We start from the raw sequence: 57671 nt of genomic DNA, 5'->3' as shown, positions 1-57671 counted from the left end.
GAAGCTACCCAAGCAAAAGCATTGCCTTTATTGTCAAACTGCACGGCTTGCTGGGGTACAAGAATCGCGTTTTCGTCTACCGCCACGGTGACTTTGGTGCGGATAAACATGCCAGGCATGAGAATGCCGTCCGGATTAGGAAACGTTGCCCGCAAGGTAATAGAGCCGGTGGCTTCATCAACAGCCACTTCATGCATGGTAAAAGATCCGGTTTCGTCATATTCGGTATCGTTTTCCAGCATGGCGACCACGTCCCGGGAGCCAGATGTTACGCCATCCCGCTGCATCATGGCGCGGCGGGCAAGTACACCTTCGCTGGTTTCGGTCATATCAATATAAATCGGGTCGAGCTTGCGAATGGTGGTTAACGCCGTGTCCTGCCCCTGAGTCAGTAATGCGCCTTCGGTCACATTAGAAATGCCCGTACGGCCACTGATGGGGGCAGTGATACGGGTGAAAGCAAGATTAACGTTGGCAGAATCCAGCGCTGCCTGGGCTTTCGCCAGTGAGGCCTGCGCGACCAGATAGTCCGCATGGGCGTTATCGGCATCCTGTTGGGAAATGCCTTCTATTTTTAATAAGTTCTGGTAGCGCTCATCAATAAGCCGGGTTGACTCCACAGACGCTTTGGCGCTTACCAAGTCTGCTTTTGCTTCGTTCACGCTGGCGCGATAGGTCGAATCGTCAATCTGATAGAGTAGTTGTCCTTTTTCTACAAAACTGCCTTCTTCAAACAAACGCTGTTCGAGTACTCCGCCCACCTGTGGCCTAATCTGAGCGGTTTGTTGTGCAACAACCCGACCTTGCAGCGTGCGGGTAATTGGGAATGTTTGTGCGGCTATCGTAATTGCGCTAACGGCGGTGGCGCGGGGCGCAGAACGTTGACTTTGTGTGGTGTCACTACAAGCTGAAAGGGTAAGCAAGCTGGTTATAACACAGAGTGTTGCGGCGATTTTCATGGCAGGTTCCTTGTCTAAATCCGGGACCGACGACATCTTGGGGTTTCGTCAGTCTGATGGAGCCGAGTGTATCGACAAGGTGGGTTAAGGCTGGGTTAACGTCGGTTTTGCAGCAGATAAAATGTCAAAAAAATAGGATGAATCTAATAAATGCCTAGCGTCTTCACGAATAAGAAGTAGTGGGCAACAAAAAAGCACCGGAGATGGTGCTTTTTGTCATTACGCTAACGTAGTGAAGCTCATCAAACGTTATCGAACAGGTTTTCTACTCGCTGTCTGAGATCTTCAATTTGGGTAACATCGGCTGGCGCGATGAAAATGGTGTCGTCACCAGCAATGGTGCCCAGCACGCCGTCTTTCTGGCTGAGTGAGTCCAGCAGTCTTGCGATAAGCTGAGCCGCTCCCGGGCTGGTTCGAATGATGACCATCACGTTATTGTGTACAATATCGAGCACGAGCTGTTTTAGCGGGCTTTTCGCTGTAGGCATGCCAAGTTCGGGTGGTAAACAATACACCATATCACCACGGGCATTTCGCGTTCTTACCGCGCCAAACTTACTCAGCATACGTGACACTTTCGATTGGCTGATGTTATCAAAACCCTGTGATTTCAGGGCTTCAACGATTTCTCCTTGAGAGCCGAAACTTTCGTCTTTGAGAATTTCTTTGAAGGCTTTGATCATCTTTTCTTGTTTTATATTAGCCATATTTACCTGTCATATTTGGTGTTTAAGGGTACAAACCGCTATTATTGTGCCGTAGTCTTTCCATTTAAGCAATATTTGTGCATATTAATTCAAAATCATGCATAATCTTGCCGCTTATACCCAATATGCATGCATAAGACCATTGGGTGATTGAGTTTTTACGCGCGTTGATTTACTGTGACGCTCCGTTTTTTTGACGAGTAACTATTCCATAGGAGAAATGGTATGAAAGTAGCCGTGTTAGGTGCTGCCGGTGGTATTGGTCAAGCGCTGTCATTGTTGTTGAAAACACAATTGCCAGCAGGTTCTGAATTAGCGTTATATGACGTTGCGCCAGTTGTTCCTGGTGTTGCTGTTGACCTGAGCCACATCCCCACCGCGGTGAAAGTTACCGGTCATGGTAAAGATGATCTGGGCGATGCGCTTAGCGGTTGTGACGTTGTTCTTATTCCAGCTGGTGTTCCTCGTAAGCCTGGTATGGACCGTTCTGACCTGTTCAACATTAATGCTGGTATCGTTAAGAACCTGATCGAAGGCGTTGCTGATCACTGTCCTTCTGCTTGTGTTGGTATTATTACTAACCCAGTAAACACCACTGTTGCTATCGCTGCTGAAACGCTGAAAGCAAAAGGCGTTTACGACAAGAACAAACTGTTCGGTGTTACTACTCTGGACGTGATCCGTGCAGAAACTTTTGTTGCTGAACTGAAAGGCCTGGACGTATCAAGCGTACACGTTCCTGTAATCGGTGGTCACTCTGGTACTACTATCCTGCCTCTGCTGAGCCAGGTTGAAGGTGTTTCTTTCACTGATGAAGAAGTTGCTAGCCTGACTACACGTATCCAGAATGCGGGTACTGAGGTTGTTGAAGCCAAAGCTGGCGGCGGTTCTGCGACTCTGTCTATGGGTCAGGCTGCAGCACGCTTCTGTCTGTCTCTGGTTGCTGCTATGCAAGGCGAAAACGTGGTTGAATACACCTACGTTCAAACTGACGACAGCGACGACGCAGCATTCTTCTCACACCCTGTACGTTTAGGTGCAAACGGTGTTGAAGAAATCCTGCCTTACGGCGAGCTGAGCGCTTTCGAACAAAAAGCGAAAGACGACATGCTGGAAGGTCTGCGTGGCGACATCAAAATTGGTGTTGAATTCGTAAACGGCTAATACCGAAACGAATTGCAAATCTATTGAAGGCCGACTGTTTAAGTCGGCCTTTTTGTTTTTTGGCTTTTGTGTGATTCAGGTTAGGTATCGATAAAACGGGCCCTACGAATCGTTTTGTTAATACACATCGCGATGATAGCGGCGGGCATCGATAAGCTGGGTGACGGTATCTTCACCCAACATAGTGCTAAGCGTGTGATGTATGCCTTCGCCCATTCCGGCATAGCTTCCGCAAACATAAATCTGGCCACCATTATCAACCACGTCTTGCAGATTTGCCATTTGCAGGCTCAGGCTTTGCTGTACGTAAGAAGGATGTTCCTGACAGCGTGAAAAAACGCGATTTAGCGTTGTTGCGTGGGCTTGTTGAATGGATGGCTCTATTACTTTCGGAAGTACATCGTCGTTGTCGGGCTCGCGCTCTCCATAAATGACGTAAAGGCGGCGGGACGGCTGTTTAGCCGCGTGAAGCCACTGAGAGCGAATGCCGGCGAGCCCACTGCCTGCGCCAATCAGCAGAATAGGCTTTGCATCTTCAGTAAGGTAGCAAGACGGATTCCGATGAAGTTTACCGCGAACCGAGCATCCAATGTCGAGTTGACGGGAAACCCAGCCAGATGCTTTACCCAATTCACCATCCGGTTTAATCACCAGCCTGATAATGAGCTTCACAATGCCCTCTTCAGGAAGCGAGGCGATGGTGTAGCTACGGGCTGCGGCTTGCTCTTGATCGCCTGAATTAATGCCGGGCAAGATATCCAGAATGTCGCCAGGGTGCCACGAAAACGCGTCACTAGCCGGTCGTAAATCAATTTCAAATAATGGTCGGGTGCTATCGTTATTAAGCTGTCTGCGATTCACCAGGGTAAATTGCTCAAATTCAGATTCGGTCTGCACGCTCGTATCTTGCGTAAGTGTACTGTCACTTCTGTCCCTTTTTTCCAGTGCCGTTGATGCTACTGCCCCCAGCGCTTTTAACCCTTTTTCGATTTGTTCTCCAAACGCGCAAAAGTGAGGATATTTGCTGTCGCCCAATGCAATGACATTAAAATCAAGGTGCGACAAATCGGTTGAGCTGGTGTTAGCCTGGTTTAATCGTCTTAGAAATGAACGGCCGTTATCCGGTGGTTCTCCATGACCGTAAGTACTTACTACAAATATAGCCCTTTGATATTCAACTAGCTTCTCTAAGGTGATAGCGGAAAGCGGGCGGGCTTGTGTGTGGTGATTGTTCGCCAGTTCCTCTGCAACACCTTGTGCAGTCCCGGTTTGGCTTGCGTAGGCAACTAACAGTTCACTGTCGCTGATATGAGTAAATAAATACCGGCCTTTATGACGCCAGAATAAATATCCCACCCACACCAGATAAAGTGCAACCAGCACGAGAGCCAGTATTAAACGTTGTGATTCAGTCACAATGGAAACTCCCTGTTGGTGTATCTACTAGTGAATGAAAACGAGCATGATGAATACCGGAATAAGTAACCCTAGCGCGGTGACTGGCCAAGTTGAGGCTTTATGTGGAGCTTGCTTAAGCAAAAGTTGTAAACCGGTAATGGTAAAGATAATCACCACCGCGGAGAATATATCAATGAACCACGACCACACACCGCCGGTATTGCGGCCTTTATGTAAGTCGTTGAAATAGGCAATCCATCCTCTGTCAGTGCCTTCATAAACCAGTTCGCCCATTTCTACATCGATAGACAGCCAGTGATCTTGCCCAGGGCCGGGCCAGGAAACGTAAAGCTCCACGCCATCCCATTCGCCTTCTTTATCTGAGGGGGGCGCGATGCCGTTGTCTGATAACCAGTTGCGCAGCGAGCGGGGCAGCATCACCGGGCCTTCCTCCAACGAATCGAGTGAGGCGAGTTGATCGTCGGGTACCGTTTTTTCTATGTTGGTTAGTTGCGGAACAGCATCTATATCGGCTGCATGATTTAAGGTGATACCGGTGATGGCAAACATAAGCATACCGACCATACAGATTGCGGCAGAAATCCAGTGCCACTGGCGGGCGCTGCCTAGAGAAAATCGCATAATGTTACTCAACTTGGACAAACGGAGTCTGGGGCGACCAGAATAATCTGGTTATGATAATACGAATTATTATTTTTTGAAGCAAAGCTGGCCCACAAAGTGGGCCAGTAGTCTCTGTCGTTGGGCGTTTAACCCTTTTTATCAGAATACGTAGGTAAGATATACGCTGCCATTTCTGCCAGGCTCTGAGAAACGCTGGAAACCATTACCCGAAACGCCTGAGAAGAATCCGCCGTTACCTGAACGCAGGTTTCTCACTACGCCCCAACGGTAATATTCTTTATCTGTCAGGTTGTATAGCGCCGCCGTCAGTCTCAGATTATCTGTGATTTGATAAAATGCGGTGAGGTCGAATGTTGTCAGGCTACCAGGATAAAAGAACGGGCCACTGCCATTGTTAAGCGATGCAAAACTGTTTTGGTCGGCATTGTTGTCCATTTTGGCGGAATACATACCGTGCAGTTTTACACCCCAGTTGTGATCTGTCGCCAGATAACCTAACGACAAGGTTGCCGCATCCGGTGCCAGTGTCTCCAGGTCGTTGCCTCTGTCGTAGAAGTCAAAGCTGTCTTCACTGAGCGGTACATATTCAGATTTATACTCACCGGATATGGTGGAGTACGCGAACTGTGCGGTAATGTTGTCGGTCAACATATAGAAAGTGCTGAACTCAAGACCTTTAATGGCAATTTCGCCACTGTTACGCGGTTGAGTGTAAGTATCTTCACTCACGACCGACACCGTACATTCGCCTGTCCAAGGGCTGCAAGATTGCGTTGTAACGTCAGTGCCATAAGCGTTGGAGAAAGTTTCACTCTGAATACGGTTGGTGTAATTGGTTTTAAAAGCCGTGATATTGACATATCCACGTTCGAAGTTTGCCTGATAGCTCACTTCATAGTTTGTCGAGCGTTCAGCGTCTAGTTCGGGATTCGCTACCTCATCGAGATCCTGATAAACGTCGCCGGTGACAATGTCAGTAATCTCATCACCAGAATTGGTGCCGAAATAAAGTTCCTGTAGCGTCGGGGCTTTGTAGCCCTGGCTCACTTTAGCCAGAATTTCATGTCCCTCGGCAACGGTATAGCTCAGTGCCAATTCACCAACCAGCGCATTGAAGCTGGCATCTTGAACGCTTAGCCCGGTAGGATCCGAGAAGTTTTCAGACACCTCCGGCTCATACTCTGTTCTGTCGTAGCGCGCGCCAATGTGCAGGTTAACTGCATCGTTCAAAGCCATGGTATCGGTGGCATAAAAAGAGATTAGCGTTTTATCTGATTTAGGGACAAATGCCTGATCGAGAATAGGGTAACCATCGAGTAGAGCTGCGCTGGTGGTTTCACCATCGTAGCGGCGATCGTACATAATATTGTTTGACTCGGTTTTCTGATAAGTCAGGCCGTATGCAATATTGTGGCTGATATCACCTTCGATGAGTTTGGTGAGATCGACATTGAAATTTGTCGACTGCTGCTCAAATTCGCGGTCTTCCTGACGCAGTATTACGGAACCCTGACTGTTGAATAGGAAGGATGTCAGACCCGACGTATACAATTCCTGATAATTTGCCTGAAGCTTTATTGTGTCGAAGAACGGGTTATTGGCATTTTCCTGTTCGTAAAATACACCGTAGCGTTCACGATTGTTTTCATCGTAACTGGAAAAATCGAAGTAACTTGCCGTTGTACCTTCCGCCGGTTCTCTCGACAGCGGCAGACCATCGGTTGAACGGTCGGTTTTTTCAACAACAACACCGAAGCGGCTATTTTCATCCAGGTTGTAAGCAAGCTTCAACATCACAGCATCGCTGGTATTATCCATCGGATCAGCCTGGCCTCGCGCAGCACCAAAAATATCTTCGCCATTGCTGTGAGCTTCAGTTTCATCGCTCTGACGGCGAGTATATTGCAGCAGGCTTTCAAAATTACCAGTACGATTGGCCACGGTACCGTGCATCAGCCACTCGTTTGAACGAGAGTCGAAACCTGTTTTTACTTTTCCGCCCGTGGCATCACCCGTTAATGGCAGAAAATCGGCGGCGTCGTTAGTGACATAAGACACTGCACCCGCTAACGCGCCAGAACCGATAGCCACAGAGCCCGGCCCCTTTGAAATGGTCACCGTTTTAACGTGCTCTAGTTCAACCTGGCCGCGACTTGAGCCAAACATACCGTAAGCGGCAAATGTTGACGGGTTAAGGGTTTCACCCTGAGCGACACCATCAACCAGTACTGCAACCGCATCACCGCCTAATCCCCGGATATTAAATCCATCATCACCAAATCGGTTGCCGGTATCGTTTATCTGAACGCCAGGAATGTAGCGCGCTGTATCTTCGATGTTTGTGATGGAATCCAGTGCTATAGCTTGCGCATCGAGTGTAGTTTCATTTTTGTTGTACTCAATGGCGTCTTCGCTTTTTACTTTGGTAACAGCAAGTTGTTCTTTTTCTTGGGCAAAAACGTTGCCTGACAGGATCGCCGTAACTGCAAAACATAATGCAGTGCGTTGGAAAGTCATGATTGGCTCCATGCGGTAGTGTTGTTTTCGTAGATTTTTATGTTTGCTTTGACTGCTTCAAATAAAGGGTGAGTAGTCGACGTCACGTTACGGACAACCGAACGGGTCAGCCAAAGTCGATGAGGATAATATTGATAATAATTCGTATTTGCAATAAGATCCCTCCACTTTTTACAACCAGGAAACACAAAAATGAATAAAACCTCCCTGGCGCTGGTCTGTGCGGGCCTGCTTTTTATCCCAGCCTCTCAAGCGCATACGCCGTATCTAAAACCTTTGAGTTTTGAACCGGTTAGCCGCGACACTGTGACCTTGGATGCGTCGTTCGCCGAGCAATTCTTCGTACCAGAAGTGGCGATCAGCAATGCAAAGTTCGATGTTGAAACGCCAGACGGCAAACTGTCACCTGTTGAGACGGTAGTGGATTTAAAAACGCGAAATGTGCTTGAGCAGGCAATGGAACAGGAAGGCACTTATCGCTTCTCCACCGGGAAGCGCATGGGAGCAATTTTCAGAGTTTACGACCTCAATGGTGAGCGTGGTTCCATGAGAGGCAATGAGAAGCCGTTGCCAGAAGGCGCTACATTAACTGAGCACTTTCAGTCGGTAACCAGTGCGGTGACTTATGTAACGAAAAAAGGCCCTACTGATACGGTATTGGCAGCCAGCGGACAAGGTCTTGAGTTGGTACCTAGTACTCACCCAAATGGCTTGTTTAGAGGCGACACGTTTGCATTCACGTTAACTTACGAAGGCGAGCCGGTAGCTAATGAAAAAGTCACGCTGTATCTGGCTAACGACCAGTTTAGTGAAGAGTCTGATTTCCAAACGCTTACCACAAATGCCAAAGGGGAAGCGTCGGTATCATTGAATTCGCAAGGGTTGTACCTGCTTCAGGCCCGAGTAAAAGCGCCTGCACCAAAGGGTGCTGACGTGCCGGTATACAGTTACACCACCACACTTACGTTAGAAGCATTCTGAGGACGAACAATGAAAATTAACTCTGTAATTATCGCTACTGCGCTGCTCTCTCAGCTGGCTATGGCCGCTCCGCACAGTGCCAGCGGCATTATTCTCACTTACGATTTAGACGGAAATGAAAAGCTGTCGCTGGAAGAGTTTGTTGATGCCCGCCGACAACGTTTTGCCGCTACCGACACCAACCACAATGGTACGCTGGAAGAAGATGAGTATGTGTACGAGTGGGAAGGGAAAATGACCGCGCGCATGCAGGCCGATCGAAAAGCTTCCGTAAAACAAACGTATATTCGCTTTAACGCTATCGATAAGGATGACAACAAGCAGATCACCAAAGCGGAAATGGATGCAGTGGGTGAGCGAGGCTTTGATTTTATGGATCAGGATAAAGATGGCGTTGTTCTGGCGTCTGATCAGGATCCGGTACGTGAAGGCCGAGCTGATAACAGCGATGATAAGCCGAAATTGGAACAACGCCCCATGTTACGCATGCCGACTACCCATAACATCGAGGGCTTCATGGGGTTGTACGATACAAACGGTGACGAAAAAGTCGATAAAGCAGAATTTCAGGCTGTCAGAGATGAGCAATTCGCCCGAACCGATGAGAACGGCGATGGTGTACTGACAGAACAGGAATACGTGCTCGAGTTTGAAGATCGTCTGGATGCACAGTACGAAAAGACTTACGACGGCCAAGTAAAGCAAACCTACGTGCGTTTTGGCGTGCTGGATAAAGATGAAAACGGTCACATGACTTTTAACGAGTACATGCAGTCTGGTTTCCGCTCTTTCAGTCGCTACGACACCACCGGTGATGGTTTCATCACATTAGATGATCCCGCGCCTGTTTTTAAACGTGAAAGCACAGAAAGTGACGATAAGGCAACGCAAACTGCGAGCGTGAATAATTAATGAAACGCAGCTTCATTGTATTCATTTGGAGTGCCTGTGCAGCTTTTGCTGCACAGGCGGCAAGCCCGGCCGCTCACTCCACTTCAGAAAATAACTCCTCAGCAACACTCGCAAACTCAGCACACACATTTCATATTCAGCAAGCCGATTATGACGTTGTCATAAAATTGGTTGGCGGCTATGAAAAGGTTAAGCAACAGCCGTTGGCTGAGCTGGTGCAAAACACCGCGGAAGTGTTGGCAGCACAAAGTAAACTGGTAGCCGACTTGTCACGACCTGGCGCTCACGATGTGCCTACATGGATATTTGAGGGCCTGGCGAAGTGCGAGGATTGGTTTCATCTCTCCGAAGGCAAAGTGAGTTGCCGTAACGGTGCGCTTTATCAGTATTGGCATCAGTACGTGGCTGGAGAAGGCACGCTGGAACGTCGAGAAGCGCGGAAGCTGGCAAGAGCATCTAGAGTGACCAAAGTAACGTTAAATACGCCATCGCAACTGCTAATGCCGGAGATCATGCCAGATGCGCCGTTCTGGGATTTCGGTTTAATCGGAGATGCATTACTTGCAAACCGAATCGCCAAGTATCTTCAGCAAATCGTAGGCGAAGACGGCGCATTTTCTATTACGGTAAACAACACGTCCATAACCCATGAAGGCAAGTCACCTTCTGGCTGGACGCTGTTTGATAAACCAGTTATGGAACATCACGAGGTGTTTTCCGGTGCCATCATAAATACTGCTACCCGCAAGGTGGTGACTGGGGCGGCAGAAAGTGGGGTATTGGATAGCAGTGATGGTTGGCCTGCGTCGGGCTTAATCTCCCACGTGGTTGCACCCAATGTGTTTGATGCCGCGATAGTGTCGCAACTCGCCGTGGTCACTTCTACCACGCAACTTAACGATTTTCTGGTTGATAAGCCTGAGGTACTGGTTAAGACCACCGATCAAAAGGGAAGGGTGAACACTACTGAGGGTTACTTTGCATTTTGGCAAAATCAGCACGACACGGCCGTTAAACCATTAACCATTGATGTGACGTTGCCGCGCTTTAACGTGCCGGAATATCACGGCCCTTATGTTTCTGTGTGGTTAACCGATGAAAATGCGCAGTTGATTAAAAGCCTGTCAATTCGAGGTGATAGTCAACGCTGGCTCACCGAATTGAGAGTGTGGTGGCGAAAAATAGGTAGAACCCATGAAGACTTCATTGATGGATTCGCCGGTGCAACTCGTAAGAATAAGCCGCTGCATGTGCAATGGGACGGGTATGACGAACAAGGACAGCCGGTAAAGCAGACTAAACTTGTACTGAACGTGGAAGTCGCGCGGGAAGACGGTGGTCGGAATTATCAGAAAATCCCGCTCGATTTAGATGTGTTGATGAAACAGCCTTTACATACTGTGGGGAAGGGGGAAATTGGTGAAGTGTCCGTCTCTTTGTAGCAATAGTGGGAGAAGCTAGCGCACTTGCTGACAATGCTTTAAATGTAAACATACAAAAAAGCCGTCGTTTTCACGACGGCTTTGTTCATTATGGCGAAGACCGGATTAACCGGTGTTGCGCATACCGATTGCAATACCGGCGATGGTCACCATCATGGCACGTTCTAGTACCGCATTCTGCGCGTCGTCACCGGCTGCACGAATACGCTCTAGCAGTTCGATTTGCAGATAATGCAGAGGCTGCAAGTAACCGGCACGGATATTCATCGACTCTTTACCCATCGGGTCTTTGTCCATGATGCTTTCCTGACCGGTGAGTGCCAGCAGAGATTCCACACTTTCTTTCAGCTCGTCACGCAGCGCCTGACCAAAGTGCTTCAGCTCATCCGGTACCAAGCGCTCGTCATAAGCTTCACTGATTCGTGGATCTGCTTTGTTAAACACCATGTCCAGCATAGACAGACGTGAACGGTAGAATGGCCATTCAGCAAACATTTCTTCCACGACCTTAGCGTCGCTTTCTGCCTTTACAGAATCGATAGCGCGCATTACGCCAAGCCAGGAGGGCAGAACCAGACGGGTTTGTGCCCAAGCGAAAATCCACGGGATAGCACGCAAACTTTCAATGCCGCCCTGAGGTTTACGCTTAGAAGGACGGCTACCTAACGGCAGTTTGCCCAGCTCTTGCTCTGGCGTGGCTACACGGAAGTAAGGTACGAAGTCTTTATCTTCGCGCACGGTTCCGCGATAGTTGTCACGACCATTAGCGGCCATCTTGATGATAAGTTCACGCCACTCTGGCTTCGGCTCCGGTGGCGGGAACAGCATGGCTTCAATAATCGCAGACGCGTAAATACCCAAGCTTTGCTTCGCCAGTTTTGGCATACCGAATTTATAGCGGATGGTTTCACCCTGCTCGGTAACACGGAAGCCACCTTCCAGTGAACCAGGAGGCTGTGAATGAATAGCTGCATGTGCAGGCAGACCACCACGACCAATCGTACCACCGCGACCGTGGAACAGTGTCAGTGTGGTTTCAAATTCATCGGCAACTTGTACCAGTGCTTCCTGAGATTCGTACTGAGCCCAACCTGCAGCCAGCGCACCGGCATCTTTAGCAGAGTCAGAGTAACCAATCATCACATACTGACGGCCTTTGATGTAACCACGATACCAGTCGATAGACAGCAGCTTACGCATAACTGAAGGCGAGTTATTCAGGTCGTCGAGGGTTTCGAATAAAGGGGCTACCGGCATTGGCCAGTCTACACCTGATTCTTTCAACAGTAATTGAACCGCCATGACATCAGATGGCTCACTGGCCATTGAAATGATGTAAATACCGAAACCTTCTTTACTGTGCTGAGAGATAACTTTACAGGTATCGAGCACTTCTTTTACATCGTCAGACGCTTCCCATTGCGCAGGGAACAGCGGACGCTTAGAGCTAAGTTCACGCAGCAGGAAAGCCTGTTTGTCTGCTTCACTCCATTGCGCATAGTCACCTAAGCCAAGGTAGCGGGTAATCTCACTGAATACATCGGCATGGCGCTCTGAGTCCTGACGTACGTCCAAACGCAGCAGGTGAACACCAAAACACTGTACCCGGCGGATAGTGTCGAGCAGCAAGCCATTGGCTGTCACTGGCATTCCGCACTCGATTAATGAGTCGTAGCACAGCATCAGAGGCTCAAGTAGCTCATCGTTGTGCTGAACCCAGGTACTTTGGTCAACTTTCTTGCCTGCCAGATAATCAGCAATACCGTCGCGGGTTTCGCCACAGCGGCGAACCAGTGGGCGCAACAGCGAGCGATAAGGTTCGTTGGCATCAGCGCCAACGGCTTCACGCAGGGCATCGCTGCAATCGAACATCGACAGTTCTACCTGCAAACGGTCGAGATCAGAGGCAAACAGTTTTGCAGCACGCTTACGGGCCAGCAGTAATACCTGTTCAGTTACTTTTGACGTTACAAACGGGTTACCATCACGGTCGCCACCCATCCAGGAGCTAAACTGAACCGGTGCGGCATCTAGAGGCAGATTGACTTTGTAGTCTGACTGCAAACGCTCGTCGAGGTCACGGAGGAAGTCAGGTACGGCTTCCCACAGCGAGTTTTCGATAACGGAGAAGCCCCAACGCGCTTCATCAACCGGGGTAGGGCGAACAGAACGAATTTCTTCGGTATGCCACGCCTGACTGATTAAATCAGCAATACGGGTTTCAACGCGGTCGCGCTCTCGATCTTCAAGGGTGTCCTGGTGAATATGCTTCAGGCACTGTGCTAACTCTTTCTGTTTATGAATGAGTGTACGGCGAGTCACCTCGGTAGGGTGCGCCGTGAGTACCAGATCAATTTTCAGTTTTGAAACCGCTTTCTGTACGTTTTCAACATTGAGATCAGCTTTATCCAGGTGTTCAAACAGCGCATCTAACGACGCATCTACGCTCATCGCACTGTTGTATTCCTGCTCAGCAATATTGCCCAGAGTCAGGAATTGTGCAAATGCCCGGCCAACCGTCAAAAGATCAGAATCTGAAAGTTTTTTGAAAATTTCTTTCAGGTTTTCGCTACAGGTTGCGTCGCCCTGATATGAAGAACGACCATCTTTTCTGATGGTCTCAATGCGGTCTAACCATTCTTGACCCAATTCAGCTTGAATGGTTTCGCCAAGGACTTTCCCCAGGTACCGAACTGTGTCTTTAAGTTCAGCATCATAGTGTGATTGCATAGCATCCTCCTACTGTATATGCCCATAACCATACTTCAAAATTGTTAAACTTGTCTAACGTCATTCCGTTATAAATTAAACCTTAATGAAAAGTTCATTTAACAAATCCCAAGCCCCAAGCATGTTGCAGGCTGATATGATACACTCCGTGCCAGGTTATTTAGCATGCACTTTGAGTAACGAAATGCGGCTAAATAATGTACAAATCTTGTAATTTACTTTCAGGAGTCAATGTGACCGATAAATATACCAGCGTAGAAACGCAAGCAAGCTATGGTGTTGGTTTCCAAATGGGAGAGCAGCTTAAATCCAATCCGTTCGAAGGCCTGTCTCTAGATGCAGTACTCGATGGTCTGAGCGATGCGTTCAATGGTCAAGCCTCACAGGTTGATACCGACACGCTGCGCAACGCATTTGGTGAAATTCACCAACGCATGCAGGCTGCTAAAGCTGAGCAAAGCAAAGCGGTAATTGAAGAAGGTAACGCTTACCTTGCAAAAAATGCAGAACGTGATGAAGTTACGGTAACCGAAAGCGGTTTGCAATATGAAATTATTGAAGCCGGTGAAGGTGACAAGCCTGCTGCAGACAGCACGGTTCGCGTTCATTATCACGGTACACTGATTGATGGTAGCGTATTTGACAGCTCTTACAAGCGCGGTCAGCCTGCAGAATTCCCAGTAAACGGTGTGATCCGCGGCTGGACTGAAGCACTGCAGTTAATGCCAGTAGGTGCAAAATGGAAACTGTACATTCCTTACGATCTGGCATACGGCGAACAGGGTGCAGGCGGCGCGATCGCCCCTTACTCTACGCTGGTATTCGATGTTGAGTTACTCGACATCCTGGGTTAATCCCCATGGCGGCAGTGCGTACACACTGTCGCTACCTTCCTGCCTGTATGGCATCTTCACACGACATCTGCTCAGAGTTGTAAATGCCACAGACGCGATTACAATACGCGCACAATTATCAAAGGAAAAACTACTATGGTTATCAAGCCTAAAGTCAGAGGCTTCATCTGTACTAACGCACACCCAGCGGGTTGTGCTGCTTCAGTAGCAGAGCAAATTGATTATGTTCGTCAGCAGGGCGACCTTGGTGACGGCCCTAAAAATGTGTTGGTTATCGGTTGTTCTACCGGTTACGGCTTGGCATCACGTATCACTTCCGCTTTTGGCTATGGTGCGAAAACCTTAGGTGTTTGTTTCGAAAAAGAGCCGACTGAGCGCAAAACAGCGACAGCGGGCTGGTATAACACTGCAGCATTTCATCAACAGGCTGAGCAAAATGGCCTGTACGCAAAAACCTTAAACGGCGATGCTTTTTCAGATGAAATGAAGGCGCAGGTGATTGAACAAATTAAAGCAGACCTGGGTTCTGTTGATTTGGTGATTTATTCACTGGCTTCTCCACGCCGTACCGACCCGGTAAGTGGTGAAACCTTCAAGTCGACATTGAAGCCAGTAGGTCAGGCCTATACCACTAAAACTTACGACACCGACAAAGATAAAGTGCACGATGTCACCCTGGAACCTGCCAACGATGAAGAAATTCACAACACTATCAAGGTAATGGGCGGTGAAGACTGGGAACGCTGGATGGATTTCCTCGGCGATGCTGGCGTGCTGGCTGAAGGTTGTAAGACCACGGCCTATACTTACATCGGTAAAGAGCTGACTTGGCCTATCTACGGTCAGGCGACTATCGGTAAGGCGAAAGAAGATCTCGACCGCGCGGCCGCTGCCATTATCGGTAAGCACACTGATAAACTGGTTGAGGCAAACGTGTCTTCATTAAAAGCCCTGGTTACCCAGGCGAGTTCAGCTATTCCGGTTATGCCGCTTTACATTTCACTGATTTACAAAGTGATGAAAGAAGAAGGCACCCATGAAGGTTGTATTGAACAAATCTTTGGTCTGTACACAGAGTGCCTTTACGGTGAAACCGGCGCGGTAGACGAAGCAAATCGCTATCGTATGGACGGGAAAGAAACCAACGATGCCACCCAGGCGAAAATCAAGGCACTGTGGGATCAGGTAACGCAAGACAACTTCCATGAATTAAGTGATTACGCTGGCTATCATCATGAGTTCCTCAAGTTGTTTGGATTTGATATTCCAGGTGTAGATTACGAAGCCGACGTTGATACTGTGGTTAAATGGTAATCTGACAAAATAATAATAAAGCCGTCGACAGACGGCTTTTTTGCGTTTTACGTCAGAATATAGGCGTTAAGTCTTAGATTTAAATCACATTCAGTGTGGTAGTATTTTCAGCCATTCCGAAGTATTGGCATCTGCCAGTGAATAGCGCGCTCACTTTCTGAGCAGTCAGGCCGAGATGGTCTACACTAGAAAAGCGCCTGACATCGCAGGTTGTTACCTGTGTATTGCAAAATTAACCAGCGGTTATATTAAAAATTAACAAATATTGTGGATTATCCATTATTTGCATAGCGTAACGCGTTGCGATGATGCTAAAATCCCGTAGTTAAGTAGAGGGCGTTTTATTCTCTGCTTCCGGTTTTTACTTCAACACCGCTTCAGTAGTAGCTATGGGGCTGGTTTCAGTAAAAACAACGGCCCTAATAATAAGATATTCTCGGCACGTATCGAGATTTACCGCCAGAAACTGGTTGGTGAGAACGCTGCAACGGAAATTCAATAAAACTTTGGGTGACGGATACCTGATTAAGAAGTGCGCTTCTGCATGCAGGCAGCTCAGGCTGCAGTTATGCATAAGGGTTCTTCTATTAGAGTAGTGCGATTACGTATGATAAAAATCAAGAAAGGTCTCGACCTCCCTATCAAGGGAGCGCCGCAACAGCAAATCTCCGATGGAGCTGCTGTCACGCGCGTTGCCGTTCTGGGAGAAGAATATGTTGGCATGCGTCCTACCATGCATGTCCAGGTTGGTGACAAAGTGGCTAAAGGCCAGATTCTTTTTGAAGACAAAAAGAATCCAGGCGTGAAGTTCACTGCACCGGCTGCGGGCGAAGTGGTAGAAGTAAACCGCGGCGCCAAACGTGTTCTTCAATCTGTTGTAATTAAAATCGAAGGCAGCGAAGCTGTTACTTTCGACAAAATTGCTGCAGACCAGATCGCTAGCGCATCCAAGGAACAACTGCAAACTTCACTGGTAGACTCCGGTCTATGGACTGCTTTACGCACCCGTCCATTCAGTAAAGTACCTGCGGTAGGTTCTACTCCTTCATCCATCTTTGTTAACGCAATGGATACCAACCCACTGGCTGCAGATCCTGCAGTAATCATCGCTGAGCGTAGCGACGATTTTGTTGCTGGCTTAAAAGTGCTTAAGCAACTTTCAGGCGGTAAGGTATACGTGTGTAAAGCAGCAGGTGCTTCAGTATCTACCGGCGATGCAGCCGTTGATGTTGAAGAGTTCGGTGGTCCACACCCGGCAGGCCTGGCTGGTACGCACATTCATTACTTAGATTCGGCAGGTGCGAAGAAAATCGTTTGGTCAATTAATTACCAAGACGTATTAGCTTTCGGTGCCTTCGTGACTACGGGTGAAGTTGATAACCGTCGCGTTGTTTCTTTGGCTGGTCCTGCAGCGAAAAATCCTCGTCTGGTACGTACGTTACTGGGTGCAGATATCGCTGAACTGACTGCCGGTGAGCTTAACGAAGGTGAAGTGCGCACGGTTTCTGGTTCTGTATTGAACGGTACCACTGCACGCGGTGTTCATGGTTTCCTTGGTCGCTATCACCTACAGGTGTCTGCGCTGATGGAAGGTCGTGAGAAGAAATTCCTTGGCTGGATCACCCCTGGTTCAGACAAGCACTCAGTAACCCGTGCTTACTTGGGTCACCTGGGTAGCAAAGATTTCGACATGACTACCACTACCAACGGTTCAGAACGTTCTATGGTTCCAATCGGTAACTACGAGCGTGTTATGCCTCTGGATATTCTTCCAACACTGTTACTGCGTGACCTGATTGCAGGCGACACCGACAGTGCTCAGGCTATGGGTTGTTTGGAGTTGGACGAAGAAGATTTAGCGCTGTGTACCTACGTGTGCCCAGGCAAATACAGCTACGGTCCAATTCTGCGTAACTGTCTGACCACCATTGAGAAAGAGGGTTAAGTCATGGGTTTAAAAGCCTATCTGGAAAAAATCGAACCAAATTTCGAGCCAGGTGGAAAGTACGAAAAGTGGTATGCCCTGTACGAAGCAGCTGCAACCATCTTCTACACTCCTGGTATGGTTAACAAAGCCGGTACCCACGTACGTGACAGTATCGATCTGAAACGCATCATGATTATGGTGTGGATCGCGACTTTCCCGGCAATGTTCTTCGGTATGTATAACATCGGCCTGCAAGCGCAAGACGCTATTGCTGGCGGTGCATCTCTACCTGATTCATGGCAGGCTGGCCTGTTCACTGCGCTGGGCGGCGATATCGCTAACGCCAGTGGCCTGGGTCTGTTCTTCTACGGTGCCTGCTTCTGGTTGCCAATCTACGCGGTAACATTTGCGGTAGGTGGTTTCTGGGAAGTGCTGTTTGCTTCTGTACGTAAGCACGAAGTAAATGAAGGCTTCTTCGTAACGTCTGTACTGTTCGCACTGACAATGCCTGCTACTGTGCCTCTGTGGCAGGTTGCACTGGGTATTACCTTCGGTGTGGTTATCGCTAAAGAAGTCTTTGGTGGTACCGGTCGTAACTTCCTTAACCCTGCTCTGGCAGGTCGTGCATTCCTTTACTTCGCGTATCCAGCAGCAATGTCTGGCGACAAAGTATGGGTAGCGGCTGACGGTTACTCGGGTGCAACTACCCTGGGTCAAGCGGCAACAACTGGCTACGACTTCTCTGATACCGCTGCATGGTGGGACCATTTCTTCGGTTTCATTCAGGGTTCTTCAGGCGAAACCTCAACCTTAGCAATTATGCTGGGTGGTCTGTTCATCATCTACATGCGTATTGCCAGCTGGCGAATCGTTGCGGGTGTAGCGGTAGGTGTGGCGTTCTTCGCAACCTTACTGAACATGATCGGCAGCGACACTAACCCGATGTTTGCAATGCCTGCGCAATGGCACTTTGTTGTCGGCGGTCTGGCTTTCGCAATGTTCTTCATGGCAACTGATCCGGTATCTGCGTCATTTACCAACCAGGGTAAGTGGGCTTACGGTATCTTCATCGGTTTCATGACCGTACTTGTACGTGTGCTCAACCCGGCCTTCCCTGAAGGTGTAATGCTGGCAATTCTGTTTGCCAACCTGTGGGCGCCACTGTTCGACTATTTCGTCGCGCAAAGCAATATTAAGCGGAGGGTAGCTCGTGTCGGCTAAGAAAGAAACTTTAGGAAAAACAGTTGGCGTTGTTGTTGCCGTCTGTCTTGTTTGCTCCATTATCGTATCAGGTGCTGCGGTAGGTCTGCGCTCTCAGCAGCAGGCTAATGCTAAGCTCGATAAGCAAACTAACATTCTTACTGCTGCAGGCCTTTACAAAATGGGCATGAGCAGTGACGAAATCGATGCAACGTTTAAAGAGTTCGTCCAAACGCGTTATGTTGATTTAAGTACTGGTGAATTCACTGAAAAGCCGTCTGAAGACTACGACATGTACAAAGCGGCTAAAGAAGACGAAACCAGCATCAAGGTTGAAAACAGTAATGTTGGCTTCCAGCGACGCGCAAAGGTAGCAAGTGTTTACCTGGTTGAAGACGAAGCTGGTGATGTTTCCCGCGTGATTCTGCCAGTTCATGGTAGTGGTCTGTGGGATCTGATGTACGGTTTCCTGGCTGTTAAAGCTGATGGCCAGACTGTGAAAGAGCTTATCTATTATCAGCAAAAAGAAACGCCAGGACTTGGCGGTGAAGTGCAGAACCCATCCTGGCAGGCTAAGTGGGATGGTAAGAAGCTGTATAAAGACGGCGACGTGGCTATCGAGGTTAAGAAAAACGCTAACCCTGAAAGCCCATACTCTGTTGACGCACTTTCCGGCGCGACCCTGACCAGTAACGGTGTTGAAAACACCATTCAGTACTGGGTAGGCGAGCAGGGCTTCGGTCCTTTCCTTAAGAAACAAGCATGGCGTTCATAAAGGATACTTATCGTGGCTGACACTAAAGAAATGAAAAAGGTCCTCTTTGGACCGATTCTCGACAACAACCCAATCGCCCTGCAGGTACTTGGTATCTGTTCAGCTCTGGCGATTACTACTAAGCTGGAAACGGCTCTGGTTATGGCTCTGGCCCTGACCAGCGTAACGGCGTTCTCCAACTTGTTTATTTCCGCAATCCGGAACCAAATCCCATCAAGCGTGCGGATCATCATCCAGATGACGATTATCGCGTCGCTGGTAATCGTGGTAGACCAGATTCTGAAAGCTTACTCTTATGAGATATCCAAGCAGCTTTCGGTGTTCGTTGGTCTGATTATTACCAACTGTATCGTAATGGGTCGTGCAGAAGCGTATGCGATGAAGAGTCCTCCGCTGATGAGCTTCTTAGACGGTATTGGTAATGGCCTGGGTTACTCCTTCATACTGATTTGTATCGGTACAGTGAAAGAACTGTTCGGCTTCGGCACCATCTTAGGTTTCGAAATTCTGCCTCTGGTACAAAACGGTGGCTGGTATCAGGCGAACGGCCTGCTTATCCTGCCTTTCAGCTCATTCTTCCTGATCGGTGGTATGGTGTGGATTCTGCGCACCCTGCGTCCTGAACAGGTTGAGCCTAAGGAGTAATGGTCATGGAACATTATCTGTCTTTATTTGTTCGTTCGATTTTTATCGAAAATATGGCGCTGTCATTGTTTCTGGGTATGTGTACGTTTTTGGCCGTATCCAAGAAAGTTAAAACAGCGATGGGTCTGGGTGTAGCGGTTATCGTGGTACTGGGTATTTCTGTTCCAGTTAACCAGATCATCTACGTAAACATTCTGGCTCCGGGCGCACTTGCTTGGGCTGGCTTCCCTGATGCGGACCTGAGCTTCCTGAACTTCCTGACCTTCATCGGCGTTATCGCTGCGTTGGTTCAGATCCTGGAAATGGCGCTGGATAAGTTCTTCCCTGCACTTTACAACGCACTGGGTATCTTCCTGCCACTGATCACAGTTAACTGTGCAATCTTCGGTGGTGTTGCATTCGCGGTTCAACGTGAATACAGCCTGGGTGAGAGCTTCGTGTACGGTGTTGGTAGCGGCATCGGCTGGGCGTTAGCAATTGTACTGCTGGCGGCTGTTCGCGAAAAACTGAAGTATGCTGATATGCCTGATGGTATTCGTGGTCTGGGCTCTGTGTTCATGATTGCGGGTCTGATGGCGTTAGGCTTCCAGTCTTTCACTGGTATCGCGCTGTAATAACGCAAAGGAGCATATAAATGAGTATTGAAATGTTACTTGGCGTTGGCATGTTTATTGTCATCGTTCTGGCACTGGTATTTATTATCATGTTTGCCAAATCTAAGTTGGTACCAAGCGGTGACGTAACTATCATGATCAACGACGATCCTGAGAAAGCGATTACTACTCAGCCTGGCGGCAAGCTGTTAGGCGCGCTGGCAGAAGCGGGTATCTTCGTATCATCTGCTTGTGGTGGCGGTGGTTCTTGTGGCCAGTGTCGTGTAGACATCAAAGAAGGTGGTGGTGAGATTCTGCCTACCGAACTTGATCACATCACTAAGCGTGAAGCGCGTGAAGGTTGCCGTCTGTCATGTCAGGTCGCGATTAAGCAAGACATGAAGATTGAGCTGGAAGAAGAAATCTTTGGTGTTAAGAAGTGGGATTGCGAAGTTATCTCCAACGACAACAAAGCGACCTTCATCAAAGAGCTTAAGCTTAAAATTCCTAACGGTGAAAGCGTTCCTTTCCGTGCTGGTGGTTATATTCAGATCGAAGCACCTGCTCACCACGTGAAATATAAGGATTACGATATTCCTGAAGAGTATCGTCCAGACTGGGAACGTTTTGGTTTCTTCGACATCGAATCTAAAGTTGATGACGAGACCATCCGTGCCTACTCAATGGCTAACTACCCTGAAGAAGAAGGTATTATTATGCTGAACGTGCGTATCGCTACGCCGCCGCCTAATAATCTGTCTCTGCCTGCGGGCAAGATGTCTTCTTACATCTGGAGCCTGAAAGAAGGTGATAAAGCGACTATCTCTGGTCCGTTCGGTGAATTCTTCGCTAAAGAGACTGACGCAGAAATGGTATTCATCGGTGGTGGTGCAGGTATGGCGCCAATGCGTTCACATATCTTCGACCAGCTTCGTCGACTGAAATCAACCCGTAAGATTTCATTCTGGTACGGTGCCCGTTCACTGCGCGAAATGTTCTACGTAGAAGATTTCGACGAACTGGCCAAAGAGAATGATAACTTCGAATGGCACGTCGCACTGTCTGATGCGCAGCCTGAAGATAACTGGACTGGTGCAACAGGTTTCATCCACAACGTATTGTTGGAAAACTACCTGAAAGACCACCCAGCACCGGAAGACTGTGAATTCTACATGTGTGGTCCTCCTGTGATGAACGCAGCTGTTATTAACATGCTGAAAGATCTTGGGGTAGAAGACGAAAATATCATGCTTGATGACTTTGGTGGTTAATCAGCAAACGGTATAATTGAAAAGGGGGCTTAGCCCCCTTTTTTAGTCGATAAAGGATAACAAGTGATTAGTCAGTATTTGCGGATTGGTATCGTTTTTCTTGCTGGTCTGCTTCTGAGTGCCTGTGCTCAGGAAGCAAAACAGGTTGTTCATCTTCATGGCAACACCATGGGGACAACCTACAATGTAAAGTATGTGATTGATGAACGCGGACAAATTGAAGGTCTGCAGGATGAGATCGATGCGCGTTTGGTAGAAATCAATAAGCTGATGTCTACCTACGACCCAACGTCAGAATTATCTCGCTTCAATCAGAATCGTTACACAACGCCTGTGGCTCTGAGTGCTGAAACAACGAAAGTAGTGAATGAAGCGCTTAGACTCGGTGAACTTAGTCACGGTGTATTGGATGTAACGGTAGGCCCGTTGGTAAACCTTTGGGGGTTTGGTCCGAATAAGCGCCCTGAAAAAGTACCTAGCGAAGAGCAAGTTGCAGAAGTGCGCGCCTATGTTGGTCTTGATAAAATCAATATGACGCCGGATGGATTGCGTAAGTTGCACCCAATGGTTTACGTTGACCTATCGACCATCGCCAAGGGCTATGGTGTCGATCAGGTTGCGGAAATCATGGAGAAGAATAACGTACATGATTATCTGGTAGAAATCGGCGGCGAAATGCGCGTGAAGGGCGAACGGGGCAATGGTGAGGAATGGTTGATAGCCATTGAGAAACCCGTGTCAACGGAACGCTCTGTACAGAAAATTGTCTCAGTGGGTACCAATGCAATTGCAACGTCGGGTGACTACCGCAATTACTATGAGATGGATGGCAAACGTTATTCGCATTTGATTGACCCGCGCACGGGATCACCAATCACCCATAATCTGGTGTCGGTTACTGTGGTGCATCCGTCATCAATGACAGCTGATGGTTTAGCTACGGCATTTAACGTGATGGGCTGGGATGAAGCAAAAGCGCTTGCGGAGAAAGAGGATTTAGCCGTATTTCTGATCAAACGAACGAAAGACGGATTTGAAGAATATGCTTCGCCACAGTTCGATGAAATCGTTGAAGTGAAAAATTAGGAGTCGTTAACTATGTCCACCTTTATTCTCGCATTCGTATTCTTTCTCGCCATGGTGATGGCCATGGGTGTTGGATACATGGTGCAAAAGAAGTCTATCGCCGGTAGCTGCGGCGGGTTAGGTGCGCTGGGTATTGAAAAGGCCTGTGATTGCCCGGAGCCTTGCGACCGGAAAAAAGCGCGCATGGAAAGAGAAGAAGCCCGTCAGAAGAAAATTGCGGAATGGAAAGACAACCAGATCCTGTAATGGGTACGCTGAATTAACAGTGTAAAGAAAGGCCGATACATCTTGTACCGGCCTTTTTTATTCTACGAGAGGTTGGGATTACTCGTAAGAATAGCTCATGGTTACATTGCTATAGGTGCTATATGCGCGCAGTCCGATATGCCATGTTCCCGCTTCAGGTGCAGTGAAGGTACATACTTCGTTGTTGCCACTCTTATATGGGCGACAATTGTACGCACTGGTCGTGGGCTGAGAGCCGTATCGCACGTAGAGATCTGCATCGCCACTGCCACCGGCAATCTGAATGGTCATAGTGGAAACGCCAGCGGGGATGGTCCAGGTGTATCGATCCCAAGCTGAACGTGAACCAGAAAGACCAGTAAGTTGACCTGATACCGGTTCTACACCGGGTTCCGTTGGCGTACCGCCGCCATCCCCACTGCCATCACAACCATTGTTGTTCAGGTAGCTGTTGGCTTCTCCCACGCGAACCAGACCATAGCCGTAATAGTTATCACGACCTGCGCTGCCACGGTCTTCCGCAGTTGCTGCTAATGCACTGCGTATCTGACTTGCGCTACACTGAGGGTGAAAGCTCCATACCAGTGCCGCTGCACCTGCAACATGAGGGGTCGCCATGGATGTACCGTTAAGAGTCGCATAGCTGTTTGTAGGATAGGTTGAATAGACCGAGCTACCAGGGGCTGAGATTTCAACCTGTGAGTTATACTGAGAATAGCTCGCACGGTTCTTACCAGAGTCTACGGCAGCAACTGAAACAACTGCATCGTAAGATGCCGGATAAGAAAGGGAACTGTTGCCATCGTTACCAGCAGCGGCAACCAATAGCATGTTGTCATCAACAAAGCCTTGCATCGCATTGGCTTCTGCTGACGATGAACCCGCTCCGCCCAAACTCATGTTTACCACGTCGGCGCCAGCATCCTGACATTGGTCGATGGCGGTGATGATATCTGAAGCGTAAGTCCAACTGCCGCTATCATCAAAAATCTTCACTATGTGTAAGTTTACGCCGGGATAAACGCCAATCACGCCCTCTGTGTTGTCGTAGGCAGCAATGGTGCCTGCCACGTGTGTGCCATGACCGTTCCCATCGTTATACCAGTTACCAACCGCACTGTTATTCCCCTGGCCGGTAACACCGTCATTTTGACCGGGAAGATCGGGATGCCCAAGATTGTAGCCTGTGTCGATAATACACACTTTACGGGCACTGGTATCAGACTGGAAAAGTTGGTTTGCCTGAACCATGTTGTAACCGTAAGGTGTGGTCTGCGCCATCAGGTGGCGTTTTGGATCGGGAGCAACCTCAATGTCTTTGTTTTTCATAAGCGCATTGAGTGCTTTCTTGTTAAGCGTTACCGACGCCATACCATGGCGTGACATTACTTTATGTGTTTTACCACCTACACGCTGAATGGCCGATTTCACTGATGCTACTGACATCGCCCGCGGATTGGCTTTGCTGGTAGTCTCCAGGCCAGATTCTGTTTCTTCAGCAATACCTGTCTTGAAGGTCACAATATAGCGCTCTTCCGCGCCACCCCTTGCATTGCGCTGGAGCGCCCGAAGTTCTTTCAAATCTAATGGTGTTAGGGGCGATGACGCTACCTTGATCGGACCTGCGCCGCTGGTTTCAGTAATCGCATTCGCCGACAGAGCAATTAAGCTTAATGACGTTGCAATAAGGGTTTTGGTTGGAAATGTGTATGATTTGGACATTTATTTTCCTGTCTTGTCGTTATTTTTTCCCACTCGCTCTCTGCGGAGCGCTACTTCGGGGTGTTTAACCGGCCTGTGCACGCCATTTCAGATGGCTTTATTGTTTTTCCTTGGCCGTTCCGTCGACTAAAAAATCGGCTAAATGAAACGGCGATACGCAAGCGTTGTAAAAGCTACTTTTGCTAAGCAGCACGAAATCTATACTACGGATAGGTGGGGGCTGTAACGTATAACGTCGCATAATCTCGTATCGGAATAGACACGTATTGCGCGGGTGAGTATTTCGCTGCGAGATACAGCAACAGGGCGGTACAGGCAGATAGGCGTCACTTAATATTTAAATTCATAAAAATGAAATAAAAACAGATTTATAGGTGGCGTGGATAAATTTTCAGAAATTTTTTAGCAAGGGCGAAATAATACTTTGCAAAAAATCTGCTTTATTCAGCAAAGAGAAGAGGAGTATTAGAGCAGACCAATTAAACACTTCCATTGCTGGCAATTTTCGTTAAAATGCTGTGTATGTATACAGTGTGGTGGCGATGTGCGGAAAATCATTCACGTTGATATGGATTGCTTCTACGCGGCAGTTGAGATGCGTGATAATCCGTCGTTAACCCATAAGCCCATAGCTATTGGCGGCAGCTCTGACCGCCGTGGCGTTATTTCTACCTGCAACTACCCTGCGCGTAAATACGGTGTACGTTCGGCTATGGCTACCGCTTATGCGAAACGTTTGTGCCCTGATCTCATTCTCGTACCTGGCCGCATGGATGTTTACGTTAGAGAAAGCCAGAAAATCCGCGAAATATTCAACGATTACACCGATCTCATCGAACCCTTATCACTCGATGAAGCCTACCTTGATGTCACACACACGCGCTTGTTTAATGGCAGCGCCACGTTAATCGCTGAAGATATTCGCCGGCGAATCAAGCAAGAGCTGAATCTAACCGCGTCTGCTGGTGTCGCTCCTTGTAAGTTTGTAGCCAAAGTTGCCAGTGATGAAAACAAGCCCGATGGCCTGTGTGTGATCACGCCGGACAAACTCGATAGTTTCGTTCGTGCCATGCCATTGGCTAAAATTCCCGGGGTAGGTAAGGTGACGCAACAAAAGTTGCAGCGTTTGGGTTTGCATAATTGTGCTGACGTGCGGAAATACCCCTTCGAGCGTTTGCAAAAGGAGCTGGGGAAATTTGGCACCGTGTTGTGGAATCGTGCTCACGGTATTGATGATCGTGATGTTAATACCACTCGGGAACGCAAATCCATAGGTGTTGAACGTACCTTTAGCACAGATTTACACTCGCTAGAGGAGTGCCGGGACGTTATCCCTGCGTTGTGGGAGAAAATGCAGCAACGAATAGCGTCACATTTACAGAAATCTGGCGCAAAACGCTGCCTCATACGCTCGCAGGGTGTTAAGCTAAAATTCCAGGATTTTCAACAGACCACAGTAGAGCACCGGCATCACGATATTGAAGCGCCTTTCTTTTATGAACTCCTCGACGAAGCCTGGCAGCGTTCAAGGGGAAGAGGTGTGAGGCTGGTGGGTATTCATATTGGTCTGGCTGACGGAACATCTGTTGAACAATTAAAGCTACCTTTGGAGGATGACTAAGGTGCCAAACAGCATTAAACCCGGAACTTATCAGCATTATAAAGGCAACTTTTATACTGTTATTGGTGTGGCTACCCATTCCGAAGACGAAACTAAATTGGTCGTCTATCGCCCCGAATACGGCGACAGAGCGTTGTGGGTAAGACCACTGGAGATGTTTGTTGAGAATGTAGAGGTTGATGGCGAAGCTGTACCGAGATTTCGTTATATTGACGAGCATAATCCGGACTAACGGATACCGTTGAAGCGACATCAGGTAAACCTGAACTGCAAATGCACTGTTCATTTGTAAGCTACGTATCAGCCATAACACACGTAAACAGGGAAAGAAGATGATATTTCCAGTTAAACAAAAAATTAATTCGTTGATAGCGGTAGTCACGCTTATTGGCTGCACAGGTGGCGCATTCGCTCAGGATTTTGATAACGTTAAAATAAAAGATACGCCGCTGCGCGGTTCAGTACATATGTTTGAAGGCGCCGGTGGCAATATCGGCGTATCTGCCGGTGAAGACGGTATTCTCATTATTGATGATCAGTTTGCGCCACTGGCTGAAAAGATTGCGGCCGCACTGAAAGAATTGGGTAACGATGCACCTAAATATCTGGTAAATACCCATTTCCACGGCGACCACACTGGCGCCAACGCATTCTTCCACGACCACAAAGACAGCACAATTTTCGCCCACGAAAATGTGCGTGTTCGTTTGGCGTCAGATGAAAAAGTTGCTCCGGGCGCGTTGCCCGTGGTGACGTTCGCAGATGGCATTACCATTCACTTTAATAACGAAACCCTCAACGTTTTTCACCTCGAACACGGTCATACCGATGGCGATAGTGTGGTGTGGTTTAAAGAGCCGAATGTCATGCACACTGGTGATCTGTTCTTCAATAAACGATTTCCGTTTATTGATTTAAGTTCCGGTGGCAGCGTTGATGGATACGTGGCGGCGGTGAAAACCTTACTGGGTAAAATTGATGACGATACCATCATTATTCCCGGTCATGGCCCGTTGGCAGACAAAGCTGACTACGAAAACTTTCTCGCGATGATTGAAGAAACCCGCAGCACAGTAGAGAAAATGAAAGCGGATGGACTCACTCAGGAGCAGGCAATTGAGAAAGGCCTGGGTAGCCAGTGGGACAGTTGGAGCTGGAACTTTATCAGTACAGAAAAGTGGATAAAAACACTTTGGTAAGTTTATCAAAAGGAGGTGTAAAACCTCCTTTTTTGTTAATAATAAATAACTTATCGCAACATTGTAGATGTCAGTAAATACCATTGCATAGTGGGGATGGAAATCATCTTTTTACCGTTGTAAAGCAATTGTAAAAAGAGTTTTGAGTTGATAATCTCAATTTTCGCTGTTCAGCATAGCCGCTGAGAACATAACATTTCAGTGCAAAGTGCCGGACGTAGTACGAAATCTCCTTCACATGGAAGTATTGCATGAACAAACTACTGGTATTTATTCTTGTGCTATTTGCCGTTTCCGGCTGTAAATCTACACCCGATTACCTGAACACTAAAAGTCTTGTTACTAATTATCAGACGGTTGGTCTGGTCAGTTTTGATGTGCCTGAAGGTCTTGAATACTTTGCCCCAAAACTAAAACAATTCTATAAGCCACGCATTGAAACCAAGCTGGCAGAGGCGGGTTTCAAAACCGTGGATGCCAGCAGCTTCTACAAACGCCTGAAAGAACTGAAAAAAGAAACCCCTGACCTCTACAATTCAAATACGGGTCAGATAAATGAAGCATTGTATGACCAGTTATATAATCAGGCATTGAGAGAAACGAAGGAAAAACTCAATGTTGATATCTTTCTGTTTGCCGGAATTGATATCACGCAGGCTCACTTCTCAAATAACTTCCTGCTGGGCTACACCGCAGACTGGTATGGACAATCAGAGGACTTTCTGGAGGATGGAGTCGATGCGGGTGATGTACTTGGATCTTTCTTCGTTGAGAAGACCGGGCACCTTCCAGGTGCGTACATTTACCTGAGTTTTAAAGACACCGAGTATAAAGATCTGTCTTTTGTCGGCGGTGGTATTGAGTTGCTGGCCCGCTTTGATGATGACGGCAACGCCAAAATGAAAACGGCCGAATACCTTTTTGATGATGAAGCGCAATTGGCGAACGCACTGGATCTCGCGTTCACGCATCTCGCTAATATTAAGCAGCGCAAGAAGTAATGAAAAACCTAATCATTGCCGGGCTGCTTCTGCTGGGGATAACCGGATGTAAAACGCTGGAGCCAATATTCTTTGATCCCAGGATAACGTCTCCGGCAATCGAACTGCCCGTTGATGAAAGCCAATCTGACGGTGTGCACTTTGTAATGCTACCCCCCGCGTTTACTGACCCGTTCTCACCCTATACCCGGCAGTTTATTGCAGATTCCGCTGAATTTCTGGCTAAGAAGCAATTACAAAACCACCAGGCAGAAACCCAGCAGCATTTTTATAGTGCTGCTGGTTCACAAGGAGGATTGTACAGTTCTGCGACTGGAATGCTTGATGCTGGAGTGTTGAATTACGCCATTAAGAAAACCGCCTCTGACCTGTTTGAATCAGACCCTGACGTTCAGGGCATGGCTTTTATTCATCCTTACAGAGAAAATATTGAGCGAGTTAATGGTCTTGCAGTCTGGGAAAATACAGAACAAAAACAATCGGTAATACCTGGAACTACCCGGGCTACAGGCTCAGCGGTTACCCTAAAAGTGAATTATATTCTTCGCAATGGTGAAGTGGTTTCACGGCGAGTGGGGCTTGATGCTGATGAAGCGCAATTCGTGTCGGCAGGAAAATACCGCAATATCGTAGCGTATGTATTGTCTCCGCTACTGCCACCTTCGTAACATAAACAGTGGGTTCAGTGTTCAAAATACAACACTGAACCCCCTCTGTTTATTCAGGTAGTTTTGGGTTGTTTTCTTTAAACACCTGAATACCTGCACTCCAGGTTTCCAACACCTGCGTTTTCCAGATATCTTGTGCCGGAATATCAAAAATATCTTGATCGACAAGAATGAAATCCGCCCATTTACCCGGCGTCAATGAGCCTAAAGTGTCTTCCATGTGCGCGGCATAAGCGGCATCCAGCGTAAAGCCCCGGAAAGCCTGTTCAACTGTCATGGCTTCATGGGCATACCAGCCTGCAACCGGCTGATTGTTGCGATCTTGTCGGGTAACTGCTGCATGCAAACCGTAGAATGGGTTTGCCAGTTCTACCGGGAAGTCTGAGCCCAGCGGAATAGGAATGCCTGAGTTTAGCAATGTCTTCCATGCATAGGCACCTTCCATTCGATCTTTACCTAAACGGTCTTCTGCCATGTTTTTATCGCTGGTCGCGTGAGTCGGTTGCATAGAAGGCAGTACGTTAAGTTCAGAAAAGCGGGGCAGGTCGTCAGGGTGAATAACCTGAGCATGTTCGATACGGTTTCTGAAATCCCGGTTCGGGAATTTCTTCATCGTGGTTTCAAACTGGTCCAGCGCCATCCTGTTTGCACGATCGCCGATGGCATGAAAGTTAAGCTGAAACCCTGCTCCGAGTACTTTTGAGAAAAGAGGCGCCATTTCTTCAGGCTGAGTGAGCAACAAACCGGATTGGTGGGGATCATCGCTATAAGGTGCTAATAATGCGGCGCCGCGGCTGCCCAGTGCGCCGTCGCCGTACGCTTTTACGCTACGAATGAAGAGGAAGTCGTCAGCACTGCGAACCGGTCCGTTATCTAACATGCTATCAAGGTCATCGTCGGTGGCGCTGATCATGGCATAAATGCGCACCGGTAGTGTCTGCTCTGCAGCCCGAGCGAGGTAGAAATCATATACGGAATGGGGCACACCAGCATCGTGCATAGCCGTTACCCCCACAGACAATAAGTGTTGTCCTGCCGCATCAAGTTGCTGCTGGTATAACGCCGCTCCTGCCTTAGGCATCACCTTTTCCATTAGTCCGATGGCGTTGTCAATGAGTACCCCGGAAGGGTTGCCATCGCTATCGCGGACGATTTTTCCGCCCACTGGATCGGGCGTATCTTTGGTAACACCTGCTAATTCAAGTGCTTTGGTGTTGGCCCATCCTGCATGCGCATCTACCCGGGTCAGCCATACGGGACGGTTGCTGATTTCAGCATCCAATATCGCTGCGGTAGGAAAACTACGATCCGGCCAGACTTCCTGGTTCCAGCCGCTGCCGAAAATCCATGCTTGCTTCTGATGTGCAAAGGCATAGGCTGCGGCTTTCTTGGCAGCATCTGCAGCACTACGGCTGTCTCGTACATCCACTTCTAACAAACTGCTGCCGAGGCCCAGCAAGTGCCCATGGGCGTCTATCAAGCCGGGCAACATCACATTACCATCGCCATCGACTACCGCATCAGCGCGCATGCTCGTTGGATCAAGGGTTTTAACCTTGCCATCCTCAATAAGAATTGACGAAAACGATATTAGCTTACCACTATCATCAAGGGTGTAGCCCGACACGTTCTTTACCAGTGTGGTATCGGCCAATGCTGTGGATGCTGAAAACAGCAGCGACAACACACTTATCCGCCAGGTATTTTTATTTTTCATTATTGTTCCTGTTCTTGTTCTGTGAGGTTAGGGGGCTGAAGCAAATAATCCGTGCTCCAGATTTTATGCATACTTTGTTGACTAATGTTTCCGCCAGTAAGAATAACAACCGCAGTTTGACCCGGTGGCACTTCGAGGGACCACGATACCACTGCAGACATGGAAAGGGCGCTGGTGGGCTCCACATGGATTTTGAGCAGATGCTGGAGCCATTGCGTCCAGTAAGCAATTTGAACTTCATCCACTTCGTAGAAATCGTCTAATTGCTGCAGCAAGGGGAATGTGTGCAAACCGACAGAGGGCGTTGCTGCACCATCTGCCAGAGTGTCTGCCGGGCCGGGAAGCGATTCAATAATGCCACTTTGCAATGAACGGGATGCGTCGTTAGCAGCTTGCGGTTCTGCACCTATCACTTTTGCGTTTGGCGCGAGTCCACGGGCGGCAAGTAACGTTCCCGATATCAGGCCGCCACCACCGCACGGCGCAAAAATAGCATCGACCTTTCCTGCATCCTCAATGGCTTCCATACAAGCGGTACCTTGCCCAGCGATAATATCAGGATGATCAAAAGGCGGGATCCAAATTGTCCCCGCTTCTTTTGCCGCCTCTGCCACAGCCGCATCAGCCTGCGGGCGGGTGGGAAACAGCTTTAGCTCTGCCCCGTAACTTTTGGTCGCCGCGGCTTTTACTGCAGAGATGTTCTCGGTTGAATAAATGCACGCCGGTATATCGAATTGCGACGCTGCAAATGCCACCGCCTGAGCATGATTGCCTGAACTGTTGGCTACGATTTTTTCGGGCAATGCGCCTTGTTCGGCCAACTTGCTTAGAAAATTCATCGCGCCGCGTAGTTTAAAGGCGCCCGTGGTTTGCAGACATTCAACTTTAAATAAAATGCGCTGGCCCAACCAGCGGTTCAACAGTGAAGACTCCAACAGTGGCGTGCGTAGCACCTTGCCTTTTATTCGCGCTGATGCAGCCTGAACATCACTAAATTCAGGTAGTTGAATTGCTGACACAAAATTCTCCGAAGTGGGTAGCGTTGTTGCGATATACGTTATCACTTTTTCCGCCAGGGCTGTGAATTAATAAAAAATTCATACTTCTGACGTATTTTAGCAAGCACTTACATAGTCGAGCCGTCATGTCATGCAACAACAAAAACAAAGCAGGGTTTACTTACTCCCGGTAATTTTATTTCTGCTGCTCAGTATGTTGTTCATTTCTGCAGGTGTGTATCTGGTGAATGACGATCGCACGTCTCGTGTATCCAAAGCGCGTTCCCTGGCTAAGCAGGTGGTGAATAGTCTGGAGCTGTTTTCCACCGAGCGCCGACAGGCCATGATTAACTTAATGCAGGCCTGGCCGGCATTCTCCCCAAATGAAATTGATTGGTTTAATGTGCAAGCTGTATCGCTGATGAATATTCAGCATGGTTACACGTCTTTGTCTCTGGTCGATAATAGCGGTGTTGTGCGCTGGATTTCGCTGCCAAGAAATCATGCGCAAAGTTTGTCGAAACTGGCAAATGATGGCGGCATTCCAATCCGCTCTGGGTTACCTTCGCTTAGCCCTTCAGAACAATTTCAAAGTGTGCTGCGTCGCTCTGACAAAACCGGCCATTATTTTTTGATATACGGCAGGGCCATCAGTAGTCAGCAACCCGAACTGGGTTTCGTTGTGGCTACCTTCGATATCAGCGAAACGTTAAATGTGATTATGGGGGAACTCGTTGGCCCTCAGTTTAATTTCATGTTGCTGGATAAGAATAGTCATGTACTGGAAGCAGGGGATTTTGTGGAAGATGGCTCTGTAATATCTATCTCAGATATTCAATTTCTTGGCCGTCAGTGGTCTTTGCGTATTCAGAGTCGTCCCGCAACATTTAACCCCGGGTTCTTAATTGGCGTTGTTGGAGTATTGATGTCGTTGCTAGTGAGTTGGATCTTCCATAAGCAACTCAAAGGTGCGATGAATTTAACGCAAAGTCAGCAACTTTACCGTACAGCCAGTGATGCGGCGCTGGATGCACTGTTAATTTATCAGTTGCGCAATGGCGAGTTCGTGCTCCTCGAAGCCAATCGCATGAGCTTTACAATGTTTCCCTATCTTCAGGGTGAGGCCGTATCTGCCACGCTTCATGAACATATGCGTTTGCTGGGTCATGAATCGCTCACTGAGGCCGGGCGAAAGGTGGTATTTACTGGCGAGCCATTTGAAGGCTTCCTTAAGGTTGAATGTGCGTCGGTACCTTCTGAATGCTTGAAAGTGCAAATGGTTAAGGCGGACAAAACGTTGGCAATGACCTTTCGCGATGTCACTACTGAACAGGTGTTACAGAAAGAGGTCAGCTGGCAGGCCAGTCACGATCAGCTTACTGGTCTGTTAAACCGCTACGCTTTCGACAGCGAACTAAAAACGTTACTTGAGCAGGTCAAGCAAGGCGAAAAGACCGGCGTAATGTGCTTTATCGATATGGACCGCTTTAAACTGGTAAACGACAGTTGCGGGCATCCGGCGGGTGACAAACTGCTCAAGGAAGTGGCCGAGCTTTTTGCGTCTCACCTTGAACCTACTGATTTGCTGGCGCGAATTGGTGGTGATGAGTTCTGTATTATTTTTGCTGGCCAGACAATCACTCAGGCAACGGCAAAGCTGGATATTATATTAGAGGCCATAGCGAGTTACCGATTCATTCACGAAGATCGTCTTTTCTATGTTGGCGCCAGTATTGGCGTGATTGCTATCGACCAGGAAAGTGGCTCTGCTGCTGAACTAATCAAAGCGGCTGACAACGCTTGTTATCAGGCTAAATATCAAGGGCGAAATCGTTATATCGTGGTGGATTCGCTGAATAGTTTGCCGGATGCGCACAGTGAAAGCAACGTCTTGCAAATTGTCCACAGGGCGCTGCGGGAACATAAATTCGAGCTCTATAGTCAGTCAATTGTGCCAATGGCCACGGTAGAGGCTGACCTGCAACATTATGAGATTTTGCTGCGTTTACCCGATGGACAGGGCGGATTAATCAGTCCAGGGCTGTTTATTCCGTTAGCTGAGCGTCACGGCTTGATGAATTTAATAGACGGCTGGGTTGTCGACCAGACACTGACCACACTCGAAGCCTACCCTGAGCATTTGGAGCATCTTGGTAAGGTCGCCATAAACTTGTCTGGCTTAACGTTAGGCGACCCGGCAAAACTCGACCATATCGTCAAGCGAGTGATGACGTCGAAAGTGCCCGCGCATAAGATTTGTTTTGAAATAACCGAAACCGCAGCGGTCACCAATATCAGCGCAGCGAAACACTTTATTCATACTTTGCGAGAAAAAGGCTGCCTGTTTGCTTTGGATGATTTTGGTGCGGGCATGTCTTCGTTTACTTATCTGAAAAATCTGGATGTGGATTTCGTCAAAATAGACGGTTCGTTTGTGAAAAACATGGCCAGCGACAGTATTGATCATGAAACAGTAAAAGCCATCAATGCCATCGCGCAAAGTATGGGCAAGCAAACTATCGCCGAATTTGTTACTGACGATGCTACCTGCAAGGCGCTTAAAGCACTGAATGTGGATTTTGGGCAGGGTTTCGCACTCGGGAAGCCATTACCATTAATGAACAGATTACAAAGCCGTGATAATGTAAGTCGACTTCGTGCGTGAACAGTAAAAAGGAGAGCACATGGGTTTATTTGATGCGTTACTCGGCAATGCCAGCGAAACTGATCCACAGGCGGTGGGTGAAGAGCTAGCGCCTGTATTAGGCAATGGTGAAACTGTTGTAAGTGCTTACAAACTGGTGAGAGACTGATTGTCTTTACTTCGGGCCGACTCATCCTGATTGATAAGCAAGGACTCACAGGCCGCAAAGTGAATTATCACTCTATTCCTTATAAGTCTATTACCCAGTTTGTGGTAGAAACGGCAGGCCATTTCGACACCGACTCTGAGCTTAAAATTTGGGTTTCAGGGCAGGACCAGGCGATTGAAGTTGAACTAAGTAAAAACGCTGCGCAAGGTGTGCAGCATCAGTTAGCGAATCGATTGTTCGGCTGATGAGTAAAACGAAAATAGAGAAACGGGCTGCAATTTAGCAGCCCGTTTTTAGTTTAGTCTTTTTCCGGATGCAAATTCCGGTTGAAGAAATTAGTGATTGTTTTGTACAAGTGAATGCCGGTCTGCTTACCACGAATGCTGTGTTTTTTACCCGGGTAATCCATTGTTTCAAACGGAATTGCCATGTCCTGTAAATGTTTGTACAGCTTGGTGCTGTGAGTAAACAGAACGTTGTCATCTGCCATGCCATGATAAATCAGCAGATCACCTTTTAGATCTTTCGCATAAGGGAACACACTTGATGCTGTATAGGCATCGTCGTCGGTTTTCGGGTTACCCATATAACGTTCGGTGTAGTGGGTATCGTATAGACGCCAGTCAGTGACTGGTGCGCCGGAAACGCCCGCTGCAAAATAATCACCTGCCTGGAACATGGTCATTAAGGTCATGTATCCACCGTAGCTGTGGCCATGTACGCCGATACGGTCTGCATCTACGTAAGGTAGCGTACGCAGGAATTTCACCCCGGCAACTTGATCCTGTACTTCAATAGAGCCCATTTTCTTGAAAATCGGGTCTTCAAAGGCTTTACCGCGATAGTTAGAACCACGGTTATCGATGCTGAATACCACGTAACCCTGGTCAACCCAGTATTGCATCAGCAGTCCACGGTTGCCCGCCCAACTATTAGTTACTACTTGGGCGTGTGGACCACCGTAAAGGTAAACAATAACCGGATGCTTCTTCTCAAGGTTTTCAGGCTTGTAAAGGCGATAGAAAAGCTCTGCGCCATCATCAGCTTTGAAGCTGCCAAACTCAGGTTTTGTCCAGCTGTCCATGTATGGCGCCAGCGGATGATTTTCATCAATGGCGTTTTCTTCCAGCCAGGTAAGCTGTTCGCCATCGGCCTTATGCAGGCTGACCTGTGCAGGATGATTAATCGTCGACATGCTATCTACATAGATTGAAGCATCTGACGAGAAGGTGATGTTATGGAAACCGTTTTCCTGAGAAATACGGGTGATGTCGCCACCGGCCAGTGGTACGCGATACAGATGACGCTCCAGTGGGGTGTCTTTACGGCCGGTAAAGTAAACTTCGCCAGCTTTCTTATCTACTGCAACCACATCGTCAACCACCCAGTCGCCTTTGGTTAGTTGGCGAACCTGTGAGCCGTCGTTGTTGTACAAATAAAGATGTTTAAAGCCATCGCGCTCAGACGCCCAGATAAACTGGTTGCTGTCGCTGAGGAAACGCAGGTCGTCGTTCAAGTTTACCCAGGTGTCGCTGCTTTCTTTCAGCAACACTTTTTGCTTCTTAGTAGACAGATCGTAAGCGCGCAGTTCAAGTTGCTGTTGGTCACGGCTCTGCCATTGATAGGTGAATACGCTTGAGTCTGGCATCCAGTTACCACGGGCCAGGTAGATATCTTTGTTCTTACCCAAATCAATCCACTGACGCTCGCCACTTTCAATGTTCTGAACGGCTAACGTGATTTCTACGTTTGGGGTACCGGCAGAAGGGTACTTCTGTTCAATGGTTTTGATGTTGTCGGCATAAATCTCGGAACGGGTGATCACTTCAACCGGCGATTCATCCACACGGGTGAAGGCAATATAGCTTTCATCCGGCGACCACCAGTAGCCAGTCATCCGGCTCATCTCTTCCTGGGCCACGAATTCGGCCATACCGTACTTAATATTACCGCCACCGCCTTGAGTTATGGCGGTTTCCTTGCCAGTAGCAATGTGTTTTACATACAGGTTTTGGTTGCGGATATAGGCAATGTAATTGCCCTTGGGCGACAAGGTGATGTCGGTTTCAAACGCGTCGGTATCAAGCAGTTGCTTGGCCCCTTCTTTACCCAACTGATGATAGAATACATCGCCACCAAGTGGGAACAGCAGGGCTTTACCATCGGCTGACCACTGATAGCTTACAATACCACTACCAGAAAGACGCATGCGCTCACGGCGGGCTTTTTCTTCATCAGACAGCTCGCCATCGCCTTGTGCCAGGGTTGCTGAGTCGAATAACATGCGGGTTTCACCTGAATTAATGTGGTATTCCCACAAATCCAGTTGGTCGTAATCGGTTTCTTTACCGCGTAGAAAGGTTACGCGTTGGCCGTCAGGAGAGACTTTCAGCGAACGCGGCGCACTGCCTTCCAATGAGGGCGAATCGTAAATTCGTTCGATGGTAAGATCTTTGGCATGAGCCAGTGAACTGAGCATGAGGGCTCCCAGTAATAAAGTTTTTTTCATTTGTTATCTTCGGCTTTGTCTTAGATGCTAGTTATTATTTGTTGTGATTATAGAGGATGACATAAGGTGCATGGCAATAAAACTGCTTTGGTGCTGGGTGCGACAGGATTAGTGGGAAAGGCGTTGGTTCGCCAGTTACTTGTCGATCCTCGCTATACCAGTATCACCCTGCTGGTTCGTCGTCCTTTACCTGCGAGTTTATTCAGCGATCCAGCGGGAAAGCTGAATCCCATTGTTATCGATTTCGACGCATTGCAGGACTACCAGGGCTATTTCAGTGTGAGTCACGTGTACTGCTGTTTGGGGACCACGATGAAAATCGCAGGTTCGAAAGCGGCGTTTCGGAAGGTTGATTTTGAATACGTGCACATTGCGGCCCAGTTAACCCGTGCTCAGCGCGCGGAAAGTTTTGTTTGGATCTCCTCTGTGGGTGCCGATGCAAAAAGCGCTAACTTTTATTTGCGGGTAAAAGGTGAGTTAGAAAATGCGCTGATGCGTATGCCGCAATTACCCAATGCAGCAGCCGTTAGGCCATCTTTATTGTTGGGCGAAAGAACAGAATCGCGACCTGCTGAAGATATCATGCAAGCTTTGGCGCCCATGCTGGGGAAACTCATGGTGGGGCCGCTTAAAAAGTATCGCCCAGTGACGGCCGCCGACGTCGCGCGTAAAATGATTACCCTGCAACATTTTGAATAAATGGAAAAAACAGAGATGAGCCGTGGGTTTCGCTGTAAACAATTCACCGTGAAGCAGGATAACTGCGCAATGAAGGTGAATACCGATAGCATGATCCTTGGCAGCTGGGCAGACCCCGGTAACAGCACAAATATTCTCGATATTGGTACCGGTAGTGGAATACTGGCGCTGATGATGGCGCAGAAATCTCAATCTCAGGCTCACGTTACGGCGGTTGAGCTAGATAGTGCTGCCTGCGTGCAGGCTGATGAAAACATTGCTAACAGCCCGTGGGCAGCGAGAATGAATGTGTTATCAGGCGATGTTGCGAAGCTAGCTATACCCAAGCAATTTGATTGCATTATTTCCAACCCACCTTATTTTGCATCGATAAACGATACGTCGAATGCTTATGATTCCCTTACGCCATCCCGGGCAGCGGCCAGGTTAGAAAATAGTCTGTTACCGCAGACACTCATGGACGTCGTAAAACGCCAATTATCTGACTGTGGTGTGTTTTATTGCCTCTATCCCATCGAACGAGAAGCTCACGTCACAGATGTCGCCAAAAGCGCAGGGCTTGGGCTTGTGGCCCGTCTTTCCGTGAGCGCTGTTACCAACAAAATGCCTTATCTGGTAGCGCTTAAATTCACCCATCTGCAAATGTGCACGAAAAATGCACTATCCACTACAGATCTGGTGATCAGGGATGTAGCCGGCGAATATACGCCAGCATTCCGTCACTTGTGCCAGGAATTCTATTTAAAGTTCTGACTGATTATTGAACAGTCATGTTCAATGTTATAGATTGATATATGTAACGGTCATTATTAGAATTTCCCAAATCCGGCACTGCTGGAACATTTTAAAGGGTGGGAGCCTCCAATTATGTCGTTCGATAACTTTCCGCTGCAGGAAGGTTCGGCTGAAGATACTTTTGGAATGAATAACGCAGAAGCCTCGACAGAAGGCTTTGTAAGCAACACGGTATCGCAGCTTAGAACTCTTTGGCAGCAACGGCTTTGCTTATTTCGCGATGCCGAAAAATCACTACAAAAAGCTAAGCGCCTGATGGCAGCATGGATGGTTGTTGTCGTTGCTGGCTTTTCGATGCTCAGTTTTTCATTATTTGTGGCGCCCGTAACCTCTGAGTGGATGTTCGCTGGTGGATTCATTGCATTTGCCATGGGTATGATTTTTCAACCATTTTGTTATGTTTGGGTGAAGCAACAACGCAAACATCGCGATGCACTATCACGACGGTTTTACGTCAGTAACCATGAAGTGGAAATTACCGGCAGTCATCTGGTGTTAATTAACCGCGGGAATTACGCAGCAGTTACTCAGGTTCCCATACTGGAGCACTAAATTGTCTCAAGTTAGAGAAAGCGGTGTCCGTTCCTGGGGGCTCAGCCTACTATTTGTTGCCGGATTATCCTTACTCACCTTTTTATTATTGATTCCGATGGACTCCGGCTCACAACTGCTGGCGTCTATGGTGATCCTGATCATCGTTCATCTCTGCTCGCAGGAATCAAAAGCCTATCACCGCTACCAACAATGGTTTCGTATGGTGGCTATGTTTCTGGGATTAGCGCTCACAGTTCGATACCTGATGTGGCGCGGACTTTATACACTTACTGCGGTGGATTTATTTTCTCTGATAGCAGTTTGGTTGCTGTTTCTGGCAGAGATTTACGCAGGTATTACCCATATTATGGGATGCATGGTCAACGCTTTGCCTTTGAGTCGGCCTCTGAAAACCATTCGCGACTTGCCTGATAGTGCGTTACCCACTGTGGATGTACTTATTCCAACCTATAATGAAGATGCACACCTGCTTGAGATCACCCTTCGGGCCGCGCTGATGCTTGACTACCCGGAAAGTAAGTTGGCCATACATCTGCTCGACGATGGCAGCACCGAACAGAAGATAACGCAATTAGATGCGCAGGGGTCTGCTGCCGCGAAAGCCCGCAAGGCTGAGTTAAGTGCCCTATGCGAGCGGCTTGGCGTGCACTATCACACCCGCAAACTGAACCACCATGCAAAAGCGGGCAACATCAACGACACCTTGCTCGAAACCAACGGCGAATTGGTAGTGATTCTTGATGCAGACCATGTGCCGACAAGAGATTTTCTGGATCACACCGTGCCCTGGCTGGTGGAAAACGAGAAAGTCTTTCTGGTACAAACGCCACACTTCATGGCAAATCCCGACCCTGTTGAGCGTAATTACTTTTCCGCCTTTAGCCGCATGCCATCAGAAAACGATATGTTTTACGGCACGATTCAACGTGGCCTGGATTTTTGGTCTTCGTCGTTTTTCTGTGGTTCTGCAGCGGTGCTTCGTCGCGCGCACTTAATGGAAGTCGGTGGTTTGTCGGGCGACTCCATCACCGAAGATGCTGAAACTGCGTTCGATCTGCACGCTTTAGGATATGAGTCTGTTTACGTTGATCGACCTATGGTGAGTGGATTAGCACCAGAAACCTTCGATGCTTTTGTCACCCAGCGCATGCGCTGGGCGCAGGGAATGACACAAATTCTGCTACTCAAAAAGCCCTTCATGGAACGTCAGTTGAGTTGGCATCAGCGAATCGGTTACATGAGTTCCATTTTGTTCTGGTTGTTTCCCTTCGCGCGGATCATCTTTTTGCTCATGCCACTGGCTTACTTGGTGTTTGACCTTCAGGTGTATCACGCGTCCATGGCAGATATTTTTGCATACACCGTCCCTCATGTTATGGCCACCTACATGCTGTCGACCATGTTGTTCGGTAAAACCCGATGGCCCTTGGTATCTGAACTTTATGAAATTCTGCAGTGTATTTTTACCTTAAGAGCGCTCATGAGAGTGTTTAGAAATCCTAGGGCGCCGTCGTTTGTCGTTACGCCCAAAGGGGAGAATTTGACTCGTACCTTTATTTCGCCGTTGTCTGGGGTGTTCTATTCATTATTAATTCTGGTGACCGTTGCAATGGCGGCGGGCATACTTAAGATGATATACGAGCCGCTAACCCGGGAGCTTACAGCCGTAGTTTTGGCCTGGAATTGTTTCAACTTTATTTTGTTGATTAGTGTGTTAGGCGTGTTGGTTGAACGCAAACAGGTTCGTGAGCAGGCCAGGCTTCCTGCCAACGACGAGGTCAGTTTGGACGATACTGCTGGCAAGGCGTGGCCCGGCCATCTCATGGATTTGTCTTTGGGCGGTGCGAGAGCACAAATTGCTGGTGATTTGAGTGCATTGCAGAATCAGGTGTTGTTGCGCACGCAACGAGAAGGCGATATTGAGCCTGTTCTTTTGCCCGCCAGTATATTAGAAGTATCACCTCAACGGCAGCAAGTACGCATTCAATTCAACCGTGACACGCAGCACATCGGGAATGTTATCCGCTTTGTATTAGGCGATAGCCGCCGTTGGCAAAGTTTTCAGCGGCGTCGAACAAGACCCATTTCTTATTGGTTTGGTGTGAAGCATGTAGTCAGCGTAAGTATCAGCCCTGCAATTCAACATTTTTATCTGCAAAGCCGCCGTTTGTGGCGGAAATTGCGAACAGCGAAGGAAGGCACTTAATGGCACAGCGATTTTTCTTTTTACTGGTTTTTATCGCTTCAGTTTTTCAGGTTCAGGCGCAACAAACCCATACGGTCAGATTATCTGAACTTTATGCCGGTGACAGCACATTGCGGCTGGAGGGGGCGATGGCAGAGTTTGACCTTTCTGTTCCGTTGGCTGGTGGCTTAGTAGTAGAAAAAGCCACGCTGGATATGCGTGCAGTGAACTCAATCGCCTTGCTCAAGCAGCGTTCGGTAATGGCTATTCGTTTCAATAACGCCACCATATTTCAACAGGCCTTAGACCCTCAATTGCCGAATTTTCGTCCGCAGGTCGATATTCCCGCTGAACTTTGGCGAGAGGGTTATAACACGCTAACCTTCGTGGTTGCTCAGCACTATGCCAATCAATGTGTCGACAATGCTGCCCCGGAATTATGGAGCGAAATTGATTTATTCCGTTCGGTGATTTCTATGACTACGCAGCCTGGAAGTGGCCCTACTGTTGTTGGTGATATCAGCGACTTGTTTAATGCCGGCATTGGTCGTCAGCAAGCCGTAACACTCTATACCTCAGACAATGCCGAGCAAGGCATTTTATCCGATGCGTTGCCTGTGGTTGCACAGGCGCTGGCACTTCGTGCCGACTATCAGCAATTAGCCATTAAACACGATATTTTAAGTGATGTCTCAACGATCCCAGCGCCATCAGTCCCTTGGTCTGAAGAACAGCTCGCCGAATTAGCGCGCAGTAGCCATTATCTGTCAGAGCAAGACACCGGCAAGCTTCACGTACTGGTGGGAACGGTATCATCGCTCCGGGAAAACCTTTCTGAGCAGACGTATAACAAGATCAGTGGGGCATATTTGGGGGTTGAAACCACGCCTGCTGTCGAAATTGACGATGAAATACGCGTGCCGGCATCCCACCGGTTAATTGTGTCAGGGACCAACGGTGATCGGGTTATGCTGGCAGCAAAAGCATTGGCCCTGATGGACGATGGTCTTAACCAGGATGCTTCAGTGGTGATTAATGACGTGCGGGCGAGCAGTGATGATGCCCTGCTGAAAGCCGATACCTTGACACCCGGCGAGAGCTATTCGCTGGCCGATATGGGAGACGGTGGTGCGGAATACCGCGGGGAAACATCGACAACCAAACGCATTCAGTTCTCCTTGCCCGCCGATTTCTATGTGCCTGAAAATGCCTCGGTCACGCTGCTATTGAATTTCGCCTATGGTGCCGCGTTTGGTCAGGGGTCGATGATGAATGTGCTGATTAATGGTGAGTTGGTGCATGGTTTGCCGCTGACCAATCCTTACGGTGAGTCATTTAGCCAGTATCAGTTAAACGTGCCGGCAAGACACCTGAAGGGCGGTACCAACGCCATTGAGTTCGATGTAGCCATGCGCGCGCCTATCACTGATGTGGTGTGTGACGATGTGGTTGGTCGTCACCTGCACTTTCAGTTGCTGCCTAGCAGTCGCATAGCGTTGCCTAAAGCCGGACATGTTGCCCGTCAGCCTGATCTCACCTTATTTGCCGATGCGGCTTATCCCATGGCAACTGTTTCTGGTCAAAGCGCCGATATTTACATTACCGAAGAGGCTATGCGCGGTGCGGCGTTAACGCTTAGCGGTAAATTGGCGCAAACGGTGAATACGCTCATTCCTGATTTACATATCGTTAGCGGTGTGCCAGAAACAACCACCGACACGGCCTTCGTGCTAATGACACCGCAAACCGTTCCGGACGGTTACGCTGAACCATTCTCTGCAAATCTGGCGAACACCAAACAATGGCCGTACCGCTTACAGAACTTGCTACACAACCGACTGCGGGATGCCTCAGAAGAACGCAAACCCGGTTTTATTATGCACGGCGCAACTGTGCAACAAAGTACTCTGGGAAATATGGGCGTGCTGGTGGCGCAGAAAAATCCTCAGGGGCAACGAACCGGTACGGTATTCATGATGGCTGCTGAAAATGCCGAACTGTTAGCCGACAGAATGCAGGACTTAACTTCTCCGGCTATCTGGGGGCAATTGGCAGGTGACCTTGTTGCTTGGGACAACAGCGAGCAGCCAGAGCTGGTTATGCAGGTAGCGGATGTTTACGTGGTGGGGGAATTTGAGGATTCCTGGCTGCAAACGCGGATGTGGCTGTCGAATCATCCGTGGATTTGGCTGATGGCACTGGTCATTGTGGTTATCGTTTGTGCAGCGTTAGCCTTGCTGCTGTTGCGTCGTCGGAATAAGAAGATTCAGGAAAATTGGTAATGTTTCGCAAAGCGATTGTTGCACTGGTGATGATAGTGATGACTAACGGTTGTGCTCCGGTAAGAAAAGATAATTTTTCGGTTGCCTGGAAACATTTCAACTCGGCTTTTTATGACAATGGCCGCATTGTTGATACTGGTAATGAAAACGTGTCGCACAGTGAAGGACAGGGGTACGGCATGTTGTTCGCGGTGACTGCCGGAGATAAAGCGTATTTCGACGAAATATGGAAGTGGACAGCAGATACCTTACAGCGAGCTGATAAACTGTTTAGTTGGCGCTATGTACCTTGCGCCGCAGCAGACCGCACTTGTGTGGACGATCCCAACAATGCCTCCGATGGTGATCTGCTTATCGCCTGGTCATTACTACGGGCCGCGGACAAATGGCAGGAAGAACACTATCGTCAGTCAGCATTGGCGATTCTCGCTGCTATGCGAAGCGCAGTGGTGGTTGCCAAAAATGATTATGTACTGCTGTTGCCTGGCGAGCAGGGATTCACTTATCCCAATGGAGATGTGCAGATCAACTTATCTTATTGGATCTTTCCTGCTCTGCATGCGGCTGCTGATGCCACTGGCGATGAGAGTTGGGATGATCTCGCAGTGTCCGGTATTAGTCTGATAACCCAGGCAAATGCACAGTGGTCACTAACTCCCGATTGGCTTCGTGTTACCTCCGACGGAATTTCAATTGAAAATGTGGTGAATGCAGAGTTTGGCTTCAATGCCTGTCGTATTCCACTGCAACTAGCCTGGCAGAATGTTGATAAATCTGTCGCTCAACCTTTTCTATCTTATTGGAACAATGGTGCTGCCCCGGCTACCCGAAATTTGGCGACGGGTGAAACTGCTGAATATGGCATGACCGCCGGCATGATTGCCGTTAATAAAGCCACGGCGGCCTTGTACCAGCAGCCACAAAATAACATCGACGGCAACAACAGCTTTGCCATTAACGATAAACTGGATTACTACTCCGCCAGTTTGGTGATGCTAAGTCTGGTTGCGTTGAAAGACGGAGGCTTTGATGAAGGCTAAGATTAGTCTTTCTTTTGCCATCGCCGTTGCGCTTGCCGCGCCAACGCCTTTTGCGTTAACAGCACCCGCATTGCTCACATCGTCTGCCCCTGATCTTACCGGTGTGTGGTACCACATCAGGCATGAACAAACTGATTTAGCCAACGCAGAATTTCAACGTCTTAAACAGAAATATCCCCAATGGACACCCGATGAAGCACTTTCTGAAGCTTTGGAAGCGCTAAATCGTCCACCTGCGTCAGCTAAGCCAATAGCGCCGCCAATGTCTGAAGCATCGGCTTCGCAGAATAAGCCTGATGAAATGTCTTTGCTGATGGGGCAATTGGCTAACATGAATGACAGCCAATGGCAGACCGTTTCCAGCGACCTCATTGATCGGGCGGAAGGCTTTGCACTGACAGAGCGTAATGACGATGCCTTGCTGTTGATGGGCTGGATAAATATGGCTCGCCAGCACTATGAGCGTGCTCGGGATCTGTTCAGTGAAGTTAGCGATAATAGTAGTAAGGCACGTAATGATGCCATCGGGGCGGCGATTGATGCGCTGGTGTTTGATGCCATCGCTCAGAATAATCGGGTGGCTCTAGAGAAGCTTTTCTCTGCATACCCTGTTCAAACCCATCCTTTACTGCGTGGTGCCGCCTGGGACGCTTTCGATAATAACGCTATGGACAAGGCCAACATGTTGTTCAGCGTGATTGATGAACGATTAGGACGGGTTTTGTCGTTAGCAGAGCTGCATCGTAACGATGAAGCATTGGAGCTGGCATGTTCCACTACACATAATCCTGAGGTCGAAAATTGGTGCAATAGTGCGCTGGCAACGCAGTTAGTCACCCGCTACGAGAACGCAGATTATACTGGCAGCATCGCCGTTGCCGAACAGCTTGACGAACGGGGCGGGATGACCCCAGGACTCAATCAACTCTACGGTTGGTCATTAGCCAACGATGAACAGTTCAGTAAAGCCAGAGTGGTATTCGGTGATTTACTGAAACTGGCTCCCGACGATAAAGAGTCACAAAGCGCATTGATTCATGCGTACAACTACGATGCCGAAGCGCTTGAGCCACTAGCGGCACGATATCCTTTTGTTGCGCAATTTATTGCTTCCCAGCATGGTGAGCTGGCGTGGGGGAGAAAACAGTTTGATCTAGCCAATCGTACAGGGATCACGCGAGCTAAAGCGACTGTCGATAGTAATTTGCAAGCTTATGTTGGCCTGACAACTCGTCATCGTAACGGTTTGCGTGGCCTTGGACACCTGGATGAACAGGCCGGATACGCCGGCATGTCTACCGTAGTTGACGACATTAAAATTGATTTATCGGTTCGTCATGAGCGACTTTTCTCTGGTACTGGCGCTGAAGGTACATTCTTTGGTGGTGGCGCTGTTGGCACAACTTTTACTGGCGATACCATGCAAACTGGCCAGGGCATCGAAGTGGATGTGACACGTCAGGCGAAGGATTGGACTGGTTATGCCAACCTGGGGTATTTGCTGTTTGACCAGCCCGTTTCTACCCGTTTTACTGGTGCACTTGGCGGCACTTACTTTCAGCCAACCTGGCAACTCTCCATCATAGGTTATCGTCAGCGGCGCAAAGACAGCATGCTGAGTCAAACCGGCACGCATTGGCGTGGAGAGAATCCCTTTACGACCGCCTGGGGCGGAGTACTACAAACCGGTATGAAAGGACTCGGTGTGCTGACACTAAATGATCGCTGGGCGGTGTCATCCAGTTTTAACTTTGCTGCGTTAGAGGGTGAAGGGGTGAAAGATAATGGCACGTATTCGCTTCGCATGGATATGAGCCGCGACCTCTTAGATAAAATTGATAGTGAGCAATTCGATTATTTACGTGTTGGGCCTTATATCAGCTGGCAAAAATACGACCACGACCTGAGTGATTTTACATTGGGACAGGGTGGATATTTTAGTCCTCAACGTTTCGTTAGTGCTGGTGCGAGTGCAGAGTTACTTAGTGCTGAAGCGCAACAATGGCAAATTCGTAGTCGGTTAAGCCTGGGTTGGTCTTCGGTGTATGAAGAAGGAGGTGCACGTTTTCCTCTAAGCCCCGAGACATTTGGTGAAGTATCACCTTCCAATCAAAAAGGGATAAGTGCTGACCTCTTCGTAGAGGGGCAGTATCAGTTTGCAAGTCACTGGTCTGTGGCGGGTTACATTAGCCGTTCTCACGCTGTGGCTTATCAGGCTACGTTTGCGGGTATTGAATTGCGATGGTACGCCGCACCACGTCGCGGCGTTACCAGTGATACATTATTTGGCTCGAAACCGGTGTTAAAGGACTTTCTTTTTTAACAGCGTTTGACGAATACCCAATGCCAAAAGCATTATGATAAAGAGTGCGCCGCCTGGTTCATCCACATTAAAAGATAAATCACCAAAACGGTAGTCATTAATTTGCCCGGTGAATTCACCTACAGGCGAGCTCAGGCTTTTTACGATGAAATTTCCGTCTATCTGACCGTCATAAAAAACGGTGTCTGCCAGTGGTGCCAGAATACTGCCTTTAAACGCAATCGCATTGAGTGAAAGCGATGTGGCGTCTACGAAATTAAACAACACGTTATTGGCGAACAAGCCATTGCTGCGATACACACCCGGTTGATTGTCGCGGATTTGCGTACCATCTGCGCCAAAGAAGCCGGTATTAAACAAATCAACAGTGTCACCAAATACATTAATAATATTCAGGCTGTCGGAAGCAACATTCAGATAAATACTTTTATCTGATGCTGATAACGTGTCTGCATCGATGGAGAAAACGTTGAAGTCGCTGTTTCCGTTAAAGCTGATGCTCCACACATCTGTACCGTTGCCGGTAATTGCTGTTGTTGCGGTATCTGTCATTGCTCCCCACAGCGACGACGTGTTGAGTAAGTCGGCACTGACGGTGGAGAAATCAAAACTGCTATCCTGATAAAAAGTGTGGCTATTATTGGTTTGGTCTTCATTGTACAAGCCAACAGAGGCGTCGATGTCAATATTGCCACCGGCAACAGCATCGCCGTTATAAATCCTCGCGTCCCGCAGGTACACGTCACCGCCGACAGTAAGAATATTCTGGCCATTGTCTGCTGACTGTAAACCAACGCTGTAATCCTGAGCGGAGAAATTCCCTCCCACAGCAAGCTGACCTTCAACATCAGAATGTTCCGCAGTCAGGTCTTCAATGACATAGGCATTAAAGTTAAATGCTTCGTTTAAATACAAGGGAGAAGCGTAAGAAAGAGGACTACAGAACAGCAACCCGATAGCGAGATGTTTTAAACGCAGATTGATCATGAAGACTCCGCAGGTTAGAAGAACATGCTGACCAGTTAACGACGCCTGGTGATGAATTAATCAAAAGTGAGAATTTATTGTACGTTAATCAGGCGAATAACAAAAGGATTCGGTTTATGTGGCTTAGAAACAAAAAACGCGGCAAGCGCCGCGTTTTATAATAGAAAAGAAGTATTGTTGACTTAAGAGTCTTTCACCAGAACAGATACTTTATCGATACCTGCAATTTTAACCTGGTTCATTACTTCAACAACGAGACCATGCTCGGTGTCTTTGTCTGCTTGAATAGCAGCTGAATCTGTGTTGTTTTCAGCCAGGAACGTTTGCGCGTTTGCAACAACACGACGTACGTCAACTTCACGGCCACCCATAGTAATAACGCCGTTTGCATCAATACGAATAGACAGCGATTTTGATGGCTGATTGTTGTTAGACTGATTTTCATCAGGACGGTTAACGTCCAGACCTTTCTCTTTAACGAAAGAGGTGGTTACAATGAAGAAGATCAACATGATGAACACGATGTCCAACATGGGGGTCATGTCAATCTGAGCCTCGTCATCGCCACTGGTATGCTTTTTTCTTTTCATCTCGTAATCATTCTTCTCTTTAAGTTCGAGCACCCTAGTATACTGTTTGTTACAAAAACTGGTAGTGTTTTGTAATAAACAGACACCATTCCTAACACTTGTTGATGGCTTTTTAGCCAAAATCATCACTGTATATTGTTATTGCGATGATTTTTTGGTCAGGGCAACCCCCAACTGGTAAAAATACAACATTAACGAATCATTAAGCTGTTGTCTCAAATTACCATGAGGATAAATCCCAAGTCTAGCCTCAGCTGACTTTTTTGTACCCTGCACCAGAAAAGCATTCTTCAGGGGATTGTCCTGAATGCAAGCTTCAAAAGCCCGCGCTGCCATTTCTTGTGGCATTGCATAGTAATACATTTTTAACGCGCGATCAGCCTCTATTGATCGCAAAAGATAATCATTAGGCGAATTTTGATCGTTCAGAAACATGAATTGAAAACACTCGCATAGCTTGCTATTCAAGGCATGTGGGCGAATTGAGGCGTTGTCGAGCCAGGCTTTAGAAGCAAATGATCCGCTCGCTAGATCATCGAAAACATGAGATGCAATATAGTGATCAAAGGCATGAAACCACTCATGGGCCAGCGCGCCTCCGCCGGCATTCTTAGCCAGTGCCAGTTGGCGTTTAGCGCTGTTATAGTGCGCGCTGGCGTGCTTTTGACCACCGCTGCCAAAAGCCAGCGACAAAGAGCCATTGAGTGAGATCACCTGTTCGTTGATCTGTAATATTTCGATCAGATCGTACAGTGCATCGAAAAACAAATTTGCTGCCAGTTGCTGTTCTTGAGCGGTAACCCATTTCCCAATGGTGATACTGGAAAAATTAAACAGTTTACGGATATCGTTGAAGCTAACATCGGCCCCATCCCGGTGAGAGGGACCATTGCGATAAAACTCTCTATGGAGTCTGGAAGTAGATTCTGTTTGTGCCATAACCCATTTGCTAAGTGGTGGTCGAAATAAATATCAGGCCACTTGTGGACGTAAATTCACGCTGATGCGGCAATGGTATCGGCTTTTACCACTGATAGCGATTTTCTTATCTGAAAAGAAATGTGTGTCTGTACTGGCGCAGAAAACTGTAGTTTAGCGATAGCGTATGGGCGTTCCTCGCACAGATAAAACACTTCATTCGGTTCAACCGTAGCCAAAACAGTTGCATCGCCATAAATCTTCTTTTTTTGAACAGGCTCTTTTTCATGACGCAAAGTAATAGTTCTCCTCACAATTCCTGGCTGGCATTTGTTATTGCCGCCGCAACTTTCTTTTTCACTATGGCAGGAACCACGCTGCCCACACCTCTGTACCCGATTTATACAGACCAGATGCAGCTGTCTCAGCTGATGATCACAACAATATTTGCAGTCTATGCCGCAGGGGTCATCGCGGCACTTGTGATATCGGGGTCATGGTCAGATCAAATTGGTAGAAAGCCGGTACTTTATGCCGGGATAATTTTCTCCATCCTCAGTGACGTGTTGTTTTGTCTGGCTGATGATGTCTCGCTGGTTCTGATCGCAAGAGTTGTGTCAGGACTATCCGCAGGATTGTTTGCAAGCGCTGCCACGGCTGCGGTGATTGAGCTTGCTCCAAAAGGATTTCAGCGCGCCGGCGTACTTACTGCTACGGCTGCAAACATGGGCGGGCTTGGATTAGGCCCTATATTGGCTGGTGCAATAGCCGTTGCTTTACCACAACCTTTGCTGATGCCTTATCTTGCACATTCGGGTTTAATGATAATTTGCGGACTGCTTTTTCTGCGTGTTCCTGAAAATGTGAAGCGTAGTGAAAATGTAGACTTATCACCCAGAAAACCTGCTTATCCAAAGGAGGTGCGGACAGTTTTTCCTCCAGCAGCGATTGCGGCAGTGGCTGGCTTCATGGTGTGTGGATTTTATTCCGCAATTATCCCTAATTTTCTGCAGACTGAACTGCATTTATCTAACCATTTGCTAGTAGGCAGTGTAACCGGATTTATGTTTATTATGTCGGCAGTAGGGCAAACAGTGGTCGATAAAATCCCACAGACGTACCGACAGGTTATTGGTTGTGCGGTCTTGTCAGTGGGAACGGCTATCATCTGTGGGGCTTTCTGGACATCCGGACTGGTATTGCTGTTAACCGGTACGACTGTGGCTGGGTTCGGGCACGGCCTGGCATTTAAAAGTGGATTAAGTGAAATAGGTGCGAAAGCGCCAGACGATAAAGCTGCTGCAACAATATCCAGTTACTTTATTATTAGCTATATCTCCATTTCTGTGCCGGTAATCCTGGTCGGCCTTATCCATTTAAAATACGCACTGAAACCGGTAAGTATTGGCTTCGCAGGATTTGCCGTTGTGCTGTGTTTACTGGCAATGCTGATGATCTTAAAACGGCAGCAGGCAGACCGTTAACCCACCCGATAAAGCGTCATTCATTCGCTGGCCAGCTCATCAAGTAACTGATGACACCAGCGATTGATGCGTTGCTCTGACAAATCATACTGATTTTCATCGTCCAGGCTTAAGCCTACAAATTGTGATTTATCTTCGGTAAGCCCTTTAGATTCAGCAAATTCGTAGCCTTCATTAGGCCAGTATCCAATGAATCTGCAACCTGAGCCCGATAATGCTTCATGCAGCATGCCCAGGGCATCCTGAAACCAGTCTGCATAGCCGTACTGATCGCCTAAACCGTAAAGTGCAACGGTTTTGCCCTGCAAATTCAGTTTGTAAACATCTTCCCAACTGGACTCCCAGTCTTCCTGAAGCTCACCAAAGTCCCAGGTTGAGATACCAAAAATGAGAATATCAAAATTTTCAGCCTGACTGAGCGCAGTATCTTTGATGTTGAAAACGCTGACTACCGGAGCATCAAAAATCTCATTTAACTGTGCTTCGATTTTCTCTGCGGCCATTTCTGTATAACAGGTGGTGGAGCCATAGAACAAACCGATAGACAGGGCTGAATCACTCATTGCTTGACCTCTAATCCTCTTTTCGGGGCGGGAATTCTACCGTATCGCCATTACTACACAATGCTTTGCACACTACAATGGTGTCGTTCTCGTGTAAAACAAGTTGTCCGATGGCAGATTGATTAAGCAGTGTTTTGCCGTGCAAGCCTGCGGGTGGACGGGAGCGCACCGACATATTCCGTCGCCGGGTAAAGATGTTGAGTGGCGACTTGTGTCCATAAAGCCAGCGGTTGATGCGTTCCAGCCAGCTTAATAAGCCGTCAGGAAAGGCGTTCTTAATGCCACTACACGTGAATTGGGTAATATGCGGGCTGTTACGTTGAAAACGCAGGCGCACATCGTATACAAATGAATAATGCACATCGCCGGAAAGGATGATGAATTCAGGCGGCGTACGATAATGGCGAAAAATGTTCAAAATGACATTCGCGGTGCCTTTGTGCGCCATCCAGTTTTCAGCATCTACGGTGAGCGCTTTGCCGAAAAAAGTGAAAACTTTCTGAATAGCCTCTATGGCTTTTACCCCGTAAATGGGCGCTGCCGACACCACAATCACCGCTTCTTTGCCAATGAGTGCTTGCTGAAATTCACACAGCATTTCCCAGTCCATCAGGCCACTGGGCTTATTCAAACTGGACTCCGAGCGCCAGCGTTGGGTGCGGGTATCCATGACATAAACCGGAGGCGATGTCTCAAGGGTATAGTGCCATTCGCTGAAATCGAACAATGTGTTGATGAAACTATCATGTTGCTCAATGCCCTTGGCAGTAAATACCTCACCGGCTTCCTCTGCCACAGCTCTGAATTTATCCGGCTGGTTGCCCCAGCCCTGACAAAGCCAATAGCCCATTAACGCATTACCTACCATCCGTCGAGATAGCGGATGTCCATATACTTCCTCTTCCCAACCCCGGGTAAGATTCCAGTCGTCTGTGACGTCATGGTCATCAAAAATCATATACACAGGTATGTGCGCCATAGCGCGGCGTATTTGCGGAAGTGTTTCGATAAAGCCGTCTAAAACTTGTTGTTCCTGATCAAACTGAGCGCGAAAGGCTTCCTGAATTTGATTGCTACGAATGGTGGCGCGTCGCCACATTACCGGTGACCAAACCAGAAGGTACATGGCAAAAATTTCGGCGAAAGTGATGAGGTGATTCTTGGCGTTTACCGATGTGAACACCGGCTTTTTCTTGGCACCAAAAAACAGTTTCGACAACGCGGTGTTCATGGCAATTTTGGGCAGCAGGTCGTCACGACGATAGAAATTCAACTCATGATCTGGCAGTTCATCACTGTGAGAAACCACGGCCCCCTCTAAGGCTTCACCAAAAAGTCCGAGTTCTGCGATAACTTGCTGAATAGCCATTAGCATGGGCCCGGCTACATCATCGCTATAAACCTGATCGCCGGTGAGCAACAGCATGTCTGGCCGTTGTGCATTTCCATCAAACTCAGATTGAATAAGGTCGTGAACCCGAATCAGCGCATCGGTTTCATGATGATGGGGTTTTCGGCAAGAGCCATGCAGGACATTGGTGAGCGTTGATTGCCAGACAAAACTCAGTGATTGCTGTTGTGCAAAAAGCAGTTCTTCACACTCGTTGCGCCATTCACCGTTAAGCGCATCGTTGTTGAATTCGAGCCCATAGTGGTAGCGTGTTGCTTCTTCAAGTCCGTCTTCGACACTCACTTCAAGTAATGTAACAAAAGCGTGTTTGCCCGCTTGAATGGTGTGTGATTGAGTGGGCGTACCTTCGCCATTCAACGTAACGTTAATCGCGGTGCGTTCGCGGGTAACTAACCACAATACAAAACCATTCTGATGAGTATGACGTAAAAGTGGTCCGGCGATCACCAGTGGCAGTGACGACATAGCGGGAAGAAGCTCCTGTGAATAGAGTAAAAGTACTTTCAGCAACGTATGTTACCGTATCTTGTAGCATTTGGACCATTGCTTGTGTTTCATATTGTTGCTGACACAACCGCGGATTTTATATCATGGTGCACAATAAGTGCCGTGAGCGCCGGTTGAATGTCAGCGACTTATGCACTACGCGCACTATGTGTTCAGCGATTTCGCCACTGCTGACGTAGAAAAACTGCAGAATACCAAGGAAACATCATGACTAAGATTTCAGGTGCTACAGGCGTTGCCGTATTGCTGTTAACAGCATGCAGCGAGCAACCGCCGATGATTGAGCCTGAGCAAAAACCGGTATCGTTGCAAGTTGCGGGTAACTGGATAAAAGGCGGTAATGATGAGGTGATGACAGACCCTCAAACTTCGGGTTTAACCGTGTTCGAAGATAAATTGGTCACACTTTCTGATGCCAGTGCTAATGCGGAATTGCAACGCCGATTGCATTTTATTAACCCTGAATCATCAACGGTGGAAAGTGAATCAGAAAAGATGCGCTTAGGTACCGTGGTGCGTCGCAGTTGCTTTGCCGGCTATTTGGCAGATGAGCCGGACCTGGAAGCGCTTGTTGCTGACCCCATTCAGCCCGGCGTGTTTTATACCGTAACGGAAGATGCCACCAGAACAGGCGCGCTTTCGACCCGTTGTCAGAAACGCTACCAGAATTCAGGCTCTACAGATTATCCCTCGCTACTTGTGCGACTTGAGCAAAATGAATTTGGCACCACCATGACCGGCGTCAGACCACTCCAATTTGCAATAGAACTTGGTGTGGGTGATTACCCTAATGATGGTATAGAGGGGCTCGCGATGGGGCCAAATAACCAGCTTTATTTGGGATTAGAGAAAGACGCAAATGGCCAGCCACGGGTATTTTCCCTTACATTCACTGATGCGTTTTGGAAAACCACTGATTATGCCTCGGTGTTAGACCCCGGGCTAAACTTGCCTCAATTTGATAGCGGAAATCACCCTGTAAATGGCATGACGTATTACACAACAGATTCTGGAGAAGGCTACCTGTTGGCAGCGGCCAGAAACGACAATGAATTGTGGGTTATTTCTACGGCTGCAGACAAAGCCGCGAAGCGTGTGGCGCTGAGTTTTATCGCTCCCGCTGACAATGGTGTAGAAGGGTGTGAGGCTACGGAGATTATGGACAACGCCTCAATTGAAGGAATCGCGGTACTGGCAGACACGCTGTGGATGATTAATGATCCGTGGAAAGAAAATTATCTGAAGAACATTCGCTGTGAATCAAATCGGGAAAATTATGAATCCATGGCGCCATTGTTGTTCTCCACGCCAATTAATCCACAATGGTTTGAATAATCGTCAAATTCAGTACTGTTTAGGTTTCCCGTTAAAGGTAACTGCTACATAAAATAAAAAAAGCCATTACCGCGAGGTAATGGCTTTTAAACAAAATCCAATCTGTTCGCCCTTCACTGGGCGCCCATTTTTTACCAGTTTAGTAATACTGTAATTCAATATTACCTCACTTGAAGAATGTTACTGGCTAAGGTCGCCGTTTGCTGACTCGAGGTGAGCACGGACAAACCACTGATATTGTTCCAGGTCGGCTAACTGACCCGTCACCATATCTTCTGAAACAGCATCAAGTTCTTCAAGTTTCTCGATAGCGGCACGGTGATCGGCGTTTACACCGTTGTACACTTTATCCAGCGCAGCTAAGTGATTCATCACCAGGTCTTTACCCAGTTTATAGTCATCCCAAGAACGCTTACTTACGATAGCTTGCGGCGTACCTTCTGGCACACCACCCAAGGTAGCGATACGCTCAGCAATGGTATCTGTCATGTCGCGAACGCCATCTACTTGTGGGTCCAGCATTTCGTGTACGCCAATGAAGTTAGGGCCAACCACGTTCCAATGGATATGCTTCAGAGTCAGTTGCAGGTCGAGTAGGGCTACCAGGCGCTGTTGTAAAACGGCAATAGCCTGTTCAGCAGATTCATTCTTCATACCCGGTGCAGTAAATGTAGCGACGTTACTTGTGCTCATAAAATTCTCCAGTTCATAAATGATGACTGCGCCACCCGTGTGGTCCGTGCAGTCTTGAAAGTTACTAGAGATATTGCAAAGGGTATACCGCACTGCACGTTAATTCGCTGAAGCCCTTTTATAGCGCTGGCTGCGAGAAGAATGAATGATTTTTAATGTCTTTTTCGTACTTGAAAAAGCGCGTTGCGCCGCTGTGACTGTGTAAATAGTGCAAACAAAAAACCACCGGTTCAGACGATTTTACACACAATAATTGGGGGTGATTAAATCGTAAGAAAACCGGTGGTTTTGTCGACGTGGATGAACCACGTCAAAAATCATAACTATTAATTAGCGTAGGCGCTCAGCAAAGGTTTTTTTGAATTTCGCCAGCTTGGGCGCCACCACCATTGCGCAATATTGATTTTGCGGATTATTCTTAAAATAATTCTGATGGTAATCTTCAGCTGGGTAGTAGTTGTTAATTTCAGTGACTTCGGTAACAACTGGATCTGGCCAAATTTGCTCTTCATTGATTTCAGTAATGATCTTCAGCGCTTCAAGTTTCTGCGCTTCTGAATGGAAGAAAATCGCACTGCGATACTGAGGTCCCACATCGTTGCCTTGTCTGTCTACCTGAGTGGGATTATGCAAGGCAAAGAAAATTTCCAGAATTTCTCGGTAACTGATTTTGTCTTTATCAAACTCAACGCGAACCACTTCTGCGTGCCCTGTATCTTTTTTGCACACCGCTTCATAGCTTGGGTTTTCGACGTGACCGCCGGCATAACCGGAAATGGCACTTTCCACACCGTCAACACTATTAAAAGCCGATTCAATACACCAGAAGCAACCGCCGCCGAGGGTTGCTGTTTCAATGGACGCCATTCTAAGCTCCTGTAAGATTTCAATTGCTATAATGTGGTTACTATCGTTCTCAACTTCAACCTATTGTTACGGTTTTTTAATCCCCCGCAAAGGCAGGCCCGTTTAAACTAATCGTAATTCATCTACCCTGGGTTTCCGGGAAGCGGAGGAAATGAATGATTATTTTCTACGATAGTTATTGTCCATTATGCTGCGCTGAAATGGCGCACCTGAAGAAACGAGACCACCATAACCGTATTGAGCTGGTTGATATCAATCAGCCTGGTTTTACAGAACGCTACCCATCGTTAGACTGGCAAGCGCTTAATAATCGTATTCATGCACAACGAGACAATGGTGAGTTTGTCACAGGTTTAGATGCAACCCATGCCGTTTGGCAGGCCGTTGGCAAAGGCTGGTTGTACGCCCCATTGCGTTGGCCGATTATTAGACCCATTGCCGATATGGGCTATAACTGGTTTGCTAAACATCGTTACACCATTTCATATCTACTGACAGGCAAACGACGAACCTGCGACAGCGGCTCCTGCAATCTTCCAGAGGATTCGAAATGACAATGGCGCATATGGTAATAGGTGCAGGCGGCGCCATTGGTCAGGCCCTCACTGCGGCGCTTGCTTCCCGTTTTCCTGAAGACACAATACACGCTGTGGCTCGCCATGCCTCTGTCACCCCTGAGACTGCACAAAATGTGCGGGCCATCACGATGGATACCGGTGACGATAAAGCTGTTGGTACGTGGTTACAAGAATTGAAATCCCAAGGCGTGCAATTTCAACGAGTGGTATGCACCGTTGGTGTATTGCACGGCGACGTCGACGGG

General features: G+C 48.1%; 49 protein-coding genes and 1 pseudogene (2 of these 50 cut by a window edge). 32 read left to right on the top strand and 18 right to left on the bottom strand.

Going from position 1 to position 57671, the window contains the following annotated elements; genetic code table 11:
• Positions 1 to 959, bottom strand: partial view of an efflux RND transporter periplasmic adaptor subunit gene (locus ACXAGX_RS00480; protein ID WP_474821734.1) — the 5' portion only. 214 nt of this gene lie to the left of the window's left edge; only the first 959 of its 1173 coding nucleotides appear in the window; the start codon lies at positions 957 to 959; the stop codon falls past the left edge of the window.
• Positions 960 to 1201: 242 nt separating this feature from the next.
• The gene (argR, locus tag ACXAGX_RS00475; RefSeq protein ID WP_070125469.1) at positions 1202 to 1666 is read right to left on the bottom strand and encodes a transcriptional regulator ArgR; all 465 of its coding nucleotides are present in this window, start codon (positions 1664 to 1666) and stop codon (positions 1202 to 1204) included.
• A gap of 225 nt (positions 1667 to 1891) precedes the next feature.
• Here argR and mdh point away from each other — a divergent pair, with 225 nt between their 5' ends.
• Complete coding sequence (mdh, locus tag ACXAGX_RS00470; protein WP_474821729.1) at positions 1892 to 2830, top strand: malate dehydrogenase; 939 nt, start codon at positions 1892 to 1894, stop codon at positions 2828 to 2830.
• Positions 2831 to 2947: 117 nt separating this feature from the next.
• On the opposite strand, the gene ACXAGX_RS00465 is transcribed toward mdh, so the two are convergent.
• The 3 genes from ACXAGX_RS00465 to ACXAGX_RS00455 all read right to left on the bottom strand — a co-directional run bounded on the left by ACXAGX_RS00465 (position 2948) and on the right by ACXAGX_RS00455 (position 7390).
• Positions 2948 to 4246 carry an NADPH cytochrome P450 oxidoreductase family protein gene (locus tag ACXAGX_RS00465; RefSeq protein ID WP_474821726.1) on the bottom strand — a complete coding sequence of 433 codons (1299 nt, stop codon included), beginning with the start codon at positions 4244 to 4246 and terminating at the stop codon, positions 2948 to 2950.
• A gap of 27 nt (positions 4247 to 4273) precedes the next feature.
• A complete protein-coding gene (locus ACXAGX_RS00460) occupies positions 4274 to 4870 on the bottom strand; it encodes a PepSY-associated TM helix domain-containing protein (RefSeq protein ID WP_474821722.1) in 597 nt (198 codons plus the stop codon).
• A 141-nt stretch (positions 4871 to 5011) separates the two neighbouring features.
• Positions 5012 to 7390 carry a TonB-dependent hemoglobin/transferrin/lactoferrin family receptor gene (locus ACXAGX_RS00455; protein ID WP_474835963.1) on the bottom strand — a complete coding sequence of 793 codons (2379 nt, stop codon included), beginning with the start codon at positions 7388 to 7390 and terminating at the stop codon, positions 5012 to 5014.
• Positions 7391 to 7582: 192 nt separating this feature from the next.
• Between ACXAGX_RS00455 and ACXAGX_RS00450 the strand changes: the two genes are divergently transcribed.
• From ACXAGX_RS00450 to ACXAGX_RS00440, 3 genes are read left to right on the top strand one after another with little or no spacing between them, the layout of a single operon-like run.
• Positions 7583 to 8371 carry a DUF4198 domain-containing protein gene (locus tag ACXAGX_RS00450; RefSeq protein WP_474835962.1) on the top strand — a complete coding sequence of 263 codons (789 nt, stop codon included), beginning with the start codon at positions 7583 to 7585 and terminating at the stop codon, positions 8369 to 8371.
• 9 nt (positions 8372 to 8380) lie between these two features.
• Positions 8381 to 9283, top strand: a complete 903-nt coding sequence (locus ACXAGX_RS00445) for a calcium-binding protein (protein ID WP_474835961.1) — start codon at positions 8381 to 8383, stop codon at positions 9281 to 9283.
• Positions 9283 to 10725 carry a DUF2271 domain-containing protein gene (locus tag ACXAGX_RS00440; protein WP_474835960.1) on the top strand — a complete coding sequence of 481 codons (1443 nt, stop codon included), beginning with the start codon at positions 9283 to 9285 and terminating at the stop codon, positions 10723 to 10725. Before ACXAGX_RS00445 ends, ACXAGX_RS00440 begins: the two co-directional genes overlap by 1 nt.
• 105 nt (positions 10726 to 10830) lie before the next feature.
• Here the strand turns inward: ACXAGX_RS00440 and ppc are convergent, their stop codons facing one another.
• Positions 10831 to 13455 (bottom strand): phosphoenolpyruvate carboxylase, encoded by a 2625-nt coding sequence (gene ppc, locus ACXAGX_RS00435; protein WP_474821706.1) that lies wholly within the window; start codon positions 13453 to 13455, stop codon positions 10831 to 10833.
• A 197-nt stretch (positions 13456 to 13652) separates the two neighbouring features.
• Between ppc and ACXAGX_RS00430 the strand changes: the two genes are divergently transcribed.
• The 10 genes from ACXAGX_RS00430 (at position 13653) to nqrM (ending at position 23366) form a co-directional block, all read left to right on the top strand.
• A complete protein-coding gene (locus ACXAGX_RS00430) occupies positions 13653 to 14309 on the top strand; it encodes an FKBP-type peptidyl-prolyl cis-trans isomerase (protein WP_474835959.1) in 657 nt (218 codons plus the stop codon).
• 135 nt (positions 14310 to 14444) lie between these two features.
• Positions 14445 to 15623 carry an enoyl-ACP reductase FabV gene (gene fabV, locus ACXAGX_RS00425; RefSeq protein ID WP_474821699.1) on the top strand — a complete coding sequence of 393 codons (1179 nt, stop codon included), beginning with the start codon at positions 14445 to 14447 and terminating at the stop codon, positions 15621 to 15623.
• A gap of 607 nt (positions 15624 to 16230) precedes the next feature.
• A complete protein-coding gene (locus tag ACXAGX_RS00420; protein WP_474822432.1) occupies positions 16231 to 17568 on the top strand; it encodes a Na(+)-translocating NADH-quinone reductase subunit A in 1338 nt (445 codons plus the stop codon).
• 3 nt (positions 17569 to 17571) lie between these two features.
• Positions 17572 to 18771, top strand: coding sequence for an NADH:ubiquinone reductase (Na(+)-transporting) subunit B (locus ACXAGX_RS00415; protein ID WP_474821697.1), 1200 nt, complete (start codon positions 17572 to 17574; stop codon positions 18769 to 18771).
• Positions 18761 to 19525: a Na(+)-translocating NADH-quinone reductase subunit C gene (locus ACXAGX_RS00410; RefSeq protein ID WP_474821695.1), complete on the top strand. Its 765-nt coding sequence runs from the start codon at positions 18761 to 18763 to the stop codon at positions 19523 to 19525. The genes ACXAGX_RS00415 and ACXAGX_RS00410 overlap by 11 nt, the downstream gene beginning before the upstream one ends.
• Before the next feature lie 12 nt (positions 19526 to 19537).
• Entirely contained in the window at positions 19538 to 20170 is a 633-nt protein-coding gene (locus ACXAGX_RS00405) for an NADH:ubiquinone reductase (Na(+)-transporting) subunit D (RefSeq protein ID WP_070125457.1), read from the top strand.
• Positions 20171 to 20175: 5 nt separating this feature from the next.
• Entirely contained in the window at positions 20176 to 20784 is a 609-nt protein-coding gene (nqrE, locus tag ACXAGX_RS00400) for an NADH:ubiquinone reductase (Na(+)-transporting) subunit E (RefSeq protein ID WP_474821691.1), read from the top strand.
• 20 nt (positions 20785 to 20804) lie between these two features.
• Positions 20805 to 22034 (top strand): NADH:ubiquinone reductase (Na(+)-transporting) subunit F, encoded by a 1230-nt coding sequence (gene nqrF / locus ACXAGX_RS00395; RefSeq protein WP_474821687.1) that lies wholly within the window; start codon positions 20805 to 20807, stop codon positions 22032 to 22034.
• 63 nt (positions 22035 to 22097) lie between these two features.
• On the top strand, positions 22098 to 23120 hold the full coding sequence (locus ACXAGX_RS00390; protein ID WP_474821685.1) for an FAD:protein FMN transferase: 1023 nt from the start codon (positions 22098 to 22100) through the stop codon (positions 23118 to 23120).
• 12 nt (positions 23121 to 23132) lie between these two features.
• Positions 23133 to 23366, top strand: coding sequence for a (Na+)-NQR maturation NqrM (nqrM, locus tag ACXAGX_RS00385; RefSeq protein ID WP_474821683.1), 234 nt, complete (start codon positions 23133 to 23135; stop codon positions 23364 to 23366).
• Between the two features lie 78 nt (positions 23367 to 23444).
• Here the strand turns inward: nqrM and ACXAGX_RS00380 are convergent, their stop codons facing one another.
• Entirely contained in the window at positions 23445 to 25088 is a 1644-nt protein-coding gene (locus ACXAGX_RS00380) for a S8 family serine peptidase (protein WP_474835958.1), read from the bottom strand.
• Between the two features lie 544 nt (positions 25089 to 25632).
• Here ACXAGX_RS00380 and dinB point away from each other — a divergent pair.
• From dinB to ACXAGX_RS00355, 5 genes are all read left to right on the top strand, one after another.
• The gene (gene dinB, locus ACXAGX_RS00375) at positions 25633 to 26709 is read left to right on the top strand and encodes a DNA polymerase IV (protein WP_474821679.1); all 1077 of its coding nucleotides are present in this window, start codon (positions 25633 to 25635) and stop codon (positions 26707 to 26709) included.
• A 1-nt stretch (position 26710) separates the two neighbouring features.
• Positions 26711 to 26941 (top strand): DUF1653 domain-containing protein, encoded by a 231-nt coding sequence (locus tag ACXAGX_RS00370; RefSeq protein ID WP_474835957.1) that lies wholly within the window; start codon positions 26711 to 26713, stop codon positions 26939 to 26941.
• Between the two features lie 100 nt (positions 26942 to 27041).
• Positions 27042 to 27908: an MBL fold metallo-hydrolase gene (locus tag ACXAGX_RS00365; protein WP_474821675.1), complete on the top strand. Its 867-nt coding sequence runs from the start codon at positions 27042 to 27044 to the stop codon at positions 27906 to 27908.
• Between the two features lie 251 nt (positions 27909 to 28159).
• A complete protein-coding gene (locus tag ACXAGX_RS00360) occupies positions 28160 to 28909 on the top strand; it encodes a hypothetical protein (protein WP_474835956.1) in 750 nt (249 codons plus the stop codon).
• Positions 28909 to 29577: a hypothetical protein gene (locus ACXAGX_RS00355; RefSeq protein ID WP_474835955.1), complete on the top strand. Its 669-nt coding sequence runs from the start codon at positions 28909 to 28911 to the stop codon at positions 29575 to 29577. The genes ACXAGX_RS00360 and ACXAGX_RS00355 overlap by 1 nt, the downstream gene beginning before the upstream one ends.
• A 49-nt stretch (positions 29578 to 29626) precedes the next feature.
• Here ACXAGX_RS00355 and ACXAGX_RS00350 read toward each other — a convergent pair whose 3' ends face one another.
• Together ACXAGX_RS00350 and ACXAGX_RS00345 are read right to left on the bottom strand one after the other, a co-directional pair.
• Positions 29627 to 31294: an amidohydrolase gene (locus ACXAGX_RS00350; RefSeq protein WP_474835954.1), complete on the bottom strand. Its 1668-nt coding sequence runs from the start codon at positions 31292 to 31294 to the stop codon at positions 29627 to 29629.
• On the bottom strand, positions 31294 to 32304 hold the full coding sequence (locus ACXAGX_RS00345; protein ID WP_474836801.1) for a serine/threonine dehydratase: 1011 nt from the start codon (positions 32302 to 32304) through the stop codon (positions 31294 to 31296). The genes ACXAGX_RS00350 and ACXAGX_RS00345 overlap by 1 nt, the downstream gene beginning before the upstream one ends.
• Before the next feature lie 139 nt (positions 32305 to 32443).
• Here ACXAGX_RS00345 and ACXAGX_RS00340 point away from each other — a divergent pair, with 139 nt between their 5' ends.
• Together ACXAGX_RS00340 and ACXAGX_RS00335 are read left to right on the top strand one after the other, a co-directional pair.
• Positions 32444 to 34957 carry a putative bifunctional diguanylate cyclase/phosphodiesterase gene (locus tag ACXAGX_RS00340; protein ID WP_474835953.1) on the top strand — a complete coding sequence of 838 codons (2514 nt, stop codon included), beginning with the start codon at positions 32444 to 32446 and terminating at the stop codon, positions 34955 to 34957.
• Positions 34958 to 34976: 19 nt separating this feature from the next.
• Positions 34977 to 35350 (top strand): annotated as a pseudogene (locus tag ACXAGX_RS00335) (PH domain-containing protein).
• Positions 35351 to 35403: 53 nt separating this feature from the next.
• Here the strand turns inward: ACXAGX_RS00335 and ACXAGX_RS00330 are convergent.
• Complete coding sequence (locus ACXAGX_RS00330; protein WP_474821657.1) at positions 35404 to 37614, bottom strand: S9 family peptidase; 2211 nt, start codon at positions 37612 to 37614, stop codon at positions 35404 to 35406.
• A gap of 66 nt (positions 37615 to 37680) precedes the next feature.
• Between ACXAGX_RS00330 and ACXAGX_RS00325 the strand changes: the two genes are divergently transcribed.
• From ACXAGX_RS00325 to ACXAGX_RS00295, 7 genes are all read left to right on the top strand, one after another.
• On the top strand, positions 37681 to 38313 hold the full coding sequence (locus tag ACXAGX_RS00325) for an NAD(P)H-binding protein (protein ID WP_474821653.1): 633 nt from the start codon (positions 37681 to 37683) through the stop codon (positions 38311 to 38313).
• 15 nt (positions 38314 to 38328) lie between these two features.
• Positions 38329 to 39066 carry a tRNA1(Val) (adenine(37)-N6)-methyltransferase gene (locus ACXAGX_RS00320; protein WP_474835952.1) on the top strand — a complete coding sequence of 246 codons (738 nt, stop codon included), beginning with the start codon at positions 38329 to 38331 and terminating at the stop codon, positions 39064 to 39066.
• 114 nt (positions 39067 to 39180) lie between these two features.
• A complete protein-coding gene (locus ACXAGX_RS00315; protein ID WP_474835951.1) occupies positions 39181 to 39660 on the top strand; it encodes a hypothetical protein in 480 nt (159 codons plus the stop codon).
• 1 nt (position 39661) lies between these two features.
• Positions 39662 to 41869 (top strand): UDP-forming cellulose synthase catalytic subunit, encoded by a 2208-nt coding sequence (bcsA, locus tag ACXAGX_RS00310; protein WP_474835950.1) that lies wholly within the window; start codon positions 39662 to 39664, stop codon positions 41867 to 41869.
• Positions 41869 to 44130 carry a cellulose biosynthesis cyclic di-GMP-binding regulatory protein BcsB gene (locus ACXAGX_RS00305; protein WP_474835949.1) on the top strand — a complete coding sequence of 754 codons (2262 nt, stop codon included), beginning with the start codon at positions 41869 to 41871 and terminating at the stop codon, positions 44128 to 44130. Before bcsA ends, ACXAGX_RS00305 begins: the two co-directional genes overlap by 1 nt.
• The gene (locus ACXAGX_RS00300; RefSeq protein ID WP_474835948.1) at positions 44130 to 45170 is read left to right on the top strand and encodes a family 8 glycosyl hydrolase; all 1041 of its coding nucleotides are present in this window, start codon (positions 44130 to 44132) and stop codon (positions 45168 to 45170) included. The genes ACXAGX_RS00305 and ACXAGX_RS00300 overlap by 1 nt, the downstream gene beginning before the upstream one ends.
• Positions 45160 to 47493 carry a cellulose synthase subunit BcsC-related outer membrane protein gene (locus tag ACXAGX_RS00295; RefSeq protein ID WP_474835947.1) on the top strand — a complete coding sequence of 778 codons (2334 nt, stop codon included), beginning with the start codon at positions 45160 to 45162 and terminating at the stop codon, positions 47491 to 47493. The genes ACXAGX_RS00300 and ACXAGX_RS00295 overlap by 11 nt, the downstream gene beginning before the upstream one ends.
• Here the strand turns inward: ACXAGX_RS00295 and ACXAGX_RS00290 are convergent.
• The 4 genes from ACXAGX_RS00290 to ACXAGX_RS00275 all read right to left on the bottom strand — a co-directional run bounded on the left by ACXAGX_RS00290 (position 47473) and on the right by ACXAGX_RS00275 (position 50284).
• On the bottom strand, positions 47473 to 48480 hold the full coding sequence (locus ACXAGX_RS00290) for a choice-of-anchor A family protein (RefSeq protein WP_474835946.1): 1008 nt from the start codon (positions 48478 to 48480) through the stop codon (positions 47473 to 47475). The two genes, ACXAGX_RS00295 and ACXAGX_RS00290, sit on opposite strands and share 21 nt — an antisense overlap.
• 182 nt (positions 48481 to 48662) lie before the next feature.
• Positions 48663 to 49070: an ExbD/TolR family protein gene (locus ACXAGX_RS00285; RefSeq protein WP_474821631.1), complete on the bottom strand. Its 408-nt coding sequence runs from the start codon at positions 49068 to 49070 to the stop codon at positions 48663 to 48665.
• A 138-nt stretch (positions 49071 to 49208) separates the two neighbouring features.
• Entirely contained in the window at positions 49209 to 50009 is an 801-nt protein-coding gene (locus tag ACXAGX_RS00280; protein WP_474835945.1) for a CLCA_X family protein, read from the bottom strand.
• A gap of 56 nt (positions 50010 to 50065) precedes the next feature.
• Positions 50066 to 50284, bottom strand: coding sequence for a hypothetical protein (locus tag ACXAGX_RS00275; protein WP_474835944.1), 219 nt, complete (start codon positions 50282 to 50284; stop codon positions 50066 to 50068).
• Between ACXAGX_RS00275 and ACXAGX_RS00270 the strand changes: the two genes are divergently transcribed.
• On the top strand, positions 50276 to 51472 hold the full coding sequence (locus ACXAGX_RS00270; protein WP_474835943.1) for an MFS transporter: 1197 nt from the start codon (positions 50276 to 50278) through the stop codon (positions 51470 to 51472). The genes ACXAGX_RS00275 and ACXAGX_RS00270 overlap by 9 nt on opposite strands.
• A gap of 20 nt (positions 51473 to 51492) precedes the next feature.
• Here ACXAGX_RS00270 and fldB read toward each other — a convergent pair whose 3' ends face one another.
• Together fldB and ACXAGX_RS00260 are read right to left on the bottom strand one after the other, a co-directional pair.
• Positions 51493 to 52035, bottom strand: a complete 543-nt coding sequence (gene fldB, locus ACXAGX_RS00265) for a flavodoxin FldB (RefSeq protein WP_474821623.1) — start codon at positions 52033 to 52035, stop codon at positions 51493 to 51495.
• Between the two features lie 10 nt (positions 52036 to 52045).
• Entirely contained in the window at positions 52046 to 53911 is a 1866-nt protein-coding gene (locus tag ACXAGX_RS00260) for a metallophosphoesterase family protein (protein WP_474835942.1), read from the bottom strand.
• Positions 53912 to 54160: 249 nt separating this feature from the next.
• On the opposite strand from ACXAGX_RS00260, the gene ACXAGX_RS00255 reads away from it, so the two are divergent.
• The gene (locus ACXAGX_RS00255) at positions 54161 to 55288 is read left to right on the top strand and encodes a hypothetical protein (protein WP_474835941.1); all 1128 of its coding nucleotides are present in this window, start codon (positions 54161 to 54163) and stop codon (positions 55286 to 55288) included.
• A gap of 180 nt (positions 55289 to 55468) precedes the next feature.
• On the opposite strand, the gene dps is transcribed toward ACXAGX_RS00255, so the two are convergent.
• Positions 55469 to 55981 carry a DNA starvation/stationary phase protection protein Dps gene (gene dps, locus ACXAGX_RS00250; RefSeq protein WP_474821613.1) on the bottom strand — a complete coding sequence of 171 codons (513 nt, stop codon included), beginning with the start codon at positions 55979 to 55981 and terminating at the stop codon, positions 55469 to 55471.
• A 330-nt stretch (positions 55982 to 56311) separates the two neighbouring features.
• Complete coding sequence (msrA, locus tag ACXAGX_RS00245; protein WP_474821610.1) at positions 56312 to 56848, bottom strand: peptide-methionine (S)-S-oxide reductase MsrA; 537 nt, start codon at positions 56846 to 56848, stop codon at positions 56312 to 56314.
• Between the two features lie 155 nt (positions 56849 to 57003).
• Here msrA and ACXAGX_RS00240 point away from each other — a divergent pair, with 155 nt between their 5' ends.
• The gene (locus tag ACXAGX_RS00240; protein WP_474835940.1) at positions 57004 to 57402 is read left to right on the top strand and encodes a thiol-disulfide oxidoreductase DCC family protein; all 399 of its coding nucleotides are present in this window, start codon (positions 57004 to 57006) and stop codon (positions 57400 to 57402) included.
• A protein-coding gene (locus tag ACXAGX_RS00235; RefSeq protein WP_474835939.1) for an SDR family NAD(P)-dependent oxidoreductase crosses the window boundary here: on the top strand, positions 57399 to 57671 show its start. The gene runs 465 nt beyond the window's last position; only the first 273 of its 738 coding nucleotides appear in the window; its start codon is at positions 57399 to 57401; its stop codon lies off the right edge, out of view. The genes ACXAGX_RS00240 and ACXAGX_RS00235 overlap by 4 nt, the downstream gene beginning before the upstream one ends.

This window comes from Alteromonas sp. ABV4_515, assembly GCF_056160345.1.
The sequence above is the reverse complement of the archived record's forward strand: the minus strand, read 5'-3'. Positions and strand labels throughout refer to the sequence as shown.

Excerpts from the sequence above, each read along its gene's own strand:
- ppc (WP_474821706.1), bottom strand. The coding sequence starts at position 13,455 with ATGCAATCACACTATGATGCTGAACTTAAAGACACAGTTCGGTACCTG.
- ACXAGX_RS00280 (WP_474835945.1), bottom strand. The coding sequence starts at position 50,009 with ATGGCACAAACAGAATCTACTTCCAGACTCCATAGAGAGTTTTATCGC.
- ACXAGX_RS00415 (WP_474821697.1), top strand. The coding sequence starts at position 17,572 with ATGGGTTTAAAAGCCTATCTGGAAAAAATCGAACCAAATTTCGAGCCA.
- ACXAGX_RS00350 (WP_474835954.1), bottom strand. The coding sequence starts at position 31,294 with ATGAAAAATAAAAATACCTGGCGGATAAGTGTGTTGTCGCTGCTGTTT.
- ACXAGX_RS00365 (WP_474821675.1), top strand. The coding sequence starts at position 27,042 with ATGATATTTCCAGTTAAACAAAAAATTAATTCGTTGATAGCGGTAGTC.
- ACXAGX_RS00300 (WP_474835948.1), top strand. The coding sequence starts at position 44,130 with ATGTTTCGCAAAGCGATTGTTGCACTGGTGATGATAGTGATGACTAAC.
- ACXAGX_RS00340 (WP_474835953.1), top strand. The coding sequence starts at position 32,444 with ATGCAACAACAAAAACAAAGCAGGGTTTACTTACTCCCGGTAATTTTA.
- ACXAGX_RS00315 (WP_474835951.1), top strand. The coding sequence starts at position 39,181 with ATGTCGTTCGATAACTTTCCGCTGCAGGAAGGTTCGGCTGAAGATACT.
- dps (WP_474821613.1), bottom strand. The coding sequence starts at position 55,981 with ATGAGCACAAGTAACGTCGCTACATTTACTGCACCGGGTATGAAGAAT.
- ACXAGX_RS00305 (WP_474835949.1), top strand. The coding sequence starts at position 41,869 with ATGGCACAGCGATTTTTCTTTTTACTGGTTTTTATCGCTTCAGTTTTT.
- ACXAGX_RS00430 (WP_474835959.1), top strand. The coding sequence starts at position 13,653 with ATGTACAAATCTTGTAATTTACTTTCAGGAGTCAATGTGACCGATAAA.
- ACXAGX_RS00295 (WP_474835947.1), top strand. The coding sequence starts at position 45,160 with ATGAAGGCTAAGATTAGTCTTTCTTTTGCCATCGCCGTTGCGCTTGCC.
- ACXAGX_RS00455 (WP_474835963.1), bottom strand. The coding sequence starts at position 7,390 with ATGACTTTCCAACGCACTGCATTATGTTTTGCAGTTACGGCGATCCTG.
- ACXAGX_RS00420 (WP_474822432.1), top strand. The coding sequence starts at position 16,231 with ATGATAAAAATCAAGAAAGGTCTCGACCTCCCTATCAAGGGAGCGCCG.
- ACXAGX_RS00445 (WP_474835961.1), top strand. The coding sequence starts at position 8,381 with ATGAAAATTAACTCTGTAATTATCGCTACTGCGCTGCTCTCTCAGCTG.
- ACXAGX_RS00240 (WP_474835940.1), top strand. The coding sequence starts at position 57,004 with ATGATTATTTTCTACGATAGTTATTGTCCATTATGCTGCGCTGAAATG.
- fldB (WP_474821623.1), bottom strand. The coding sequence starts at position 52,035 with ATGAGTGATTCAGCCCTGTCTATCGGTTTGTTCTATGGCTCCACCACC.
- nqrM (WP_474821683.1), top strand. The coding sequence starts at position 23,133 with ATGTCCACCTTTATTCTCGCATTCGTATTCTTTCTCGCCATGGTGATG.
- ACXAGX_RS00270 (WP_474835943.1), top strand. The coding sequence starts at position 50,276 with ATGACGCAAAGTAATAGTTCTCCTCACAATTCCTGGCTGGCATTTGTT.
- ACXAGX_RS00320 (WP_474835952.1), top strand. The coding sequence starts at position 38,329 with ATGAGCCGTGGGTTTCGCTGTAAACAATTCACCGTGAAGCAGGATAAC.
- ACXAGX_RS00460 (WP_474821722.1), bottom strand. The coding sequence starts at position 4,870 with ATGCGATTTTCTCTAGGCAGCGCCCGCCAGTGGCACTGGATTTCTGCC.
- ACXAGX_RS00255 (WP_474835941.1), top strand. The coding sequence starts at position 54,161 with ATGACTAAGATTTCAGGTGCTACAGGCGTTGCCGTATTGCTGTTAACA.
- msrA (WP_474821610.1), bottom strand. The coding sequence starts at position 56,848 with ATGGCGTCCATTGAAACAGCAACCCTCGGCGGCGGTTGCTTCTGGTGT.
- ACXAGX_RS00380 (WP_474835958.1), bottom strand. The coding sequence starts at position 25,088 with ATGTCCAAATCATACACATTTCCAACCAAAACCCTTATTGCAACGTCA.
- ACXAGX_RS00440 (WP_474835960.1), top strand. The coding sequence starts at position 9,283 with ATGAAACGCAGCTTCATTGTATTCATTTGGAGTGCCTGTGCAGCTTTT.
- ACXAGX_RS00290 (WP_474835946.1), bottom strand. The coding sequence starts at position 48,480 with ATGATCAATCTGCGTTTAAAACATCTCGCTATCGGGTTGCTGTTCTGT.
- ACXAGX_RS00285 (WP_474821631.1), bottom strand. The coding sequence starts at position 49,070 with ATGAAAAGAAAAAAGCATACCAGTGGCGATGACGAGGCTCAGATTGAC.
- nqrF (WP_474821687.1), top strand. The coding sequence starts at position 20,805 with ATGAGTATTGAAATGTTACTTGGCGTTGGCATGTTTATTGTCATCGTT.
- argR (WP_070125469.1), bottom strand. The coding sequence starts at position 1,666 with ATGGCTAATATAAAACAAGAAAAGATGATCAAAGCCTTCAAAGAAATT.
- nqrE (WP_474821691.1), top strand. The coding sequence starts at position 20,176 with ATGGAACATTATCTGTCTTTATTTGTTCGTTCGATTTTTATCGAAAAT.
- fabV (WP_474821699.1), top strand. The coding sequence starts at position 14,445 with ATGGTTATCAAGCCTAAAGTCAGAGGCTTCATCTGTACTAACGCACAC.
- ACXAGX_RS00355 (WP_474835955.1), top strand. The coding sequence starts at position 28,909 with ATGAAAAACCTAATCATTGCCGGGCTGCTTCTGCTGGGGATAACCGGA.
- ACXAGX_RS00330 (WP_474821657.1), bottom strand. The coding sequence starts at position 37,614 with ATGAAAAAAACTTTATTACTGGGAGCCCTCATGCTCAGTTCACTGGCT.
- ACXAGX_RS00360 (WP_474835956.1), top strand. The coding sequence starts at position 28,160 with ATGAACAAACTACTGGTATTTATTCTTGTGCTATTTGCCGTTTCCGGC.
- ACXAGX_RS00260 (WP_474835942.1), bottom strand. The coding sequence starts at position 53,911 with ATGTCGTCACTGCCACTGGTGATCGCCGGACCACTTTTACGTCATACT.
- mdh (WP_474821729.1), top strand. The coding sequence starts at position 1,892 with ATGAAAGTAGCCGTGTTAGGTGCTGCCGGTGGTATTGGTCAAGCGCTG.
- ACXAGX_RS00450 (WP_474835962.1), top strand. The coding sequence starts at position 7,583 with ATGAATAAAACCTCCCTGGCGCTGGTCTGTGCGGGCCTGCTTTTTATC.